General features: G+C 72.7%; 52 protein-coding genes and 1 tRNA gene (1 of these 53 only partly in view). 20 read left to right on the forward strand and 33 right to left on the reverse strand.

Annotated elements, in window-relative coordinates:
• The first annotated feature begins 127 nt into the window (after nucleotides 1-127).
• Together ACFWJO_RS00905 and ACFWJO_RS00910 are read left to right on the forward strand one after the other, a co-directional pair.
• On the forward strand, nucleotides 128-544 hold the full coding sequence (locus tag ACFWJO_RS00905) for an SsgA family sporulation/cell division regulator (protein WP_384412373.1): 417 nt from the start codon (nucleotides 128-130) through the stop codon (nucleotides 542-544).
• 279 nt (nucleotides 545-823) lie between these two features.
• Entirely contained in the window at nucleotides 824-2,551 is a 1,728-nt protein-coding gene (locus ACFWJO_RS00910; RefSeq protein WP_386862693.1) for an ABC-F family ATP-binding cassette domain-containing protein, read from the forward strand.
• Here the strand turns inward: ACFWJO_RS00910 and ACFWJO_RS00915 are convergent.
• Complete coding sequence (locus tag ACFWJO_RS00915; RefSeq protein WP_386862694.1) at nucleotides 2,548-3,012, reverse strand: ATP-binding protein; 465 nt, start codon at nucleotides 3,010-3,012, stop codon at nucleotides 2,548-2,550. The genes ACFWJO_RS00910 and ACFWJO_RS00915 overlap by 4 nt on opposite strands.
• Nucleotides 3,013-3,203: 191 nt before the next feature.
• Between ACFWJO_RS00915 and ACFWJO_RS00920 the strand changes: the two genes are divergently transcribed.
• From ACFWJO_RS00920 to ACFWJO_RS00930, 3 genes are all read left to right on the forward strand, one after another.
• Nucleotides 3,204-4,055 carry a helix-turn-helix domain-containing protein gene (locus ACFWJO_RS00920; RefSeq protein ID WP_386862695.1) on the forward strand — a complete coding sequence of 284 codons (852 nt, stop codon included), beginning with the start codon at nucleotides 3,204-3,206 and terminating at the stop codon, nucleotides 4,053-4,055.
• An 11-nt stretch (nucleotides 4,056-4,066) separates the two neighbouring features.
• Nucleotides 4,067-4,285: a hypothetical protein gene (locus ACFWJO_RS00925; protein WP_386862696.1), complete on the forward strand. Its 219-nt coding sequence runs from the start codon at nucleotides 4,067-4,069 to the stop codon at nucleotides 4,283-4,285.
• 229 nt (nucleotides 4,286-4,514) lie between these two features.
• Nucleotides 4,515-5,489 carry an acyl-ACP desaturase gene (locus tag ACFWJO_RS00930; RefSeq protein WP_386862697.1) on the forward strand — a complete coding sequence of 325 codons (975 nt, stop codon included), beginning with the start codon at nucleotides 4,515-4,517 and terminating at the stop codon, nucleotides 5,487-5,489.
• Between the two features lie 197 nt (nucleotides 5,490-5,686).
• Here ACFWJO_RS00930 and ACFWJO_RS00935 read toward each other — a convergent pair whose 3' ends face one another.
• On the reverse strand, nucleotides 5,687-5,953 hold the full coding sequence (locus ACFWJO_RS00935) for a WhiB family transcriptional regulator (RefSeq protein ID WP_384412355.1): 267 nt from the start codon (nucleotides 5,951-5,953) through the stop codon (nucleotides 5,687-5,689).
• 317 nt (nucleotides 5,954-6,270) lie between these two features.
• Here ACFWJO_RS00935 and ACFWJO_RS00940 point away from each other — a divergent pair, with 317 nt between their 5' ends.
• Together ACFWJO_RS00940 and ACFWJO_RS00945 are read left to right on the forward strand one after the other, a co-directional pair.
• Nucleotides 6,271-6,993, forward strand: a complete 723-nt coding sequence (locus ACFWJO_RS00940; protein WP_386862840.1) for an IclR family transcriptional regulator — start codon at nucleotides 6,271-6,273, stop codon at nucleotides 6,991-6,993.
• Nucleotides 6,994-7,054: 61 nt separating this feature from the next.
• Nucleotides 7,055-7,720: a TetR/AcrR family transcriptional regulator gene (locus tag ACFWJO_RS00945; RefSeq protein WP_386862698.1), complete on the forward strand. Its 666-nt coding sequence runs from the start codon at nucleotides 7,055-7,057 to the stop codon at nucleotides 7,718-7,720.
• Nucleotides 7,721-7,767: 47 nt separating this feature from the next.
• Here the strand turns inward: ACFWJO_RS00945 and ACFWJO_RS00950 are convergent, their stop codons facing one another.
• Nucleotides 7,768-8,640 carry an alpha/beta hydrolase gene (locus ACFWJO_RS00950; protein WP_386862699.1) on the reverse strand — a complete coding sequence of 291 codons (873 nt, stop codon included), beginning with the start codon at nucleotides 8,638-8,640 and terminating at the stop codon, nucleotides 7,768-7,770.
• 112 nt (nucleotides 8,641-8,752) lie between these two features.
• Nucleotides 8,753-9,769, reverse strand: a complete 1,017-nt coding sequence (ligD, locus tag ACFWJO_RS00955; protein WP_386862700.1) for a non-homologous end-joining DNA ligase — start codon at nucleotides 9,767-9,769, stop codon at nucleotides 8,753-8,755.
• A gap of 74 nt (nucleotides 9,770-9,843) precedes the next feature.
• Here ligD and ACFWJO_RS00960 point away from each other — a divergent pair, with 74 nt between their 5' ends.
• From ACFWJO_RS00960 to ACFWJO_RS00970, 3 genes are all read left to right on the forward strand, one after another.
• Nucleotides 9,844-10,902: an ATP-dependent DNA ligase gene (locus tag ACFWJO_RS00960; RefSeq protein ID WP_386862701.1), complete on the forward strand. Its 1,059-nt coding sequence runs from the start codon at nucleotides 9,844-9,846 to the stop codon at nucleotides 10,900-10,902.
• 342 nt (nucleotides 10,903-11,244) lie between these two features.
• Nucleotides 11,245-11,499 (forward strand): hypothetical protein, encoded by a 255-nt coding sequence (locus tag ACFWJO_RS00965; RefSeq protein WP_384412459.1) that lies wholly within the window; start codon nucleotides 11,245-11,247, stop codon nucleotides 11,497-11,499.
• Between the two features lie 189 nt (nucleotides 11,500-11,688).
• Nucleotides 11,689-13,782, forward strand: coding sequence for an MDR family MFS transporter (locus ACFWJO_RS00970; protein WP_386862702.1), 2,094 nt, complete (start codon nucleotides 11,689-11,691; stop codon nucleotides 13,780-13,782).
• Between the two features lie 73 nt (nucleotides 13,783-13,855).
• On the opposite strand, the gene ACFWJO_RS00975 is transcribed toward ACFWJO_RS00970, so the two are convergent.
• The 3 genes from ACFWJO_RS00975 to ACFWJO_RS00985 all read right to left on the reverse strand — a co-directional run bounded on the left by ACFWJO_RS00975 (nucleotide 13,856) and on the right by ACFWJO_RS00985 (nucleotide 15,560).
• A complete protein-coding gene (locus ACFWJO_RS00975; RefSeq protein ID WP_386862703.1) occupies nucleotides 13,856-14,407 on the reverse strand; it encodes a YchJ family protein in 552 nt (183 codons plus the stop codon).
• Nucleotides 14,408-14,520: 113 nt separating this feature from the next.
• Nucleotides 14,521-15,114: a GNAT family N-acetyltransferase gene (locus ACFWJO_RS00980; protein WP_386862704.1), complete on the reverse strand. Its 594-nt coding sequence runs from the start codon at nucleotides 15,112-15,114 to the stop codon at nucleotides 14,521-14,523.
• A 59-nt stretch (nucleotides 15,115-15,173) separates the two neighbouring features.
• Nucleotides 15,174-15,560 carry a VOC family protein gene (locus ACFWJO_RS00985; protein WP_386862705.1) on the reverse strand — a complete coding sequence of 129 codons (387 nt, stop codon included), beginning with the start codon at nucleotides 15,558-15,560 and terminating at the stop codon, nucleotides 15,174-15,176.
• 17 nt (nucleotides 15,561-15,577) lie between these two features.
• Between ACFWJO_RS00985 and ACFWJO_RS00990 the strand changes: the two genes are divergently transcribed.
• Together ACFWJO_RS00990 and ACFWJO_RS00995 are read left to right on the forward strand one after the other, a co-directional pair.
• The gene (locus ACFWJO_RS00990; protein WP_386862706.1) at nucleotides 15,578-16,921 is read left to right on the forward strand and encodes a 6-phospho-beta-glucosidase; all 1,344 of its coding nucleotides are present in this window, start codon (nucleotides 15,578-15,580) and stop codon (nucleotides 16,919-16,921) included.
• Nucleotides 16,922-16,979: 58 nt separating this feature from the next.
• Nucleotides 16,980-18,878 carry a M64 family metallopeptidase gene (locus ACFWJO_RS00995; protein ID WP_386862707.1) on the forward strand — a complete coding sequence of 633 codons (1,899 nt, stop codon included), beginning with the start codon at nucleotides 16,980-16,982 and terminating at the stop codon, nucleotides 18,876-18,878.
• Between the two features lie 70 nt (nucleotides 18,879-18,948).
• On the opposite strand, the gene ACFWJO_RS01000 is transcribed toward ACFWJO_RS00995, so the two are convergent.
• The 3 genes from ACFWJO_RS01000 to ACFWJO_RS01010 form a co-directional block, all read right to left on the reverse strand.
• Entirely contained in the window at nucleotides 18,949-19,773 is an 825-nt protein-coding gene (locus tag ACFWJO_RS01000) for an SAM-dependent methyltransferase (protein ID WP_386862708.1), read from the reverse strand.
• 75 nt (nucleotides 19,774-19,848) lie between these two features.
• On the reverse strand, nucleotides 19,849-20,085 hold the full coding sequence (locus ACFWJO_RS01005) for a DUF397 domain-containing protein (protein WP_015037566.1): 237 nt from the start codon (nucleotides 20,083-20,085) through the stop codon (nucleotides 19,849-19,851).
• Entirely contained in the window at nucleotides 20,086-20,961 is an 876-nt protein-coding gene (locus tag ACFWJO_RS01010; protein WP_386862709.1) for a helix-turn-helix domain-containing protein, read from the reverse strand.
• A 257-nt stretch (nucleotides 20,962-21,218) separates the two neighbouring features.
• Here ACFWJO_RS01010 and ACFWJO_RS01015 point away from each other — a divergent pair, with 257 nt between their 5' ends.
• The 4 genes from ACFWJO_RS01015 to ACFWJO_RS01030 are packed head-to-tail and all read left to right on the forward strand — an operon-like array spanning nucleotide 21,219 to nucleotide 23,289.
• A complete protein-coding gene (locus tag ACFWJO_RS01015; RefSeq protein ID WP_386862841.1) occupies nucleotides 21,219-21,647 on the forward strand; it encodes an ATP-binding protein in 429 nt (142 codons plus the stop codon).
• 5 nt (nucleotides 21,648-21,652) lie between these two features.
• The gene (locus ACFWJO_RS01020; protein ID WP_386862842.1) at nucleotides 21,653-22,096 is read left to right on the forward strand and encodes a hypothetical protein; all 444 of its coding nucleotides are present in this window, start codon (nucleotides 21,653-21,655) and stop codon (nucleotides 22,094-22,096) included.
• A gap of 31 nt (nucleotides 22,097-22,127) precedes the next feature.
• Nucleotides 22,128-22,865 carry a class I SAM-dependent methyltransferase gene (locus ACFWJO_RS01025; RefSeq protein WP_386862710.1) on the forward strand — a complete coding sequence of 246 codons (738 nt, stop codon included), beginning with the start codon at nucleotides 22,128-22,130 and terminating at the stop codon, nucleotides 22,863-22,865.
• 7 nt (nucleotides 22,866-22,872) lie between these two features.
• Nucleotides 22,873-23,289, forward strand: coding sequence for a hypothetical protein (locus ACFWJO_RS01030; RefSeq protein ID WP_386862711.1), 417 nt, complete (start codon nucleotides 22,873-22,875; stop codon nucleotides 23,287-23,289).
• A gap of 88 nt (nucleotides 23,290-23,377) precedes the next feature.
• On the opposite strand, the gene ACFWJO_RS01035 is transcribed toward ACFWJO_RS01030, so the two are convergent.
• Nucleotides 23,378-23,462, reverse strand: a tRNA-Leu gene (locus ACFWJO_RS01035).
• A gap of 314 nt (nucleotides 23,463-23,776) precedes the next feature.
• On the opposite strand from ACFWJO_RS01035, the gene ACFWJO_RS01040 reads away from it, so the two are divergent.
• Nucleotides 23,777-25,054, forward strand: a complete 1,278-nt coding sequence (locus ACFWJO_RS01040) for a DUF2254 domain-containing protein (protein ID WP_384412451.1) — start codon at nucleotides 23,777-23,779, stop codon at nucleotides 25,052-25,054.
• A gap of 39 nt (nucleotides 25,055-25,093) precedes the next feature.
• On the opposite strand, the gene ACFWJO_RS01045 is transcribed toward ACFWJO_RS01040, so the two are convergent.
• The 19 genes from ACFWJO_RS01045 to ACFWJO_RS01135 form a co-directional block, all read right to left on the reverse strand.
• A complete protein-coding gene (locus tag ACFWJO_RS01045) occupies nucleotides 25,094-26,209 on the reverse strand; it encodes a sugar phosphate isomerase/epimerase family protein (protein WP_386862712.1) in 1,116 nt (371 codons plus the stop codon).
• A complete protein-coding gene (locus ACFWJO_RS01050) occupies nucleotides 26,206-27,762 on the reverse strand; it encodes an alkaline phosphatase family protein (protein ID WP_386862713.1) in 1,557 nt (518 codons plus the stop codon). The genes ACFWJO_RS01045 and ACFWJO_RS01050 overlap by 4 nt, the downstream gene beginning before the upstream one ends.
• Complete coding sequence (eboE, locus tag ACFWJO_RS01055) at nucleotides 27,759-28,928, reverse strand: metabolite traffic protein EboE (protein WP_386862714.1); 1,170 nt, start codon at nucleotides 28,926-28,928, stop codon at nucleotides 27,759-27,761. The genes ACFWJO_RS01050 and eboE overlap by 4 nt, the downstream gene beginning before the upstream one ends.
• Nucleotides 28,929-28,941: 13 nt before the next feature.
• Entirely contained in the window at nucleotides 28,942-29,835 is an 894-nt protein-coding gene (locus ACFWJO_RS01060) for a TatD family hydrolase (protein ID WP_386862715.1), read from the reverse strand.
• Nucleotides 29,835-30,425 (reverse strand): EboA domain-containing protein, encoded by a 591-nt coding sequence (locus ACFWJO_RS01065; protein ID WP_386862716.1) that lies wholly within the window; start codon nucleotides 30,423-30,425, stop codon nucleotides 29,835-29,837. Before ACFWJO_RS01065 ends, ACFWJO_RS01060 begins: the two co-directional genes overlap by 1 nt.
• Nucleotides 30,419-31,303: a sugar phosphate isomerase/epimerase family protein gene (locus ACFWJO_RS01070; protein ID WP_386862717.1), complete on the reverse strand. Its 885-nt coding sequence runs from the start codon at nucleotides 31,301-31,303 to the stop codon at nucleotides 30,419-30,421. The genes ACFWJO_RS01065 and ACFWJO_RS01070 overlap by 7 nt, the downstream gene beginning before the upstream one ends.
• Entirely contained in the window at nucleotides 31,300-32,214 is a 915-nt protein-coding gene (locus ACFWJO_RS01075) for an SCO3242 family prenyltransferase (protein ID WP_386862843.1), read from the reverse strand. The genes ACFWJO_RS01070 and ACFWJO_RS01075 overlap by 4 nt, the downstream gene beginning before the upstream one ends.
• A 323-nt stretch (nucleotides 32,215-32,537) precedes the next feature.
• Nucleotides 32,538-33,653 carry an inositol-3-phosphate synthase gene (locus ACFWJO_RS01080; protein WP_386862718.1) on the reverse strand — a complete coding sequence of 372 codons (1,116 nt, stop codon included), beginning with the start codon at nucleotides 33,651-33,653 and terminating at the stop codon, nucleotides 32,538-32,540.
• A gap of 187 nt (nucleotides 33,654-33,840) precedes the next feature.
• Entirely contained in the window at nucleotides 33,841-37,581 is a 3,741-nt protein-coding gene (locus ACFWJO_RS01085) for a ThuA domain-containing protein (protein WP_386862719.1), read from the reverse strand.
• 292 nt (nucleotides 37,582-37,873) lie between these two features.
• Nucleotides 37,874-38,878 carry a sugar phosphate isomerase/epimerase family protein gene (locus tag ACFWJO_RS01090; protein WP_386862720.1) on the reverse strand — a complete coding sequence of 335 codons (1,005 nt, stop codon included), beginning with the start codon at nucleotides 38,876-38,878 and terminating at the stop codon, nucleotides 37,874-37,876.
• 1 nt (nucleotide 38,879) lies between these two features.
• A complete protein-coding gene (locus ACFWJO_RS01095) occupies nucleotides 38,880-40,091 on the reverse strand; it encodes a Gfo/Idh/MocA family protein (RefSeq protein WP_386862721.1) in 1,212 nt (403 codons plus the stop codon).
• A gap of 43 nt (nucleotides 40,092-40,134) precedes the next feature.
• A complete protein-coding gene (locus ACFWJO_RS01100; RefSeq protein ID WP_386862722.1) occupies nucleotides 40,135-41,193 on the reverse strand; it encodes a substrate-binding domain-containing protein in 1,059 nt (352 codons plus the stop codon).
• A gap of 143 nt (nucleotides 41,194-41,336) precedes the next feature.
• A complete protein-coding gene (locus ACFWJO_RS01105; RefSeq protein ID WP_386862723.1) occupies nucleotides 41,337-42,335 on the reverse strand; it encodes an ABC transporter permease in 999 nt (332 codons plus the stop codon).
• On the reverse strand, nucleotides 42,332-43,822 hold the full coding sequence (locus ACFWJO_RS01110; RefSeq protein WP_386862724.1) for a sugar ABC transporter ATP-binding protein: 1,491 nt from the start codon (nucleotides 43,820-43,822) through the stop codon (nucleotides 42,332-42,334). Before ACFWJO_RS01110 ends, ACFWJO_RS01105 begins: the two co-directional genes overlap by 4 nt.
• Nucleotides 43,823-44,163: 341 nt before the next feature.
• A complete protein-coding gene (locus ACFWJO_RS01115; RefSeq protein ID WP_386862844.1) occupies nucleotides 44,164-45,345 on the reverse strand; it encodes an ROK family protein in 1,182 nt (393 codons plus the stop codon).
• Nucleotides 45,346-45,547: 202 nt separating this feature from the next.
• Complete coding sequence (locus ACFWJO_RS01120) at nucleotides 45,548-46,192, reverse strand: class F sortase (protein ID WP_386862725.1); 645 nt, start codon at nucleotides 46,190-46,192, stop codon at nucleotides 45,548-45,550.
• Nucleotides 46,193-46,309: 117 nt separating this feature from the next.
• A complete protein-coding gene (locus ACFWJO_RS01125) occupies nucleotides 46,310-46,999 on the reverse strand; it encodes a hypothetical protein (protein WP_386862726.1) in 690 nt (229 codons plus the stop codon).
• A 197-nt stretch (nucleotides 47,000-47,196) separates the two neighbouring features.
• Nucleotides 47,197-48,951: a serine/threonine-protein kinase gene (locus tag ACFWJO_RS01130; RefSeq protein WP_386862727.1), complete on the reverse strand. Its 1,755-nt coding sequence runs from the start codon at nucleotides 48,949-48,951 to the stop codon at nucleotides 47,197-47,199.
• Nucleotides 48,952-49,021: 70 nt separating this feature from the next.
• The gene (locus ACFWJO_RS01135) at nucleotides 49,022-49,966 is read right to left on the reverse strand and encodes a beta-ketoacyl-ACP synthase III (RefSeq protein WP_386862728.1); all 945 of its coding nucleotides are present in this window, start codon (nucleotides 49,964-49,966) and stop codon (nucleotides 49,022-49,024) included.
• Nucleotides 49,967-50,169: 203 nt separating this feature from the next.
• Between ACFWJO_RS01135 and fdhD the strand changes: the two genes are divergently transcribed.
• Nucleotides 50,170-51,027 (forward strand): formate dehydrogenase accessory sulfurtransferase FdhD, encoded by an 858-nt coding sequence (gene fdhD, locus ACFWJO_RS01140; RefSeq protein WP_386862729.1) that lies wholly within the window; start codon nucleotides 50,170-50,172, stop codon nucleotides 51,025-51,027.
• A gap of 97 nt (nucleotides 51,028-51,124) precedes the next feature.
• Here the strand turns inward: fdhD and ACFWJO_RS01145 are convergent, their stop codons facing one another.
• On the reverse strand, nucleotides 51,125-52,003 hold the full coding sequence (locus ACFWJO_RS01145) for a helix-turn-helix domain-containing protein (protein WP_386862730.1): 879 nt from the start codon (nucleotides 52,001-52,003) through the stop codon (nucleotides 51,125-51,127).
• A gap of 102 nt (nucleotides 52,004-52,105) precedes the next feature.
• Between ACFWJO_RS01145 and ACFWJO_RS01150 the strand changes: the two genes are divergently transcribed.
• Both ACFWJO_RS01150 and ACFWJO_RS01155 read left to right on the forward strand, forming a co-directional pair.
• Entirely contained in the window at nucleotides 52,106-52,801 is a 696-nt protein-coding gene (locus ACFWJO_RS01150; RefSeq protein WP_386862731.1) for an SDR family NAD(P)-dependent oxidoreductase, read from the forward strand.
• Between the two features lie 79 nt (nucleotides 52,802-52,880).
• Entirely contained in the window at nucleotides 52,881-53,357 is a 477-nt protein-coding gene (locus ACFWJO_RS01155; protein ID WP_386862732.1) for a 4-oxalocrotonate tautomerase family protein, read from the forward strand.
• Between the two features lie 130 nt (nucleotides 53,358-53,487).
• Here ACFWJO_RS01155 and ACFWJO_RS01160 read toward each other — a convergent pair whose 3' ends face one another.
• Entirely contained in the window at nucleotides 53,488-54,906 is a 1,419-nt protein-coding gene (locus tag ACFWJO_RS01160) for a hypothetical protein (RefSeq protein ID WP_386862733.1), read from the reverse strand.
• Nucleotides 54,907-55,012: 106 nt separating this feature from the next.
• A protein-coding gene (locus tag ACFWJO_RS01165) for an alpha/beta hydrolase (RefSeq protein WP_386862734.1) crosses the window boundary here: on the reverse strand, nucleotides 55,013-55,117 show its end. It continues 828 nt past the right edge of the window; only the last 105 of its 933 coding nucleotides appear in the window; its start codon lies beyond the right edge, outside the window; it ends in the stop codon at nucleotides 55,013-55,015.

The raw sequence follows: 55,117 nt of genomic DNA on the forward strand, positions 1-55,117 counted from the left end.
ACGCGGCGCGCGGTGACGCAGCTCACGTACCCCCGCAGTGCACGTCGGCGCCTCCTCGTTCGTCTCTCCTGGTGTCGGGGAGACGCAGGAGAACGTGGCCCGTAGCCGCGCGACAGGAGGCTGGCCCATGTCCACCGTCATCGAGCAGGCCGTGCAGGCCCGTCTGGTCGCGTCCGCGCCCCGGGCCGAGTCCGTCGCCGCCACGCTGCGGTACGACCGCGAGGACCCGTACGCCGTGAGCATGGCCTTCCCGCCGCCCGCGACCCTGGAGGGCGTCGAGGTGTCGTGGGCCTTCGCGCGCGAGCTGCTCGCGCAGGGCGTGGACGGCCCGGCGGGCGTCGGGGACGTGCGCGTGCGGCCGTACGGATACGACCGCACCGTGGTCGAGTTCCACGCTCCCGAGGGCGTGGCCATGGTCCACATCCGCACGTCGGAGCTGCGGAGCTTCCTGGAGCGCTCGCAGCACCTGGTGCCGAGCGGGCGCGAGCACCAGTACCTGGACTGGGACCAGGACCTGGCGCAGCTCCTGGAGGAGCACCCGTAATTCGGTTGCCGTCGCCCGTCCCCCGGTCGTAACGTCGTCGACGGTCCTGTTGTCGCCAGATCGGAGAAGGCCGTTGCTCGTGTGAGGTCCGAGACACCGTGCCGCGCGTGCCGCCCCGCCGCCGCGTGTGCCGTCCTCGACCTCGGCGTACGAGCGCTGCCCCGTACCGGTCCTCCCCGGCCGTCCTTACCGGCCCCTTCCGGACCGATCCGGCTTCCGCCCGCGTCCCGGTGTCTCACGCGTTGCCCCTGACCACGCATCGCAACCCGGGAGGCTTCCATGGCGACCCGCCCCACCTTCATCACCTGTACGTCCCTGTCCTTCTCCTGGCCCGACGGGACCGCCGTCCTCGACGACTTCCGGCTGGCGGTCGGCCCCGGCCGGACCGGCCTGGTCGGTCTCAACGGCTCCGGCAAGTCGACCCTGCTCAAGCTGATCGCCGGCGAGCTCACGCCCTCGGCCGGCACCGTCCGCATCGCCGGCGAGGTGGGTTACCTCCCGCAGAACCTGGTCCTGAACACCGGGCTGCGGGTCGACCAGGTCCTCGGCATCGACACGACCCGGGCCGCCCTCCACGCCATCGAGTCGGGCGACACCGCCGAGGAACACTTCGCGGCGGTCGGCGACGACTGGGACGTGGAGGAGCGGGCGCTGGCCGTGCTCGACCAGCTCGGTCTCGGGCACATCGGCCTCGACCGCACGATCGGCGAGATCTCGGGCGGCGAGTCCGTGCTGCTGCGGCTCGCCGCGCTGCTGCTCGCCCGGCCCGAGGTGCTGCTGCTCGACGAGCCGACCAACAACCTGGACCTGCACGCGCGGCGCCGGCTCTACGAGGCGGTGGACGCCTGGTCGGGAGTCCTGGTCGTGGTCAGTCACGACCGTGAACTCCTGGAGCGGGTCGACCAGATCGCGGACCTCCGGGAGGGCGAGGTCACCTGGTACGGCGGTGCCTGGTCGGACTACCGGGCCGCGCTCGCGGCCGAACAGGAGGCCGCCGAGCGGATGGTCCGGGTCGCCGAGGCCGACGTCCAGCGCCAGAAGCGCGAACTCCAGGAGGCGCACGCCAAGTTGGCCCGGCGCAGGCGCTACGCGCAGAAGAGTTACGAGAACAAGGTCGTCCCGAAGATCGTCGCCAACAACCGCCGGGCGGCGGCCGAGGTGTCGTCGGGCAAGCACCGCGCCCTGCACGCCGACCGGCTGGCCGAGGCGCGCTCGCGCCTCGACGCGGCCGTGGAGGCGGTACGGGACGACGACGAGATCCGCATCGAGCTGCCGCGCACCACGGTGCACCCGGGGCGGGACGTGCTGCTGCTGCGCGACCTGGAGCTGCCGTACGGGGCGCGGGTCGGCGGGGAGTTCGAGCTGCGGGGGCCCGAGCGGGTGGCACTCCTCGGCCGGAACGGGGCCGGGAAGACGACCTTGCTGCGCACGATCGCGGGTGAGCTCGCGCCGGTCGCGGGCGAGGCCGCGGTACGGGTTCCGATGCGCTTCCTGCCGCAGCGTCTCGACGTGCTGGACGACGAGCGGAGCGTGGTGGAGAACGTCGCCCGGTTCGCGCCGGGGGCCACGGTCAACGAGATCAGGGCGCGGCTCGCCCGGTTCCTGTTCCGGGGCGCCCGGGCCGACCGGCCGGCGGGGACGCTGTCGGGCGGCGAGCGGTTCCGCGCGACGCTGGCCGCGCTGCTCCTCGCCGAACCCGCTCCGCAGCTGCTGCTGCTCGACGAGCCGACGAACAACCTGGACCTGGCGTCGGTGCGCAGCCTGACCTCCGCGCTCGACGCCTACGATGGGGCGCTGGTCGTGGTGAGCCACGACGTGCCGTTCCTGGAGTCGCTGGGGATCACCCGCTGGCTGCGGCTCGACGGTGAGCTGCGGCCGACGACGGCCGAGGCCGTGCGGGTGGAGGATCCGTCGGCGTACGCCCCTCGGGAGGAGGACTCGGGGGACGCGGATCCTCGGACCGCGTTGCCGCCGGCGGCGATCACCCGCGTGGGGTCACACCGCTAGCGGTGGAGCAGGGCCCAGGACTTGGTGCCGCCGCCCGGCGTGAGGACGGGGGCGAGGCCCCAGTCGCCGCCGTGCTCCCCGACCGCCGCGGCCAGCAGCCACATGCTGCGGCTGCGGCGGTCGCGGCATTCCTCGGCGGCGGCGGGTGTGTCGTGCGCCGGGTGCTGGTCGTACAGCACGATGCGCAGCGCTTCGTACTGCCAGCGCACCCGCAGGATCATCTCGTGGTCGGGAGTGAAGCGGTACGCGGCGGAGACCAGCTCCGAGGCGGCCAGCACGGCGGTGTCGACGAGTTCGGCGAGGCCGTGGCGGGTCAGCAGGGTCCGGACGTTCTCGCGGGCGAGTCCGGCACAGTAGGCGCCTCCGGGTAAGAGGATCGAATAGCTGAGGTTCTCGGTGGCGGGAGGTACGGGTCCGGCCGCGGCTCGAGCGGCCGGAAGGCAACGCAATGCGCCCTTCATCAGGTTCTGCTCACATTTCCTGTGGTGTGGGGGTGCTCACAGCCGAAAGCGATAGCCCCGTGTGAGACTGGCGCTACCGACCGTAGCGTAGAACCGGAGCACAGTGCTACTACTTGCCAGTACTCGCTGGCACTTATGCGGTTCCGGCCATTTCTCCGGGATTCACCCGGAGCCGAAGGGGGAGATCGACCGTGCCACCCAGGAGCACCCCGACCGCGCGCCAGCAGCGCCTCGGGCAGGAACTGCGCAAGCTGCGCGAGCAGTCCGGCATGTCCGTCCAGCAGGCCGCGGCCCTCCTGGGCGTCGACCGGACCCGCATTCCGCACATCGAGTCCGGCCGCTTCGGCATCAGTCCCGAGCGGGTCCGCACCCTGGCCTTCAACTACGGCTGCCCGGACGCCGGTCTGGTCGACCTCCTCGCCGCCATGGCCCAGGAGCGGGACCGCGGCTGGTGGGAGCAGCACCGCGGACTGCTGCCGCCCGCCCTGCTCGACATCGCCGAACTCGAATTCCACGCGCAGGAGTTGGTCACCTCGGTGACCACGCACATCCCCGGGCTGCTGCAGACCGAGGAGCACGCGCGGGCGGTGTTCGACACCGCCGTGCCCTCACTGCCGGAGCGGGACCTGGAAGCCCGGCTGGCACTGCGGCTGCGCCGCCAGGACGTGCTCGACCGCGACCGGCCGACGCGGTACGAGGCGGTGATCCACGAGGCCGCGCTGCGCATGCGGTTCGGCGGCCCGAAGGTCGCGCGGGACCAGCTGGAGCACATCCTGGAGCGCTCGGAGCGGGAGACGATCACCGTGCGGGTCATCCCGTTCACCGCGGGCGGTTTCCCCGGGGCCGGCCAGTCGTTCACCTATGCGTCCGCGCCCGTCCCGCAGCTCGACACCGTGCAGCTCGACTCCTCCCACGGCTCGATACTGCTCGACACGGACATGCAACTGCGCCGCTATCGCGGCCTGTTGGAGCGGCTGCGCGGACTCGCGCTGCCGCGGTCCGCCTCCCGCGACCTCATCCGCACCATCGCCCAGGACCTGTGAGGGACCTCCACATGAACGCCACCCACGACACCGCCGCGCCCCGGGACATCACCTGGAACGAGGCGTTCTGCAGCGAGGGCGCCAACTGCTTCCGCTTCGGCCTCGACGGCACGGGCCGCGCCTACATCGGCTCGACGCTGACCCCCGACGCGTACGTCACCGACTCCGTCGAGGCGCTGCGGGCCCTGATCTCCGCCGTGAAGGCGGGGGCCGCCGACCATCTGCTCTGAGTAGCCGCCCGGGCACCCCGGCGCGGCCGGACCGGGGGCGCACCGGCGCGTGACCTGGGTCTCCCGCGCCCCCGGCACGCGCCGCGTGACCCGGTCACATAACCGAACGTAACCGGACATCGCCGAGACGGGCTTGGCCGCCGCCTTATGGGGCCTTTAACCTACGGTCTCGTAACCTACGAATCCGTAGGTAGTTCCGTATGCCCTTCTCCGCCCCCAGGAGTTCCCCGTGACGCTCACTTCTCCCCACCTCGGCAGCTCGACAGGGTGGACCGACGCGCGGCTCCTTTACGCCCTGGAAGAGGTCGTGGAGAAGGAGCTCGAGCGGCACCTGAAGGTCACCAAGGACTGGATGCCGCACGAGTACGTGCCCTGGTCCGACGGCCGGAACTTCCCCGGCTTCTTCGAGGACGGCGAGGCCTGGGACCGCTCTCAGTCGAAGGTCACCGACGTCGGCCGGATCGCGCTCGTGGTGAACCTGCTCACCGAGGACAACCTCCCGAGCTACCACCACGAGATCGCCACCCTCTTCGGCCGGGACGGCGCCTGGGGCACCTGGGTGCACCGCTGGACCGCGGAGGAGGGCCGGCACGGCATCGTCATGCGCGACTACCTGCTGGCCTCGCGCGCGGTGGACCCGGACGAGCTGGAACGTTTCCGCATGGCACACATGAGCGAGGGATTCGAGTCCGACAACCGGCACTCGATGCTGCACTCGGTCGCGTACGTGGCCTTCCAGGAGCTCGCCACCCGCATCTCCCACCGCAACACCGGCCACCAGTCCGGCGACCCGGTGTGCGACCGGATGCTCGCCCGCATCGCGCTGGACGAGAACCTGCACATGATCTTCTACCGCAACCTGCTGGGAGCGGCCTTCGAGATCGCCCCGGACCTCACCATGCAGGCGGTGCGGGACGTGGTCGTCGGCTTCCGGATGCCCGGCCACGGCATGCCCGGCTTCGAGCGCGCGGCGGCCCAGATGGCGATCGGCGAGATCTACAACCTGCGCATCCACCACGACGACGTGCTCCAGCCGGTCCTCCGCTTCCTCAAGGTCCTCCAGATCGAGGGCCTCGGCCCGGACGGGCTGCGCGCCCAGGAGGAGCTGGGCCTGTACATGAACGGCCTGGACAGCGAGGCGCGCAAGTTCGACGAGCGACTGGCGGCACGCAAGGCGCGGATGGCGGCCCGGGCCTCGGGCTGAACCGGCCGGGCGCCGTCGCCGGCGGCGGGCGAGGCCAGGGGCGGCCGGGACACCTGAGCGAGGGGCGGACTTCCGCCGTGCCGGGGTACCGAGCGGGGCGCTGGAGCCCGGCTGTGCCGGGGTACCAAGCGGGGCGCCGGAGCCAGGCTCTGCCGGGGTACCAAGCGGAGCGCCGGAGCCCGGCTGTGCCGGGGCGGTCAGCCCCGGCGACGCTTGAGCCGGATCCGCTCCTTCTCCGAGAGCCCGCCCCACACGCCGAAGCGCTCGTCGTGCGCCAGCGCGTACTCCAGGCAGGCGACACGCCCCTCGCAGGCCCCGCACAGCAGCTTGGCCTCACGGGTCGAGGAGCCGGGCGCCGGGAAGAAGAACTCCGGCCCGGCCTGGGCGCACAGCGCGTCCTGCTGCCAGGAGAGGTCGTCGGCCAGGAGGGTCTGCGGGGCTGAGGGCATGGTGTCGGTCTGCATGGGAACCAGGCTGGTCCGGCGCCCTAAACGCGCCATCAACGTCCGATCAACGTGCTTCGCGAAAGCCGTCAACACGGCGCGCCGGGGCGCCCAGGCCGCCGTTTTCGGCCATTTCCCCTCCCGCCCGCCGACCTCGCTCACCGTCGTCGAGCTCGCCCGACGGCCCGCCGACGTCCCCATCGGCTCCCACCGCGTGGGACGGCTCGTGAACGGTGTGTTTCCGGCGCCGGATCCCGGCCGGACGCCCTCCCGTCATGTGGCAGCGTGACGTCATGACCGCCCAGGCCCAGCCCGCCCCCGCGTCCCTGTCCGCCTCCGTGCCGGCGCCGGCCCCCGCCGGGCCGCCCGCGGGGGCGCAGGCCGTCCGCCGGGCCCTGGACGTCCTGCACTGTTTCCACGACAACGGCCCCGACCCGACCGCGTCCGACCTCGCGCGCCGGCTCGGTCTGTCGACGTCCACCGCGCACCGGCTGGCCAGGACCCTGCTCGCGGCCGGTTTCCTGGAGCAGGACGCGCGCACCGCGCGCTACCGGCTCGGCCCGGCCGTCACGGAGCTCGGCCGGCTGTCGTACCACCAGCGCGGACTGCACCTGGCCGCCCCCGAGCTGCGCGACCTCTCCGAACGCACCGGGACCACCGCGGCGCTGGCCCTGCGCAGCGGGGCCCACGCGGTGATCGTGGCGGGCGGCACGGTCACGCCGAAGGCGGGCCTGCGGCGCCCGCTACGCTCGACGGCGCCCGGCAGGGTCCTGCTCGCCTGGCCCGGGGACGGTGAACCCGCTCCGCCGGACGGCGAGTCGGCGCTCGTACGGGAGCGCGGCCACGCCCTGGACGACGATCCGTGCCGGGGCGTGCGCACCCTCGCCGTGCCCGTCCTCGACCGCTCGGACCGCGCGCGCTTCGCGCTGGCGCTGTGGGCCGCTCCTCCGGCGCTCTCCGGCACCCGGCTCGACCGCCTGCTTCCCCAGGTACGGGCCTGCGCCAGGGCCTTGGAGGTGCTGCTGCTCCCGCCCGGCGAGCGGCGGGTCCCGGAGGCGTAGGACCGGCGCGCACCGGGCCGGACAACTGTCCGCACGGTCGTGCGGACAGTACGATGGGTGCATGACAGGCAGCACGAAGACGGACGGGCGCGTCGAGCGCGGCAACCAGACCCGGCGGCTCGTCCTGGGCCGCACGATGGACATCGCGTCCGTCGAGGGCCTGGAGGGACTGTCGCTCGGGCGGATCGCCACCGAGCTGAAGCTGAGCAAGAGCGGGGTCTTCGCACTGTTCGGCTCCAAGGAGGAGCTCCAGCTCGCGACGGTCCGGGCGGCCACCGCCGTCTTCGCACGCCAGGTCGTCACGCCGCTGGCGGACCTGCCGCCGGGCCCCGGCCGGGTGTGGGCGCTGTGCCGGAACTGGCTGGCGTACTCCTCCGAGCGGGTGTTCCAGGGCGGCTGCTTCTTCTACGCGGTCTCCGCGGAGTACGACGCGCGGACGGGCCCGGTGCACGACGCCGTCGCGCAGGCCCGCCGCGACTGGGTCGCGTACGTGGAGCGGGCCGTGGAGGAGGGCCGGGCCGCGGGCGGCTTCGTCGAGGACGTCGACGCGCCGCAGCTCGCGTTCGAGATCATCGCCCTCATGGAGTCGGCCAACGCCCAGTCCGTACTCCTCGGCGACCCCTCCGCCTACGCGCGGGCCGAGCGGGGAATCGCCCGGCGGCTGCGCGCCGAGGCGACCGACCGGGCACGGGCCGAGATCGACGCCCCGGCGGCCCCGAAGGACTGAAAGGACGGAAGGACAGAAAAGACGGAAAGGGTACTGGCCGCGTCACTTCAGCGGGCGGCGACCGCCTTCTGCCGCTCGGCCGTCACGAACTCGACCGTCTGCGCGACGATCTGAGGGTCGCTCAGAATCCTTCGGTGGCCGAGGCCTCGGGTGACGACCAGGCGAGCACGCTCGCCGTGCGCCTCGGCGAGGACGTGCGCGTGCGGGAGCGGCACCATCTCGTCGGCCTCGTCATGGAAGAGCAGCACGGGCACGTCGAGGTCCTCAGGGCGCCACGCGGCCTCCAGGTGCTCCCAGATGCCCGGCTCTCCTGGGGCGAGCCGGCGCTCGACATGGCGGCGCATCGCCCCCATCGCGCGCTCGCCCATCCCGAAGGCGCCCCGGAACCAGGCGGTGAGCATCGCGAACGAGCCCACTCCCGAGATCCCGACGAAGCGCCCGGCGCGCACCCCGTCGCGCAGTGCGAAGAGGGCCGCGCTGACACCGAAGGAATGCGCGACGACGGCGTCGAAGTCGCCGTACAGAGCGTGCAGTTCACGGATGATCGCACGGTACTCGACGATGTTGCTGGCCCGGCCCGGCGCGTCGCCGTGGCCGGGCGCGTCGAAGGCGACGGGGCTGTAGCCCCGGTCGAGCAGGGCCTCGGCGAAGGCGGCGAGGCGCGAGGCGCGCGAGGACCAGCCGTGGACCAGCAGCACGGGCCGCCGCCCGTCTCCCCACGCGTAGGTGACCGCCTCCTTCTCGCCGACGCGGATCCGGCCGACCCGGGCGGCGGCCATGAGCGGCTCCTCGGCAGGTTTGACGCGGGCGCGGCCGGCGGGCCGGACGAAGAGGTGGAAGACGGCCCGCCCGGCGAGGGCGGGAGCGATGTACGCGGCGGTGTTCAGCGTCGTGCGGACCAGCAGGGCCTTCGGAAACATGCCGGATCTCCTCGGTCGTCCTCGATACGAGAAAATATTAGCACGACCGTTCGTGTTGTTTTTGGGTGCGAGTACGGCCCCGCCGAGCGGAGGCCACCCGGTGCCCCGCCGGCTACTCCTTCTTCGCCCGGCTCGGCTGCACCCGCTTCGGTTCGCCCGGCATCTTCGGGTACTCCGGCGGATAGGGCAGATCACCGAGCCCGTGGTCGGCCTCGTCCCTGCGGGCGAGTTCGAGCAGCGACTCCAGGCTGAAGCGCTGGTCGTCCATGTCCCCGTGCACGTCCCCGAGTTCGGCGTACCGGCCCGGCATCGAGCGGATGTCGAAGTCCCGCGGCACGGCGTCGTCGACCTCCTCCCAGCGCAGTGGCGCCGAGACGGGCGCGTGCGGCCGGGGACGGACGGAGTAGGCGGAGGCGATGGTGCGGTCGCGGGCGGTCTGGTTGTAGTCGAGGAAGATCCGCTCGCCGCGCTCCTCCTTCCACCACTTGATGGTGACCCGGTCCGGCATCCGCCGCTCCAGCTCCCGGCCGCAGGCGATGGCGGCCCGTCTCACCTGGGTGAACGTCCACTCGGGCAGGATCGGCACGAAGACGTGGAGGCCTCGCCCGCCAGAGGTCTTGGGCCAGCCGCGCAGCCCGTGCTCGTCCAGGACGGCACGCAGTTCGTGGGCGGCGCGGACGGCATCGGCGTAGTCGGTGCCGGGCTGGGGGTCGAGGTCGAGGCGCAGTTCGTCGGGGTGGTCGGTGTCCTCACGGCGTACCGGCCAGGGATGGAAGGTGACGGCGCCGAGATTGGCCGCCCACAGCACGGCGGCCGGTTCGGTGGGGCACATCTCGTCGGCCGAGCGGCCGCTGGGGAAGGTGATGTGGGCCGTCGGGATCCAGTCCGGCAGGTACTTGGGCGCGCGCTTCTGGAAGAAGGACTCGCCCGTCACGCCGTCCGGATAGCGCTCCAGGGTCGTGGGCCGGTCGCGGAGCGCGCGGGTGATGCCGTCGCCGACCGCCAGGTAGTAGGAGACCATGTCGAGCTTGGTGTAACCGGTCTCGGGGAAGTACACCTTGTCCGGATTGGACACCTTCACGGTCCGGTCACCGACCTCGAGCTCCACCGCTGCCGCCTTGCCTGCCATGCCGGTCAGCCTAGGTCGGCCTCACATGACGCGCATATCGGGACGAATCACCACAGGACTCCTAGACTCGCGCCATGGACCTGCCGGTGATGCCGCCCGTGAAACCGATGCTGGCGAAGGCCGTCAAGAAGATCCCGCCCGGCATGCAGTACGAGGCCAAGTGGGACGGCTTCCGCGCCCTGGTGCACCGTGACGGCGCGGAGGTCTTCATCGGCAGCCGCACGGGCAAGCCGCTGACCCGCTACTTCCCCGAGCTGGTCGACGCGTTCCTCGCCCGTCTTCCGGAACGCTGTGTCGTCGACGGCGAGATCGTCATCGAGCACGGCGGCCGGCTCGACTTCGACCGGCTCACCGAGCGGATCCACCCGGCCGACTCGCGGGTGCGGATGCTGGCGGAGACGACGCCCGCCCGGTTCGTGGCCTTCGACCTGCTCGCCCTCGGCGACGAGGCCTTCCTGGACACCCCGCTCACCGAGCGGCGCACGCACCTGGAGACGGCGCTCGCCGGTGTCACTCCCCCGGTCCACGTCGCACCCGCCACGACGGACGCGGAACTGGCCGCGAGCTGGTTCGAGCAGTACGAGGGCGCCGGCCTCGACGGCGTGATCGCCAAGCCCCTCGACCTGCCGTACCGCCCGGACGAACGCCTCATGTACAAGATCAAGCACGAGCGCACGGCCGACGTCGTCGTGGCCGGATACCGGTTCCACAAGAGCGGGCCCGTGGTCGGCTCCCTGCTGCTCGGCCTGTACGACGACCGCGGCGCCCTCCAGCACGTCGGCGTGTGCGCGGCCTTCACCGCCAGGCGCCGCGCCGAGCTGATCGAGGAGCTGGCCCCGCTGGTCATGGACCCGCCCTCGAAACATCCGTGGGCCGCCTGGGCGGACGCGGCGGCGCACGAGGCCTCGCGGCTGCCGGGCGCGCCCAGTCGCTGGTCAGGGAAGAAGGACCTGTCCTGGGTGGCGCTGCGGCCCGAGCGGGTCTGCGAGGTGGGTTACGACCACATGGAGGGCGACCGCTTCCGGCACACGGCCCAGTTCAAGCGCTGGCGCCCGGACCGGACGCCGGAGTCCTGCGGCTACGGGCAGTTGGAGGAGCCGGTCTCGTACGACCTCGGCGAGATCCTCTCGTAGCTCCGCTCGTGGTTCCGCGGCCTCCTCCCGGGCCGTACGGAGATCGTTCCGCCTCGGGTCCGACGTGAGATGCCCCACACCAGGTTTGGCGGCAACGGCCATTTCCCGCCCTCTCGTTCGACGGACTGACGCTCGACCGGACCGGGGGACCCGGTCGCACCTGCGGGAACGTCCGGCGGACCGGCGGGGCCTCCCGCACGCCTCGCCGAGGGCGGGCCGCGGGTGTTGCCCGGCGGTGACGGGGCCTGCATCGAACCGGCACCCCCATCCGGTACGTATGGAAGTACGTACGGACGAGAGAAACCCTCTCGCCGCCCTCGAGCCCCACAAGGACCGACCGTGATCGCCTCGCCCTCGACCCTCGTCCCCGTACCGATCCCCGACCGCGTCGCCGCGCTGATCGGATCCTGCCTGCCGCTGCACGTGCTCCAGGCCGAGGTCGACGCCGACTGCGCGGCGCGCGAGGTCTACCGCTTCCGGGGACCGCTGTGCGCGGAGGACCGGGCGGACCGGGAGCACGCGCTGGCCGCGCTCGCCCGGGCCAACAAGATCCTGGCCAAGCACCACCCGAAGCTGCCGGTGCGCCCGGACTGCTGACGCGGCGACCGACGGGCACGCGACCGCAGGGCCGCGCACCACGCGGCACCCGGCCCGCACCGCACAGCACGGCCGGGCACGACACCGCACGGCCGCGCACCGCACCGCACCGCACCGCACCGCACCGCACCACACCGGTTCGGGCGTACCCCACATGCGGGACACCGCCACCGGTGTGACCCTGCGAGAGTGACCACCACCAGCGAAGCAGCGCCCGCGCCCGCCGCCGCCGAGCCGCCGGTGCTCGACAGCCGCCGTCGCAACATCGTCTTCGGCACGATCATGCTCGGCGTCCTCCTCGCCGCGCTCGACCAGACGATCGTGGGCACCGCCCTGCCGACGATCGTGTCGGACCTCGGCGGCGCCGCCCACATGTCCTGGGTGGTCACCTCGTACCTGCTCGCGGAGACCGTCGCGACCGTCCTCGTCGGCAAGTTCGGCGACCTGTTCGGCCGCAAGGTCGTCTTCCAGATCTCGGCGGTCGTCTTCATCACCGGCTCGTTCCTGTGCGGTCTCGCGACCAACATGACGCTGCTCATCGTGTGGCGCGGTCTGCAGGGCATCGGTGCCGGCGGTCTGATGGTCACCTCGATGGCGCTGATCGCCGACGTGATCCCGCTGCGCGAACGCGGCAAGTACCAGGGCGCGATCGGCGCCGTGTTCGGCGTGTCGACCGTCATCGGACCCCTGCTCGGCGGCCTGTTCACCGACCATCTGAGCTGGCGCTGGGCGTTCTACGTGAACGTGCCGATCGCGATCCTGGTCGTGATCGCGGCCGCCCGCACGATCCCCTCCGTACGGTCCGCGAGCCGTCCGGTCATCGACTACATGGGCATCGCGCTGGTCGCCGTCGGCTCCAGCGCGCTGATCCTGGCGACGAGTTGGGGAGGCAACGAGTACGCGTGGGGCTCCGGCGTCATCATCGGCCTCTTCGCCGGCGGGCTGCTCGCCCTCGCGGCCTTCTGCTGGGTGGAGACCCGGGCGGCCGAACCCATGCTGCCCATGCGGCTGTTCCGCAACCCGGTCTTCACCGTGTGCTCGGTGCTCAGCTTCGTCGTGGGCTTCGCGATGCTCGGGGCGATGACCTTCCTGCCGACGTACCTGCAGTACGTGGACGGGGACTCGGCGACGATCTCCGGCATCCGCACGCTGCCGATGGTCGTGGGCCTGCTCATCGCGTCGATCTTCAGCGGCAACGTCGTCAGCAAGACCGGCCGGTACCGGATCTTCCCGATCCTCGGCTGCCTGGTGATGGGCCTCGGTCTCTACCTGCTGTCGCTGATGGGCCCGGACACCAGCACGTGGCTGGAGTCGCTGTACATGTTCGTGCTCGGCGTCGGCATCGGCCTGTGCATGCAGGTGCTCACCATCGCCGTGCAGAACACCGTCGACTACGCGGACCTCGGCACCGCCACCTCGGGCGTCACCTTCTTCCGTACGCTCGGCAGCTCCTTCGGCACCGCCGTCTTCGGCACCATCTACGCCAACTCCCTCAAGCCCAACCTCGCGGAGGGCGTCGGCGAGGCCTCGAAGGTCGCTGCGGGCCTCGGGCTGAACCCGGCGGCCCTGCCCGGCGCCGCGCAGAGCCCGGCCGGGGTCCACGGGCTGCCCGACCGGGTGGCGGAGCCCATCGTGCAGGCCTACGCGGACACGCTGCACACCGTCTTCCTGTGGACCGTGCCGGTGGCGGCGGTGGGCTTCGTCGTGGCGCTGTTCCTGAAGCAGGTGACGCTCCGCGACACGGCCCGCGCTTCCGCGCCCGACATGGGCGACGGCTTCGCCTCGCCCACCGCCACCGGCGACTCGGCCAAGTTGCTCGAACTCTCCGTCGGCCGGATCATCCGCAGGACCGACCTGGACACCGCCCGGCGGATCGTCGACGCCTCCGACACCCGGCTCGACATCGCGGGCGCGTGGGCGGTCATGCAGGTGGAGCTGTTCACCCGGCTGGTCGGCCACGCCAGCCTGGGGCTGATCTCGGCGGGGCGGCGGGTCCCGCCGGAGGTGCTGCTGCCGGTCTTCGACCGGATGGTCGACGAGGGCTTCCTCACCCGGCACGGCAACCTGCTGTCGCACACCCCCGCCGGCAAGCGGGAGGCCGACGTCATCACCAAGGCGTGGGGCGACTGGCTCAGCGACCGCATCGAGCAGGAGCGCGGCCGGCCCAGCGGCCCCGAGCTGCGGGCGGCGACGGACGCCATCGCGAAGAAGCTGATCGCGGAGGACCTGGCGCAGGGCCTGCCGCGGAGCGAGCGGGAGCCGGTGGGAGCGGTGGCCCGGTGAGCGGCGCTCCGGGAGGCAGAGCCGGTGAAGCCCGCCGGCTCCGCGGGTCCCGCGGCCCCGTCGCGGCCGCGGATCAGTCGAGGAAGTCGCCGTCCACGTACACCCACGCACCTTCGTGCCGGGTGAACCGGCTGCGTTCGTGGAGCGCGCCCGGCGCGCCGGCGTGCGTGAAGCGGGCCCGGAAGGTCACGGTGCCGCGCTGGTGGAAGGCCGTGCCGTCGCCGGTCTCCTCGATCTCCAGCCCCGTCCACCGCAGCTCCGGGTCGAAGTCGACGTCGGCGGGCCGGGTCTCCGGTGCCCAGGTGCGCAGCAGGTAGGGCTCGTCGCGGACGACGAACGCGCTGTAGCGGGAGCGCATGAGCAGTTCGGCGGTGGGCGCGGTCTCCGGCCCGGCGTGGAAGCGGCCGCAGCACGCGCCGTAGGCCGCCGGCAGTCCGCACGGGCACGGCGAGTCGGCGGTGACGGCCGGCACGGCGGCGGTCCGCGGACGGCCGGAGGAGGCCGACCCGGTCGTACGGCCGGAGGAGGCCGACCCGGTCGTACGGCCGGAAGCGGCGGAACCGGCCGGGCGGGCGGTGCGTGCGGAGCCGGAGGGGCGGGCGGGGCGGGCCTTGCGTCGGGACATGTGCCCATTGTCGCGTGCCCGCCGCCGCCCGCCCCACCGAGGTGCCGGGACCGCCCGGGGTGCCGGGACGGCCCTGGGTGCCGGGACCGGTGATGCCGGTTCCGGCGCGGGGATCAGCGCGGGTCGCGCCACATCCCCCACAGCACCGGGCCGCCGCCCGGCAGCGCGAACTCCTCGCGCACGGTGAAGCCGAAGTGCTCGTACACCGGGAGGTTGGCGGCCTTGGAGGACTCCAGGTAGACCGCCTGTCCCGCCGCGTCGGCCTGGGCGAGGCCGGAGCGGAGCAGCGCGGCGCCCTGCCCCTTGCCCTGGGCGGCGGGCGCGGCGCCGATGAGGGCGAGCGACCAGTGGGGTTCGCTCGGCGTGTGCTCGGCGGCCGTCTCGACGGCCTCCTTGAAGAGGCCGGCCCGGTCGCCCAGGATGCCGATGAGCTCCTGGATGGTGTCCGCGTCGGGCACCGCCTTCTCCTGCGCCTCCGTGGGCACCCAGAAGGCGGCCGCGGCGTCGGTGCGCTCGCACACGCCGTTGAGCAGGTACTGGCGGGTGAAGAGGGTCGAGAAGTAGCGGCCGAGGGTGGCCTCGCGGGAGGCGTCCTCGGGGAAGAACCAGCGCATCATCGGGTCGTCGTCGAAGGCCAGGGCCAGCGTGTGGCTGATGTCCCCGGCGTCCTCGATCACTGCCTTCTTGGGCATGCTCGTGTTCGCCATGCGGACATTCTGCACACAAGTGATCTTGAAGGATCAGCGGGGGTCCGGCCACCGCGAGCTCACGGCCGGTACCGCAGCGGGTGGTCCGCCGGGACCTCCACCACGGCGATCCGTACGCCGTCCGGGTCGGCGAGCCACATCTCGACGAGGCCCCAGGGTTCGGTGACCGGCTCGCGCAGCACCGTCACGTCCTTGCCGCGCAGTTCCTCGTGGGCCGCGTGGACGTCCGCGACCTGGAGCCAGAGCCGGATCCCGGGCTCCGGCGGCGGGGCGGCGGCGCGGCCGGAGAGTTCGAGGAAGCCGCCGCCGAGGAAGTAGACGGTGCCGCGGTCGGGGCCGGTGCCGAACTCGCGGTAGACGGCGAGGCCGAGGGTCTCGCCGTAGAAGCGCCGGGAGCGCTCGGGATCGGTCGGGCGGAGCAGAATCCTGCTGCTCAGTACCTGCATCCGAGTAGCGTACGGGCATGAGACTGACGATTCTCGGAGGCGGCGGATTCCGGGTGCCGCTGGTGTACGGCGCCCTGCTCGGTGACCACGCCGAGGGGCGGGTCACCCATGTCACGCTGTTCGATCCGGACGCGGCGCGGCTGTCGGCGATCGCCCGGGTGCTCGCCGAGCAGGGCGAGGGCGTGGCGGACGCGCCGGTGGTGACCGCGACGACCGATCTCGACGAGGCGCTGCGCGGGGCGGACTTCGTGTTCTCGGCCATCCGGGTGGGCGGGCTCGCGGGCCGGGCCGCCGACGAGCGGATCGCGCTGGCGGAGGGCGTGCTCGGCCAGGAGACGGTGGGCGCGGGCGGCATCGCGTACGGGCTGCGGACGCTGCCCGTGGTGACGCACGTCGCGCGCCGGATCGCCGAACTCGCCCCGGACGCCTGGGTCATCAACTTCACCAATCCGGCGGGGATGGTCACCGAGGCGATGTCGCGGATCCTCGGCGACCGGGTGGTCGGCATCTGCGACTCGCCGGTGGGTCTGGGCCGCCGGGTGGCGCGGGTGCTCGGCGCGGCGCCGGACGAGGCGTGGATCGACTACGTGGGCCTCAACCACCTGGGCTGGCTGCGCGGGTTGAAGGTCGGCGGACATGACATACTGCCGCGGCTCTTCGAGGACGACGCGCTGCTCGGCTCGTTCGAGGAGGGCAGGCTCTTCGGGACGGAGTGGCTGCGCTCGCTCGGCGCGGTCCCCAACGAGTACCTGCACTACTACTACTTCAACCGCGAGGCGGTCCGCGCCTACCGCGAGGCGGAGCGGACCCGCGGGGCCTATCTGCTCGACCAGCAGGCCGGTTTCTACGAGGAGATGGGCAAGCCGGACACTCCGCCCCTGGACACCTGGCACCGGGTCCTCGCCGACCGCGAGGCGACCTACATGGCGCACAACCGGGAGGCGGCCGGGGTCGGCGAGCGCGACGAGGCGGACCTGGAGTCGGGCGGCTACGAGAAGGTGGCGCTGGCCCTGATGCGGGCCATCGCGCGCAACGAGCGGGCCACGCTGATCCTCAACGTCCGCAACCGGCACACCCTTTCGGTGCTCGACGCAGACGCGGTGATCGAGGTGCCGTGCTTCGTCGACGCGGCCGGCGCCCATCCGGTGTCCGTGGATCCGCTGCCGTACCACGCGGTGGGTCTGGTCACGGCGGTGAAGGCGGTGGAGCGCGAGGTGCTGGCCGCCGCGGAGAGCGGTTCGCGGGAGACGGCGGTGAAGGCCTTCGCGCTGCACCCGCTGGTCGACTCGGTGACGGTGGCCCGCCGGCTGGTCGACGGATACACGGCCGAGCACGCGGGGCTTGCGTATCTGCGTCGCTGACATGGACGGCTGACGAACATCTTTACGGGGTCGGGGGCGCGGCCTAGGCTCGCGCCCCATGACTTCACTGCGACGCAGGGGTGTGCGAAGAGGAGTTGCCCGGCTCGCCGCGGCCTGTCTGCTGGCCGCGGGTCTGGTGAGCACGGGATCCTCGGCCGTCGGCAGTACGGCGGCCGGCGAGGTGACCGGGGCGGCGGTCGTTCCGGTCCAGACGACCGGGCCGGCGGACAAGCGGTTCAACCTGGTGCTCATGGGCGACGGCTACACGGCCGCGGAGCTGCCCCGGTTCCGGGCGGACGTGGAGCGGCACCTGAGCATGCTGTGGAGCATCGAGCCGTTCGCCTCGTACCGCTCGTACATCAACGTGTGGGCGGTGGAGCTGCCGTCGAACGAGTCGGGCGTGGACTGCGATCCGTCTCTGGACGCCCCGGCCCGTGACACCGCCCTCGACATGGGCTTCTGGGGCGGCTGCAATCCGGACAGCGTGCAGCGTCTCCTCACGGTGGACGGCCGCAAGGCCGCCGCGGCCGCCGACCTGGTGCCGGGCACGAGCAGCGCCAACCGGCAGATCGTGGCCCTCGCGAACAGCTCCACCTACGGTGGCGCTGGCGGCAGTTACGCGACCGCGTCCGGCGGCAACGCGCTCTCGGCGCTCATCACCCCGCACGAGATAGGCCATTCCCTGGGCAACCTGCAGGACGAGTACGACTACTACGCGCGCGGGGTGCCGGGCGGCGCCTACGGCGGCGGTGAACCGTCCTCCGTCCACCACACGCTCCTGACGGAGCAGCAGATGCGGGACCAGCGGGCCAAGTGGTGGCGCTGGCTGGGCGAGGAGAGCGAGTCCGGTGGGGTCATCGGCCGCCACGAGGGCGGCCTGTACAGCACGAAGGGCGTGTGGCGGCCGAGCCGGCACTCGATCATGAAGACCCTCGGCTACGCCTTCGACCAGGTCGAGCGCGAGGTGATGGTGCGGGCGATCTCCGCGAAGGTGAACCTGGTGCAGGACCACACGCCCACCGAGCGGCCGCTCGGGGCGGACCGCACGGTGTGGGTGGACACGCTGCACCCGGTGGGCGGTGAACTGGCCGTGGAATGGCGGCTCGACGGCCGTCCGCTGACGACGGGCGGCGCCCGTACGGTCGACCTGCGCACCCTGGGCCTCTCCCCCGGGCGTACGTACGCGCTGACGGCGACGGTCACCGATCCCACGCCGTTCGTCCGCGACCCGACGGTGCGCGGCTCGGCGGCCCTGACCCGTACGGTGAGCTGGACGGTGAACCCGGCGCTCGGCACGCCCGAGGACACCACGCCCGTGGCGTTCACCGGCCACACGGCGACCACGGCTCCCGTGGGCGCCCGTTCGGTGGTGTACGCCGACACGACCCATCCCGCCCGCCAGGTGCCGGCCGTGACCTGGTCGCTGGACGGCCGGCCGGTGTCCAACCCGGGCAACGACCGTGATCTGGACCTGCGTTCACTGCGCCTGGCCCCCGGCACGCACTCCCTGACAGCCCGGATAGCCGGCACGGAGCGGGAGTTGAGGTGGACGGTCGACGCGCTGGCCGCCTCCGTGTCGTACGAGCTGTCGCCGCCGCTGCGCACGGTCCGGCGGCCGGGGCAGCCCGTGGAGTACGTCTACGACGGCCCGTTCACCATGCGGCTGACCGCCCGGGACGACCAGGACGGCGCCGTGGTGAGCCAGTTCCGGGTGGACGGCGACGGCTGGTACACGTACTACGGCTGGCCGACGGACGCCGGCGCCCCGTTCCTCTTCTCGCCCTCGGGCACGGTGATCGACGACCTCGTGTACGGCAAGCTGGGCCGGAGCCGCGCGGTGCCGTGGGACGACGCCACCCCGGACTACGGCACCCACACGGTCGAGTACCGCACGGTCGACGCCGCCGGGAACGTCGGCCGGGCGCAGCGCTTCCTGGTGACGCTGGTCCAGCCGTAGGAGGTGTCTCGACGAGGGAGGCCCCCGCCGGTGCGCCGGCGGGGGCCTCCCTCGTCGTACGGGTGACGGGTCAGCGCTTGCGGCCGACCGCCGCCCAGCCGGGGATCGGTTCGTCGCCCTGGACCGGCACGGGCTCGCCCAGCTCCGGGTGCCACTCGGCGGTCAGGGACACGCCCGGCTCGACGAGTTCGAGGCCGTCGAAGAAGGCCGCCAGCTCCTCGCGCGAGCGCGGGCGCAGGGTCAGGCCGCGCGCCTTGTACATGGCGGCGGCCTTCGCCGCGCCCTCGGGGTCGAAGTCCCCGGTGACGTGCGAGAGGACGAGGTAGCTGCCCGGGGCGAGCTTGTCGACGATCTTGGCGACCAGGTCGTAGGCGCCGTCCTCGTCGCCCACGAAGTGCAGGAGGGCGAGCATCGACAGGGCGATGGGCCGGTCGAAATCAAGGACCTTTCCGGCCCTTTCGAGGATGACCTCGGGGTCGCGGGCGTCCGCCTGGATGTACTCGGTGGCCCCTTCCGGGGTCGAGCGCAGCAGCGCGGCGGCGTGCGCGAGCACGATCGGGTCGTTGTCGCAGTAGACGATCCGGGACTCCGGCGCCGCCTCCTGCGCGATCTGGTGCAGGTTGGGCTCGGTCGGGATCCCGGTGCCGACGTCCAGGTACTGGCGTACGCCGTGGGCGCTGAGCCAGCGGATGGCGCGGTGCATGAAGGCCCGGTTGACGCGGGCCATGTCCCGGCCCCGGGCGTCGACGGTGAGGAGCTGACGGGCCATCTCCTCGTCCACCGGGTAGTTGTCCTTGCCGCCCAGGAACCAGTCGTACATGCGCGCGGGGTGCGGCTTGCTGGTGTCGATGCGTATCTCGCCGCGCGGGGACGCGGCGGGTTCCTGGCTGGTCATCGGCTCTCCTCGGCGGCGGACGAACGGTGGTGCTGACAGCAAGAGTTACGCGACGGACGGGGCGGGGCGGAAGGGTCAGGTGAGCAGGAAGTCAGCCTGGCCGGATTTGGCCCCCTGGATGAACGCGGCGATCTCGCCGTGGGTGTAGATGAGCGCGGGTCCTTCAGGGTCTGCGGACTGTCGCACGGCGACCCTGCCGTCGGCCAGCTTCATGGCCTCCACGCAGTTGCCCCCGTTCCCGCCGCTCCACGGCTTGTGCCATCCCTCGGCACCGAGCTCGGCGGCGGGCATGCCGTTGTATATGCGATCCATTCACAGCTCCTTGCGGAGATCCCGGAGGATCTCCTTCGTGCGTTGTGCAGTCGCGGCCTGGGCCGCCATGCGGTCCATGACCTCGAGGTGGGAGGCCACCTCGGGGCGCGCGTCGAGGTAGACGGCGCCGGTCAGGTACTCGCTGTAGACCATGTCCGGGAGTTCGGGCATGGCGAAGCGGAAGAGGACGAACGGTCCGTAGGTGCCGGGGTGGTGGCCGGACGCGTACTCCGCGATCTGCAAGGTGACGTTCGGCAGCTCCGACGCTTCGAGCAGCCGGTCGAGCTGGTCGCGCATCACTTCCGGCCCGTCGCCGACCGGTCGGCGGAAGACGGTCTCGTCCATGATCACCCAGAACTTGGGCGCGTCCTCCCTGGTGAGCAGGGACTGGCGCTCCATGCGGAGGGCTACATGGCGCTCGGTCTCCTCGGCCGCGTCCTTGGCGCTGCCGACGCCGACGGCCCCGCTGCGCAGGATGGCGCGGGCGTAGTCCTCGGTCTGCAGCAGACCGGGGACGAACTGGGGCTCGTAGGCCCGGATGAGGCTCGCGGCCCCCTCCAGGCTGACGTACATGGAGAACCAGCTGGGCAGCACGTCGTGGAACCGCTGCCACCAGCCGGGGAGGTTGGCCTCCTCCGCGAGGGCGACGAAGCCCTCCGCCTCGGAGTCCGTGACGCCGTACGCCTTGAGCAGGAGCTGGACGTAGGGAATCTTCAGCGCGACTTCGGCGGTCTCCATGCGCCGGATCGTGGCCGGAGCCACCCGGAGGATCTTGGCGGCCTCTTCCCGCTTGAGGCCGGCCCGCTCACGCAGATCCTGCAGACGCCTGCCGAGGACGACCTGTCCCACCGTGGGGGCGGACCGCGGCTCGCTCACTCTTCAGACCTCCCCGACGCGCTGTTTCGACGAGTGTGCCACGACGCCCGTCCAGAGAGAACACCGCACTCTGCAATTTTCAGAGTGCCACTTGCCAAGTGTCCGAGTCGGGAGCACAGTATTCCGGTGAACCAGTACGCATCCCGTCGTGCGCTTCGCCGCGCCGGCATGCGTACGGCACTCCTGCCCACAGTTGTGAGGATCCGGTCGTGGCTTCTGGTAACGCGCACTCCTCAGGTCTCATGAGCGCCCGCGTCATGACCCAGCGCCCACGGCCGCACGCCGAGTTCCGCCGCTTCGCCTTCGAACTGCCCGCGCGCACCGAGTCCGTCGCCCGCGCCCGCAGACTCGCCGAGGAACGCCTCATCCTCTGGGGCTGCGACCCCGACATACGCGACACCGTCGCCCTCGTCGTCTCCGAACTGGTCACCAACGCCGTCGTGCACACCGCCAGCGGACGCGTCGTCTGCGAACTGCGCGAGGGCGAGGAGCGCCTGCGGATAGCCGTGCGCGACGAGGGCGGCCCCGCGGGCCCGCGCATCCGCGACTGCGGCGAGGAGGAGCGCGGCCGCGGACTGATCCTGGTCGACGCCCTGTGCGTCGCCTGGGGCGCGGACCGCACCGGCCACGGAACGGCGCAGATCGTCTGGGCGGAACTCGCGCACGGCATGGGAGAGCCGTGCTGAGGTCGATGGCGACGCTGCTCGTCCCGCGCGCCCGCAAGAGCCGCGAGAACGCCTCCGCACCCTCCGGAAACCCCTCCTCCCCCGTCGGCGTGACCCGGCTCCCCGTGCCCGTCGACCTCCCGGCCACCCTGGGCTGCGACGCCGTCGGCGTCCCCGCCCGCTACGGCTTCCGCATCCTGTCCCGGCTGCCCGCCAAGGGCTGCGTCTACGCCGACGCCGACTGGTGGTGGTGGCTGGTACCGGCCGGCTCCGACCTCGACCTCACCTGGCCGCTCCCCGCCTGCTACGCGCCCGGCGCGGTGATCCCGGACCGCCGGCCACGGCTCGTCCACCACCCCGACGGCGGCTCCCCCTACACCCCGCCCATCCCCCTCTATCTGCTGATCTGCCAGCTGACCGGCACCGCCCCGGCGTGGAGCGTGCCGCCGCAGGTGAGCAGCGCGCTGTGAGCGGGCGCGCGCGAGCCGTAGGGTCGGGGGCATGTTCTCCCCCGAGGGCCCCACGCTCCGCGAACTGACCCGTCAGGCGCTGTCCTCCGTCGAGCACGGCTACGACCTGCTCGCCGCGAAGTTCGACGCCACGCCGTTCCGCACCTCCGACCGCCTCCTGACGGCGGTCGCGGACACCCTGGAGCCGCTCGGCCCCTTCGACTCGGGTCTGGACGTCTGCTGCGGCACCGGCGCGGGGCTCTCGGTGCTGGGCTCGGTGTGCGCGGGCCGGACCGCCGGGGTCGACTTCAGCGACGGGATGCTCGCCGAGGCCCGCCGCGCCCACCCCACCGCGACCCTCGTCCGGGCCGACGCCCTGGCCCTGCCCTTCGCCCCCGTCTTCGACCTGGCCGTCAGCTTCGGCGCCTTCGGGCACTTCCTGCCCGCCGAGCAGCGCACCCTCTTCGCCCAGGTCCACGCCGCCCTGCGGCCCGGCGGCACCTTCGCCTTCCCGCTCCCGGCACCACCGCGCGTGGGCTCCGCCCCGTACTGGATGCTGTGGGGCTTCGACGCGGTCATGCGGGTGCGCAACGCTGTGTGGCGACCGCCCTTCGTCATGTACTACCGGACCTTCCGGCTCGCCGACGTCCGCGCCCGCCTGGAGGGCGCCGGCTTCACGGTGGAACTGCTGCCGGTCCGGTCCCTCGGCGTACGGGACGACGGCAGCCCGCGGTGCCGGCTGGTGGTGGCACGCAAAGGCCTGGACCACGAGGCGCCGCCTCGATCATGATGCCGGGATGACACCGAACCGGACGCGGCCCGGCACCCGGCCCCGCACGCCGCCCCCGGCGCAGGCCGGGCAGCGCCGGACGAGGCGGCGGCTCGTGACGCTCCTCGTCCTGTCCGCCGTCCTGCTGCTGCCCCTCGCGGCCGGGCTGTGGGCCGCCGCGCAGAGCGCGCTGGAGCACAAGAGCACCACCGACTGGCAGGGCAACCACGAGGCCAGGCTCGCGCTGGAGCGGGCGGCCATGCTGCTGGCGGGACTGCCGCTGGCCGGCGCGGCCTGCGGCTGGACCGTGGCGCAGCTGCGCGGACGCAGCGGCCGGATACCGGCGGCCACGGGTCTGCTGGCCGGCACCGTCGCCCTGTGGGTCCTCGGCATCGGCAGCGTCCTGGTCGCGCTCCACAACACCGGGCCGATCTTCGTGTGGTGACCCGCGCCCGCGAAGGCCGCCCGGCCCGCGGCGACGGGACGCGCAAACGCGGAAGGACCCCGACATCCGTCGGGGCCCTTCCGTCTTGTGTCCGAGGGGGGACTTGAACCCCCACGCCCGATAAAGGGCACTAGCACCTCAAGCTAGCGCGTCTGCCATTCCGCCACCCGGACCAGGTGTCTCGCCGCCCCGGGTGTTCCCCGCGGCGACATGGATAACTCTACCAGGGGTTCGAGGTGGCTTTCACCAGCGTTTCCCGTGGTCAGTGCGGCGTGGCCGCCCCTCCGCCCCCGGCCCGTCCCCGACCCGTCCCCGAGTGCTCCGCGAAGCCGGGCGGGACCCGGTCCCGTCGTCCGGGCGGGCGTACAGGGTGTCGCCGTCCGCGTACACGGAGTGGAGGCGGCGGCGGGCTAGCCTGCGCGAGGTGAGCCAGCTTCCTCCGCTTCCTCCGCTGCCGCCCCGCACCGCCCGCTATCCCCGGCCGCGGATGCTCTCCCCGCTGCGGGAGCACCTCCGGGACACCTTCTGGTTCGCCCCCGTCGCCACCATGGCCCTGGTCGTCCTGGTGTGGTGGCTCTGCGACGGGACCGACCGGGCGATCGTCGACGCGCTCCGGGAGGAGGGCGAGTACGAGGCGCTGGGCGACCTCGTCGGGATCGCCGAGGACGCGAAGACCGTGGTGACCACCGTCAGCTCGGCGATGATGACCTTCATCGGTGTCGTCTTCTCCATCTCGCTGGTCGCGGTGCAGATGGCGAGCGGACAGTTCAGCCCCCGGGTGGTGCGGATCTTCATCCGCAGCCGGATCACCAAGGCGACCTTCTCGGTCTTCCTCGCCACGTTCGTGCTGTCGCTGCTCGTGCTCACCTCGTACGAGAGCGAGACCGACCCGCGATACGTGACGAGCGTGCCGCTGGTGCAGTCGATCGTGACGCTGGCGCTCGTCGGGCTCAGCCTGCTGCTCTTCGTGGCGTACGTGAACTCGACGCTGCGCCTGATGCGGGTGGGACACGTGGTGGACCGGATCACCCAGGAGTCGTTCCGGGTGCTGGCGAAGATGCCCTGGTACGAGGGCGGGGGCGGCGACCTCGGGCCGGTGACCGGGCACGTGGTCCACCGGGGCCGGGCCGGGGTGCTGCGGGACGTGAACGTGGTGCGGTTCGTGCGGGTCGCGCGGCGGCACGGTCTCGTGCTGCGGCTGCTGCCGCGGACCGGGGACTTCGTGGTCCCCGGAACCCCGGTCCTCGCGGTGCACGGCGGGGCGGTGCCGAAGGGGCTCGGGATCTCCGTGTCGGTGGGGATCGAGCGGACCTTCCACCAGGACCTCGGCTTCGGACTGCGGCAGCTCTCGGACATCGGGCTGCGGGCACTGTCACCGGCCGTCAACGACCCGACGACCGCCGTGCAGTGCCTGGACCGGATCGTGCAGTTCCTGGCGGCGCTCGCCCACCGGCCGCTGGGCGCCGTGGAGTACCGCGAGGGGCGCGACGGCCGCGGGCCGGTGCGGCTGGTGCAGGACGTGCCGGAGTGGACGGATCTGGTCGATCTGGGCTTCGCCGAGATCAGGGGCGCCGCCGGGACGAGTCCGCAGGTGTCGCGGCGGATGCTGGCGGGACTCGACGACCTCCTGTCGATGGTGCCCGACGAGCGCCGTGAGCCGCTGCTGCGACACCGCGCGCTCCTGGTCGAGCTGGTGGAGCGCGCGGTGCCGGCGGCCGCGGACCGGGCCTTCGCCCTGGAGGCGGACCGCCAGGGCATCGGCTAACCGGTCAGCGCTTCCCTCTCGGCGAGTGGAGGGCCGGGGTCAGCCCTTCTCCCGCAGCGAGTGGAGGTGGGCGCTGGAGCGGCGGGCGAAGGAGAGCGAGTCGACGGGGTTGTCGCGCTCGGCCTGCCAGTGGTGGCCGGGGCGGCCCTGGTGGCCGCGGGTGACCTCGGAGATGAAGCGCCGGTAGTCGATGTCGCCGTCGCCGACGTCCGTCATGCGGTAGCCGTAGGGGGCGGCGGTGTCGTCGCGCTCACCGTCCTTGACGTGGAACAGCGGGTAGCGGTGGGGCTGGGCGAGGACGTAGTCGAGCGGGTCGAAGGGGGCGGGGGTGCCGTCGGGGCGGCGGGAGTAGCGGTACTGGCCGACGTAGGCCCAGAAGACGTCCATCTCCAGATGGACCAGGTCGGGGTCGGTCTCGGCGAGCAGGACGTCGTAGAGGCGCACGTCGGGACGGTCGCTCGCGAAGGAGAACTCCTCGGAGTGGTTGTGCTGGTAGAACTTCATGCCGCGCGCCTTGGCGGCGGCGCCGAAACGGTTGAACTCCTCGGCGCAGCGCTTCCAGCCGTCGACGGTGGAGCCGTAGCGCCAGGGGCCCGAGGCGGTGCCGATGTGCGGCAGGCCGAGGGCGGCGGCGTCGTCGAGGACCCGGTCGAGGTTCTGGGCGAAGGTGTACGCGGCGGGGTCGGAGGAGTAGTAGCCGACGTGGCTGCCGATGCCGCGCAGTCCGTGGTCGGCGGTGAGGGCCTTGAGTTCGGCGAGGCTGATCGGGCCGGCGGAGCCCTGGGTGTATCCCGCGAACTCGACCTCGTCGTAGCCGTACTTCTCCAGCTCGGCGAAGACGGTGGCGAAGCCGAGGGTCGCGACCTTGTCGCGCAGGGAGTAGAGCTGGATGCCGAGACGGCCGGGAGGCAGCACGGGACGGCCGTGGCCCCGGCCCTGGGCGGCGGGGTCGGCGGCGTTGTCGGTGCCGTCGGCCTGGGCGGGGGCGGCGGTCGCGCCGAGGAGGGCGGCGGCGGTCGCGCCGGCGGCGACGCCGAGCATGTTCCGTCTGCTGAGGCGGTGGGTCAGCTCCGGGTCGGCGGAGCCCCGGCGGGAGGTGAGCGGGGAGGTGATTCGCGAGGTGATTCGGGAAGCGATTCGGGGGTTGCGGCTCATCTGTGGATAACTCCTTCGTCGTCGGATTCGTCTGCTTCACTGGAGGCAGTCGGGGAGAGACCGGCCAGCTGGAGCAGCAGGGCTTTCACATCGGTGGCCGCGACGCGGCCGGGCAGGGTGCGGGGGGTGGAGCACAGGATGAGCGGACCTTCGTCCTCGCTCGCGGGGAGGCGGCCGTGGCTGCCGCGAATAGGTGAGGGATCGAGCGGCACGACCGCCATGCGGTAGCGCATGCCGAGTTTCTTGCGGGCGACCGCCCCGGCAGCCTTGAGCCGTACGTACGGGTCGAGCGGGTCCATGAGGAGTTCGGCGGGGTCGTAGCCGGGCTTGCGGTGGATCTCGACGAGCTGCGCGAAGTCGGGGGCGCGTGCGTCGTCGAGCCAGTAGTAGTACGTGAACCAGGCGTCGGGCTCGGCGAGGGCGACGAGTTCGCCGGAGCGCGGGTGGTCGAGTCCGTGCTCCTTCTTGCCGGCGTCGTCAAGGAGCCGGTCGAGGCCGGGGAGCCCTTCGAGGGCCGCCCGGGTGGCTTCGAGGTCGGCGGGCCGCCGGACGTACACGTGGGCGATCTGGTGGTCGGCGACGGCGAAGGCGCGCGAGGCCATGGGGTCGAGGTACTCCATGCCGTCCTGGGTGTGGACCTCCAGGAGTCCGGCGCGGCGCAGGGCGCGGTTGATGTCGACGGGGCGGTCGGCGCGGGTGATGCCGTACTCGGACAGGGCGACGACGGTACGGCCCTCGGCGCGGGCGTCGGCGAGCAGCGGGGCGAGCGCGGCGTCGAGTTCGGCGGCGGCGCGGTGGGAGCGCGGGTCGTCGGGGCCGTGGCGCTGGAGGTCGTAGTCGAGATGGGGGACGTAGGCGAGGGCGAGGTCGGGACGGCGGGTGCGCAGGACGTGCCGGGTGGCGTCGATGATCCAGCGGCTGGAGACGAGGTCGGCGCCGGGTCCCCAGAAGCGGAAGAGAGGGAAGGTGCCGAGCTTTTCGGTGAGTTCGTCGTGGAGGGCGGGCGGCCGGGTGTAGCAGTCGGGTTCCTTGCGGCCGTCGGCGTAGTAGACGGGACGGGGTGTGACGGTGATGTCGGTGTCGGCTCCCATGGCGTACCACCAGCAGATGTTGGCGACGGTGTAGCCCGGGTGGGCGCGGCGGGCGGCGTCCCAGAGCCGGTCGCCGTGCACGAGTCCGTTGTGCTGGCGCCACAGCAGGACGTCGCCGAGCTCACGGAAGTACCAGCCGTTGCCGACGATCCCGTGCTCGGAGGGGAGGGTGCCGGTCAGGAAGGTGGACTGGGCGGTGCAGGTCACGGCGGGCAGGACGGTCGAGAGCGCGGCCTGCGAGCCGTCCCGGGCGAGGGCCCGCAGGTGGGGCATGTGGGGCAGCAGGCGCGGGGTGAGCCCGACGACGTCGAGGACGAGGAGCGGGGTGGGGACTGGGGCTGAGGGCGGGGAGGGGGGCGGGGGCGGGGCTGACGCAGGGGCGAGGGTCGAAGGCGGGGACGGGGACGGGGGCGGGCCGGGAGGCGGGGAGGGGGGCGGGGGCGGGGAGGGGGGCGGGGTCATGGGAGTTCCTTGAGGCCGAGGTCGGTCAGCAGGTCGCGGGCCAGGGTGAGTTCGGCGGCGATGCCGTCGGCGAGCCGGGCGCGGGTGCGTGGTCGGCGTTCGGGCGGGAGGGCCTGCCAGGTGTAGGTCTCGACCTCCAGATGGCGGGTGCGCGGGTGGGGGCCGCCGACCAGGAGGGCGAGGCTTTCCCGGAGGACGGGGAGCGTGGAGGTGAGCGGGGGCTCGGGCGGGGCGTGCAGCGGGACGTGGAAGTGGGCGCGCCAGGGTGTGGAGTCGGGCAGGGCGTCGCCGGTCAGGGCCTCGGGGAGGTCGTCGGTGCCGCGCAGGCCGGCGGCGGTGAGGGTGCGGGTCTGGTGCAGGAAGCGGGGTTCGGCGAAGGCGGCGAGCGCTTCGCGGACCTCGGGGAGGTGCGGGTGTTCGGCGTGCAGGGCGGCGGAGAGCTGGGCCTTGGGGATGGGGATGCCGGCGGTGCCGAGGGCCGCGAGGGCGGTGTGCGGGTCTTCGAAGGAGGTGGCGAGGTGGCAGGTGTCCAGGCAGACGCCGATGCGGGGGCTGGCGACGGCGGCGAGCGGAGCGATGGCGTCGGCGACGGTTTCGACGGTGCAGCCGGGTTCGGGTTCGAGGCCGACGCGGACGGAGCGGCCGGTGAGCTCTTCGAGGGCGTCGAGGCGTTCGGCGAGGCTGGTGAGCGCGCTGCGGGCGGTGTCGGCGGCGCGCGGGTCGTAGGGGGTGCGCCAGGCGATCGGCAGGGTGGAGACGCTGCCTTCGGTGATGTCGTCGGGGAGGAGGGAGGTCAGCAGCCGGGCGAGGTCGGTGGTGTGGGCGAGGCGTTCGGGGCGGGTCCAGTCCGGCTGGTAGACGCGGTACTTGACCTCGTCGGCGCCGAAGCCCTCGTAAGGGAAGCCGTTGAGGGTGACGACCTCGAGGCCGCGGCGGTCGAGTTCGGCGCGCAGGGCGCGCAGGGCGGCCGGGTCGGCGACGAGGGAGCGGGCGGCGTCGCGGGCGAGCCAGAGGCCGATGCCGAGCCGGTCGCGGCCGAGCCGGCGGCGGACGGGTTCGCAGTGGTCACGGAGCTGGGCGAGGACGCCGTCGAGGGTTTCGGCGGGGTGGACGTTGGTGCAGTAGGCGAGGTGCACGGTGGAACCGTCGGGGTGGCGGAAGCGCATGCCCGGCCTCCTGTCATTCTCCGCCGCGGCTGACGGAGTTGCCCTCGTAGAGGGCTCCGTACGGGTCGGCTCCCGCCCGGGCTCCCGCCCGGTCGGCTCCGGCCGTGGCGGGCAGTTCGGGGTCGAAGCGGCCGCTGAGGCCGTAGAAGGCGAGGGGGTTGCGCCACAGGACGCGGTCGACGTCGTCGTCGGTGAATCCGGCGGCGAGCATGGCGTCGGCGACCTTGCGGGTCTTGAGCGGGTCGCTGTGGCCCCAGTCGGCGGCGGAGTTGACGAGGACCCGTTCCAGTCCGTGGGTTCTGAGGAGGGCGACCATGCGGGTCTCGTCCATCTTGGTGTCGGGGTACACGGAGAAGCCGAGCCAGGCTCCGCTGTCTGCGGCCTCCTTGACGGTGGTCTCGTTGAGGTGGTCGAGGAGGACCCGGCCGGGGTCGAGGGCGGACTCCTTGACGACGTCGAGGGTGCGGCGCAGGCCGGCGAGCTTGTCGCGGTGCGGGGTGTGGACCAGGGCGGGCAGTCCCTGGTCGGCGGCGAGCTGGAGCTGGGCGGCGAGGGCGTGGTCCTCGGCCGGGGTCATGGAGTCGTAGCCGATCTCTCCGACGGCGACGACGTGGTCCTTGTCGAGGTAGCGGGGCAGTGCGTCGAGGACGGGGAGGCAGCGGGGGTCGTTGGCCTCCTTGGGGTTGAGTGCGAGGGCGCAGTGGTGGGCGATGCCGTACTGGGCGGCGCGGTAGGGCTCCCAGCCGAGGAGGGAGTCGAAGTAGTCGAGGAAGGAGGCGGGCGAGGTACGGGGCTGTCCGAGCCAGAAGGAGGGTTCGACGACGGCGCGGATTCCGGCCGCGTACATGGCGCGGTAGTCGTCCGTGGTGCGGGAGGTCATGTGGATGTGCGGGTCGAGGATGCGCATCAGGACTCCTGCTCGGTCGGGGACTGTCCGGCGGGCCAGGGCCGCGCGGGCCCCAGGGCGAGGGCGAGGACCCGGTGGAGGTCGGCGGGGACGGGCCGGCCTGCGGCGGTGCGTTCGGCGGCGTAGTCGCGGAGCATCCGGGCGAGTTCGGGGTCGCCCGAGGCGCGCCGGTCGAGTGCGGCGACGGCGTCGACGGGGACGGCGGTGAAGAGGCATTTGAGGACGGCGTGCCGCCAGAGGTGGGCGGGGAGGTGGGTGGCGGCGTAGGGGCCGAGGGCGGCGGCGAGCAGGGTGGTGTCGTGGGTGCGGAGGGCGTCCTCGACGAGCGGGAGGGCGTCGGGTCCGGTGACGAGGGACGGGAGGGCGAGGAGGACGGCCCGTCGTTCGGCGGAACTGCCGTGCCGGTAGAGCCGGTTGAGGGTGGCAGGGTCGGCGCGGGCGGCGGCGAGGAGCCGTAGCCGGGCGGTGTCGGCGTGGTCCTGGCCGCAGTGGCGGCCTGCGGCGGTGAAGCGCGACTCCCAGGCGGGGAGTCGGGCGGTGGCCTCTGCGAGGGCGTTGTCGAGCCAGGCGCGGGCGGCTTCGGTCAGCACGGGGCGACCTCCCGGGAACGCAGGAAGGAGAGGGAGCTGCGGGCGAGTTCGGGGCCCGCGTGGGAGTGGCGGGGCAGCTCGACGACGGTGAGGCCCGGGTATCCGGCGGCGGTGAGTTCGGTGAGGGCGGCGAGCAGCGGAGGGAAGTCGATCTCGCCGTCGCCGAACGGGAGGTGTTCGTGGACGCCGCGGCGCATGTCCTCGATCTGGACGTGGTGGATCCAGGGTGCCGCGGCGCGCAGGCAGTCGGCGGGTGTCAGGGGTTCGAGGCAGTGGCAGTGGCCGAGGTCCAGGGTGAGGCCGAGGACGGCGGGGTCGGGTGCGCCGAGGAGGGTGCGGAGGTGGTGGAAGTCGTCGAGGGTGGCGAGGAGGTGGCCGGGTTCGGGTTCGACGGCGAGCGGTACGCGGGCGGTGGCGGCCGTGTCGAGGAGCGGGGCGAGTCCGGCGGCGAGGCGCTGCCAGGCGACGGGGGCGGGCGTGCCGGCGGGCGGGGCGCCGCTGAAGCAGTGGACGGCGTGGGCACCGAGTTCCTCGGCGATACGGAGGGCGGTGCGCAGCAGTCCGGCGCGGGTGGCGCGTGCGTCGGGGTCGGGGTCGAGGAGGGAGGGTCCGTGTTTGCGGCGCGGGTCGAGGACGTATCGGGCGCCGGTCTCGACGGTCACGGTCAACCCGAGCGCGTCCAGTCTGCGGGCGAGGCGGGCGGTGCGGGCGGGCAGGTCGGGGGCGAGCGGGTCGAGGTGCATGTGGTCGAGGGTCAGCCCGACGCCGTCGTATCCGAGGTCGGCGAGCAGACCGAGGGCGTCGTCGAGCCGGAGGTCGGCAAGGCCGTTGGTCCCGTAACCGAGACGGGGCCGGCTGCCGCCGGGGCCGGGGGTCATGTGGGGCTCACCTTCCGGGCGAGGGCTCGGGCGAGTGGGGCGAGGGTGAGGACGGCGAGTGCGGTGGCGGGGGCGCCGGAGCGGGCCGCGAGGGTGGCCTGGAGGGGGACGAGGGCGCGGATGCCTCCGCCGACGGCGCGTTGGGTGAGGGGCGGCGAGGGGTTGAGCGCGGCGTGCAGCAGGGGCGTGGCGGGTGTCCGGGCGTAGTCGGCCGCCAGCACCGTGGCGAGCGGTGCCCCACCGCCTCTGCCCGCCGCCGTCGCGACCCCGGCGGTGACCGCGAGCGCCACGAGCGGCGCGGTGGTCGTGCCGCCCTGGGTCTCGTGGCGGGAGACCACGGTGACGGCGTAGGTGTGCGCACCGATGAGTCCGGCGGACGCCGCGGTCCGCCGCCATGCCGCGAGGCCTTGGGCGGTCTGCGGGAGGCGCGCCGGGAGGTGGCCGCCATGGGTGGCGGGCCCGGTGTGCCGCGCCGAGGTGGCCGTGGCTCCCAGGAGCAGGTCCAGGGTGCGGGCGGTGGCCATCGCGGCGGGGCCGAGGCGGGTGTGCTTGAGGTGGAGGTCGTACGACCAGACGGTCGCCGCGAGCGCACCGGCCACGGCCAGGGGGGCGCGGCCGGCGCGGGCGGCGAGGGCGAGACCGGCGGCGGTCAGGGCGGCGGAGGCGGCGAGTGCGGCGCCGGGGCGGATCCGGCCGGAGGGCAGCGGGCGGTGGGGGCGGTCGAGGGCGTCCTCGGCCCGGTCGGCCCAGTCGTTGAGGGCCATGCCCGCCTCGTACAGGCAGAGGGAGGAGCCGAGGGCGAGCAGCGTCCCGCGGTTGGGGCGCGTGCCGAGCGCGGCGGCTCCGGCGAGCGCGTCGCCCGGCACGGTCGCCAGCGCCGACACCCGCAGCAGCTCGGCCCAGGCACCGATCCGGCTGCCCCGCCGCGGCCGGCACCCTCGCGCTGCGGCACCGGCGTGGTCCTCCGCCCCGTGCCCGCCTGACCCGCTCCCGACCGACGCGTACCCGACCGACCCGTACCCGACCGACCCGCTCCCGACCGACCCGTACCCGGCCGACCCGTACCCGACCGACCCGTACCCGGCCGACCCGCTCCCGACCGACCCGTACCCGGCCGACCCGCTCCCGACCGACGCCTGCCCGACCGACTCAATCCCGATCGGCCCCTGCCCGACCGACCCGTGCCCGGCCGACCCGCTCCCGCCCACCGCGCTCCCGAACGTCCCGGCCCTCCTCACCGCTCGTCCTCCCCCAGTCGCATCGCGAACGCCACCAGCCGGGTGTACTGCTCCGCGAGGCTCGCCGGCGGGGTGCCGTCCGGGTCCTTGAAGTAGAAGGCGAGGTCCTCCAGGGGGCCGGTCAGGCCGCGGGCGTGGGCCTTGGCCGTGAGGCGGGCGAGGTCGAGGACGAGGGGTGCGGCCAGTGCGGAGTCGCAGCCCTGCCAGATGGTCTGGAGGATCATGCGGGAGCCGAGGAAGCCGTCGAAGGCGACGTGGTCCCAGGCGGTCTTCCACTCCCCCAGGGCGGGGACGTCGTCGATGTGGACCTGTCCCTCGACGTCGGGGCCGAGGATGTCGTCGAGGACGCGTTCCTTGCCGGCGTTCTTGGCCGCGGCGGCCGCCGGGTCGGCGAGGGCCGCGCCGTCGCCGCCGCCGAGGAGGTTGCTGCCGGACCAGGCGCGTACGGTGAGGGCGCGCTCGCGGAACATGGGGGCGAGCACCGACCGGAGCAGGGTCTGGCCGGTCTTGCCGTCGCGGCCCGCGTACGGCAGGCCGCTCGCCTGGAGCGCGGGTGCCAGGCGGGGATGGCGCAGGCCGGTGGACGGTGTGAAGTTGACGTACGGGCAGCCGGTGCGCAGCGCCGCCGCGGCGTACAGCGAGCTGGGTGGGAGCCCGACGCCCCCCGACGCCGGCTCCGTGGAAGCCACATTCACCACCACGACCCGCTCCAGGTCCAGTCCAACGCGGAAGTCCGTCAGGTCGGCGGCGAGGGCTGCGACGAGTTCGTCCTCGGTGCGGGTGTCGCCGGGCAGCGGTCCGCCGGGGCGGATGCGGGCGTCGGCGGCCTCGAGTTCCGCGGTGACGGCGGCGGCCAGGCCGGGCGGGAGCACCCCGGCGGCGGTCAGTGCTTCGGCGCGTTTGGGCAGCGGGCAGTCGGCCGTGTCGTGTCCGCCGAAGACGAGGGAGGTGAGGGGCGGCAGCGCCGCCGCGGCGAAGGGGGCGGTCTCGGTCACCATGCCGGTCGGCGGGTGGAGGCCCGCGGTGACGGCGGCACAGCCGGCCACGGCCGTGGTGGCGACGGAGCCCCTCGCTCCGACGAGCCAGACACCGGTGCGCGCATCGCTGGTCACGACTGCCCTCCTTGCGGAAGTTGCGGGAGTTGCGGGAGTTGCGGGAGTTGCGGGAGTTACGGGAGTTACGGATGCTCCGGAGGTTCCGGGCGCCTCGGAAGCCTCTGGAGTCACGTGCGTACGAGTGGAGTGACGGCGGGCGAGGGGTACGGCGCCTCCCCGCCCGCCGTCGGCCGGTGGGGAGCCGCTAGGAGGCGAGCTCCTTGATCCGGATGTTGCGGAAGGAGACCTGGTCGTCGGCTCCGTGGTTCTGGATGCCGATGTGGCCGTCGGCCAGGCTGCGGGCGGGGTCGGTGTTGGTGAAGTCGTTGATCTTCACGCCGTTGAGGAAGACCTGGAGGCGTTCGCCCTGGACGCGGATCTCGTAGCTGTTCCACTGGCCCGGGGGCCGCAGTGCCTGGTCGCGGGCCGTGAGGTCGGCGGACTTGAAGCCGTAGACGGCGCCGGTGGTGCGGTCGGCGGCGTCGGTGGCGTCGATCTGGATCTCGTAGCCCTTGTTCACCGCGGACCACGGGTCGTCGGAGGCGGGGAAGCCGACGAAGATCCCGGAGTTGTCGTCGCCGTCGAGCTTCCAGTCCAGGGTGAGGGAGTACGCGCGGAACTCCTTGGCCTGGTACCAGAGCAGTCCCATGCCGCCCACCGACCTGAGCTCGCCGTCGGCGACGTCGAAGCCGCCGGGCCCGGCCTGCTTCCAGCCGTCCTTCGTCTCCCCGTTGAAGAGGGAGCGGTAGCCGGTCTGCGGCCGGCAGTCGGCCGTGACCTGTCCGGTGGCGTAGCGCAGTCCGCCGAGCAGGTGCTGCCGGAAGGCGGGTTCGGCGTAGGACTCCTTGGTGTGGCCGCCGCCGGTGTAGAAGGACCGGCCGCCGCCGTAGCTCTGGCACCAGGCGATGGGGTGGTCGCCCTTCATGGTGCCGCCCTCGTAGCTCGTCTCGTCGAGGGTGGCGAGGATCCGGGCCTGGCCGCGCGGGTTGGTGCGGTAGTTGTACCACTCGTCGGTGCGCTGCCAGGTGCCGCCGAGGTGGGCGGTGGCGGGGTGCGCGTGGTCCTCGACGCGGACGGTCGCGGGCTGGATCTGCGGGTGGGACTGGAAGTAGGCGCCGACGAGTCCGCCGTAGAAGCCCCAGTCGTACTCGGTGTCGGCCGCGGCGTGGACGCCCATGTAGCCGCCGCCGGCGGAAACGTAGTTCTCGAAGGCGGTCTGCTGCTCGGTGTTCAGGACGTCGCCGGTGGTGGAGAGGAAGACGACGGCGTCGTAGCGGGCGAGATTGGCGGTGGTGAACTGGCGGGGTTCCTCGGTGGTGTCCACGGTGATGCCGCTGTCGGCGCCGAGTTCCCTGAGGGCGGTGAGGCCGGCCGGGATGGAGTCGTGGCGGAATCCCGCGGTTTTCGAGAAGACGAGGACGCGCTTCGCGGTGCGGTCGACGGGCCGGTCGGTGATCGTGAAGTCGTCGACGTCGTAGAGGGCTCCGGTGCCACCCTTGAAGACGAGGAAGAGTTCGGTGGTGCGGCGCGGGACGTTGCGCAGCGGCACGTCGATGTCCTGGAAGGTCTCCCAGCCGCCGGTGACGGGGACGGGTGTGGAGCCGAGCAGGGTGCCGGTGGGCGATCCGGTGCGGACCTCGAGGAAGCCTCCGGTTCCGCCGGAGGAGACGCGGGCGGTGAGCTTGGTGGAGCCGGTGAGGTTGTACGGGGTGAAGGAGATCCAGTCGCCGTCGTGGACGTCGCCGACGGTGCGGCCGCCGTTGGCGGGGGCCTTGTCGATCACGGAGACGCCGGACTGCCGGTCGAAGTGCTCGGCCTGGCGGTGCCGGGGCTGGAGCTTGGCCTGGTCACGGCCGGTGAGCGGGGCCTGGCCGCCGCCACCGTTGTCGGTGTACTCGGCGCTGAAGACGGCGAAGATGTTCGCGTCGTCGTCGTGGCCTCCGTCGGCGTCGGTCTTGATGGTGCCGGTGCAGCCGTTGGCGGAGGTGACGGGGTGGCCGTGGCTGTCGTGGCCGAGGACGTAGGTGACCTTGACCTTGGCGCAGTCGATCGGCGCGGTGGCGCCGTCCTCCGGGTCGGTGACGGTCACCTTGAACGGGATCTCGTCGCCGAAGGTGAAGAGTGCTCCGTCGGAGGGGAGTTGGAGGTCGACCTTGGGTTCGGTGTTGCCGACGACGACCCGGACGGAGGCGGAACCGGTGCGCCCTGTCGGGTCCTTGGCGGTGACGGTGGCGGTGTAGGTGCCGTTCGTGCGGTAGGTGTGGGTGGGGTTGGCGGCGGTCGAGGTGGCGCCGTCGCCGAAGTCCCAGCCGTAGGTGAGGGCTTCGCCTTCGGGGTCGGTGGTTCCGGCGGAGGAGAACGCGACCTTGAGGGGTGCGGTGCCGGAGGTCCTGCTGGCGCTCGCTTCGGCGGACGGCGAGCGGCCGCCGGTGGCGTTCTCGATGCGGTAGAGGCCGGAGTTGTCGTCGCCGCCGAACCAGGCGGTGCCGTAGTCGAGGACGTAGAGGGCGCCGTCGGGGCCGAAGGCCATGTCCATCACCTGGGTGCCGGTCCACGGGACCGGGTTGATGGAGCGGACGGTGCCGTCGGTGTCCTGGTCGATGCGCTTGATCCAGCGCCGGCCGAACTCGCCGGCGAAGAAGTCGCCGTCGTACGACTCGGGGAACTTCACCGGTGAGGTGCTGGCCGGGTCGTAGCGGTAGACGGGGCCGCCCATCGGGGACTCGGAGCCGTTGCCGAACTCGGGTACGGAGCCGCCGTTGTAGGGGATCCAGGCGGGTTCGGCGGGCGGCAGGTCGACGAGTCCGGTGTTGTGCGGGGAGTCGTTCTTCGGGGCGGCGCAGTCGAAGGCGGCGCCGGAGACCTTGGTCGCGAAGTCGTAGTCGACGTACGGGTCGTTGGCTCCGGTGCAGAAGGGCCAGCCGTAGTTGCCGGGCTTGGTGACGCGGGCGAACTCGACCTGTCCGGCGGGGCCGCGCAGCGGGTCGGCGGCGCCGGCGTCGGGGCCGTAGTCGCCGACGTAGACGATGCCGGTGGCCTTGTCGACGCTGAAGCGGAAGGGGTTGCGGAAGCCCATGGCGTAGATCTCGGGCCGCGTCCGGTCGGTGCCCGGAGCGAAGAGGTTGCCTTCGGGGATGGTGTACGAGCCGTTCTCGGCGACCTTGATGCGGAGGAGCTTGCCGCGCAGGTCGTTGGTGTTGCCGGAGGTGCGGCGGGCGTCGTAGGCCGGGTTGCGGCCGGGGCGTTCGTCGATGGGCGTGAAGCCGTCGGAGGCGAAGGGGTTGGAGTCGTCGCCGGTCGACAGGTAGAGGTTGCCCTGCGCGTCGAAGTCGATGTCGCCGCCGACGTGGCAGCAGATGCCGCGGGTCGCCGGGATGTCGATGACCTTCTTCTCGCTGGCGTTGTCGAGCGTGAAGTCGGCGTTGAGGGTGAAGCGGGAGAGCCGGTTGACGCCGTCGAACGGGGCGAAGTCGGCGGCGGTGCCCTCGTTGGGCGCGTCGCCGGCCGGGGTGCCGAGCGGCGGCGCGTAGTAGAGGTAGACGGCGCGGTTGCGGGCGAAGTCCGGGTCGAGGCCGATGCCTTGGAGGCCTTCTTCGTCGTGGGTGTAGACGGGGACCTTGCCGACGACGGTGGTGTTGCCGGCGGCGTCGGTGCGGCGCAGTTCGCCGTTGCGCGAGGTGTGGAGGACGCTGCGGTCGGGCAGCACGGCGAGGGACATGGGTTCGCCGACCTCGGCTGCGCCCTTGGCGAGGGTGACCTGCTGGAACTCCTCGGCGGCGGCGGCCGCGGGCGCGGTGGTGTCGGGGTCCGCGGCGAGCGCCTGGGGCGCGCCGAGGGCGAGCAGTCCGACCGTGAGCAGGGCGAGTGACTTCCTGGGTCGGGGAGTGGCTCGGAGTCTGGCTCGGAGACTGCCTCGGAGACTGGCTCGGAGTCGTTGTCTGTGCACGGATGTCCTCCGGAGTCGGGCCGGGTGTGCGGATGTCCGGGGACCGGCGTGCGCCGTCACGCTGGTCGGTTCGTCCACTTACGTCATGTACACATCAGGACCGTAGCGAGGTTCGTCCCTGTCGTGAACCCCTTGCGCACGGATCCGTCGAACTTTCCACCGCGAGAGGACAAAGCCCCTCGCGGTGGCGGGAGAAGACGGGCAGCCGCCCGCCTGTCACCCCGTCAGGAGGCACCCCGTCAGGAGGCACCCCGTCAGGAGGCAACCCGTCAGGAGGCAACCCGGGACGACGTCAGTCGCCGCCGCCGAAGGCCGAGTCGAACGAGGCCGCCGGCGGGTCGAAGTCGAACCGCCTGAGGTGGGCGAGCGCCTCGGGAGCGCCGGTCAGCCGGTCCATGCCGGCGTCCTCCCACTCCACCGACACCGGCCCGCCGTACCCGATGGAGCGCAGCATCCGGAACACGTCCTCCCACGGCACGTCGCCGTGCCCGGCGGAGACGAAGTCCCAGCCGCGCCGCGGGTCGCCCCAGGGCAGGTGCGAGCCGAGCCGCCCGTTGCGGCCGTCCAGCCGCTTGCGGGCCTCCTTGCAGTCCACGTGGTAGATCCGGTCCCGGAAGTCCCACAGGAAGCCCACCGGGTCCAGGTCCTGCCACACGAAGTGGCTGGGGTCGAAGTTGAGCCCGAAGGCCGGCCGGTTGCCGACCGCCTCCAGGGCCCGCTGCGTGGTCCAGTAGTCGTAGGCGATCTCGCTGGGGTGCACCTCGTGCGCGAAGCGCACTCCCTCGGCGTCGAAGACGTCGAGGACCGGGTTCCAGCGCTCCGCGAAGTCCTCGAAGCCCCGCTCGACCATCCGCTCCGGCACCGGCGGGAACATCGCCACCAGGTGCCAGATCGACGAGCCGGTGAAGCCGACCACGGTGTCGACGCCGAGGGCCGCCGCCGCCCGCGCTGTGTCGGCCAGCTCACGGGCCGCCCGCCTCCGTACGCCCTCGGCGTCGCCGTCGCCCCAGATCCGGGCCGGCACGATCGCGCGGTGCCGTTCGTCGATGGGATCGTCGCAGACGGCCTGCCCCACCAGGTGGTTGGAGATCGCCCAGCACTTCAGTCCGTACCGGTCGAGGAGTTCACGTCTGCCCTTGACGTACGCGGGGTCGGCGAGGGCCTTGTCGACCTCGAAGTGATCGCCCCAGCAGGCGAGTTCGAGGCCGTCGTAGCCGAAGTCGCGGGCCAGCCGGCAGACCTCCTCCAGCGGCAGGTCGGCCCACTGGCCGGTGAACAGGGTGAAGGGACGGGGCACGTCACGCCTCCTGTCGGGGTACGGGGGTGGACACGGCGTCGCGGGCTACGGGGGTGTACACGGCGTTCTTCTCCGCGCTCTCCTCCACCGCGGCCAGCACGCGCTGGACCTGGAGCCCGTCCGCGAAGGACGGCGCCGGGGCGGTCCCGGACGCGATGGCCAGGACCAGGTCCCGGGCCTGGTGGACGAAGGTGTGCTCGTAACCGAGCGCGTGCCCGGGCGGCCACCAGCCCTCCAGGTACGGGTGGGCCGGCTCGGTCACGAGGATGCGGCGGAAGCCGGCCGAGGCGGCCGGCTCGGTGTGGTCGTGGAAGGACAGTTCGTTGAGCCGTTCCAGGTCGAAGGCGAGCGAGCCCTTCTCCCCGTTGATCTCCAGACGCAGGGCGTTCTTGCGTCCGGCGGCCATCCGCGTCGCCTCGAAGGAGGCCAGCGCCCCCGAGGCGAGCCGCCCGGTGAACAGGGCCGCGTCGTCGACCGTGACGGTTCCGTACGCGTCCGAGCCCGGCCCCGCCGAGAGCCCGGCCGCGGCCCCGGTGAGCAGCGGCCGCTCCCGTACGAAGGTCTCGGTGAGCGCCGACACGCCCACCAGGTGCTCCCCCGCCAGGTACTGGGCGAGGTCCACGGCGTGCGCGCCGAGGTCACCGAGCGCCCCCGAGCCGGCGTGCTCGCGCTCCAGGCGCCAGGTGAGCGGGAAGTCCGGATCGACCAGCCAGTCCTGGAGGTACGTGACCCGCACGTGCCGCAGCTCGCCGAGCCGGCCGTCCGCGACCAGTGTCCTGGCGTACGAAAGAGCGGGCACGCGGCGGTAGTTGAAGCCGACCATGGCGACCTGGCCGCGGGCCGCGGCGGCCTCGGCGGCGGCGGCCATCAGCTCCGCCTCGGCGACCGAGTTGGCGAGCGGCTTCTCGCACAGCACGTGCTTGCCGGCCTCCAGGGCGGCGACCGCGATCTCGGCGTGGCTGTCGCCGGGCGTGCACACGTCGACGAGGTCGACGTCGTCACGGGCGATCAGGGCCCGCCAGTCGGTCTCCGCGGCCGCCCAGCCGTGCCGGTCGGCCGCGGCGCGGACGGCGGCGCCGTCCCGGCCGGCTATCGCGGCGAGGACCGGCCGCAGCGGCAGGTCGAAGACGCGCCCCGCGGTGCGCCAGCCCTGCGAGTGGGCCGCGCCCATGAAGGCGTAGCCGACCATGCCGACGCCAAGCGTCTCTTCCATTGGTGTTCCTCCCGTTGGGTGGTGCGGCTGCCGGCGACGCTGGTCAGTTGAAGCCGGTGGGCAGGTACTCGTCGACGTTGTCCTTGGTGACGACGGCCGAGTAGAGGGTGACGGACGCGGGGATCTCCAGCTCGGACATGCCGCCGACGCCCTTCTTCTGGCCGAGGGCGCGGGCCAGGTCGATCGCGGACGCGGCCATGGTCGGCGGGTAGAGCACGGTCGCCTTGAGGACGCTGTTGTCGGCCTTGATGGCGTCCATCGCGGACTTCGCGCCGGCGCCGCCGACCATGAGGAAGTCCTTGCGGCCGGCCTGCGCGATGGCCCGCAGGGCGCCCACGCCCTGGTCGTCGTCGTGGTTCCACAGCGCGTCGAACCGCGGCTGGGCCTGCAGGAGCTGGGCCATCTTGGCCTGGCCGGACTCGACGGTGAAGTCGGCGGCCTGACGGGCCACCTTGGTGATGTTGGGGTAGTTCCTGAGCGCGTCGTCGAAGCCCTGCGTGCGCTGCTTGGTGAGCTCCAGGCTGTCCATGCCGGCGAGTTCGATCACCTTGGCGCCGGGCTTGTCCTTGAGCTTCTCGCCGATGTAGCGGCCGGCGTTGAGTCCCATGCCGTAGTTGTCGCCGCCGATCCAGCAGCGGTAGGCCTGCGGCGAGGCGAAGATCCGGTCGAGGTTGATGACGGGGATTCCGGCCTTCATGGCCTGGAGGCCGACCTGGGTGAGGGCCTTGCCGTCGGCCGGCAGGATGACGAGGACGTCGACCTTCTTGTTGATGAGGGTCTGGATCTGGCCGATCTGGGTGGCGGTGTCGTTGGAGCCCTCGGTGATCTCCAGGGTGACGTCGGCGTACTTCTTGGCGCGGTCCTTGGCGTTCTGGTTGATGGCGTTGAGCCAGCCGTGGTCGGCCTGGGGCCCGGCGAAGCCGATGGTGACCGGGGTGCCGGGCCTGTCGTCGGCGGCGGGCGCGTTGCTCGCGGCCGGGCCGGTGCCGCCCGCGTTCTTCGGCTCGTTGCTGGTGCAGGCGGTGAGCAGGGCGCCGGCGGAGACGGCGGCGCCGCCGAGGAGGAGGGATCTGCGGCTGGTCGCGACGATGTTCTCGGGCATGGCGGATCGACCCTTCGGGCGTGGGCGGGTGGGGCGGGCGGGTGCGGGGCCGGCGGACGCGGTCGCCGGCGGGAAGGTCAGGCGCCGGCGACAGGGACGTCAGGCGTCGGTGACAAGGAGGTCAGGCGTCGGCGACAGCGAGGTCAGCCGTCGGCGTCGCGGGCGGTGCGGCGCTGGACCAGGACGGCGGCGACGATGATCGCGCCCTTGGCGATCTGCTGGACGTCGCTCTGCAGGTTGTTGAGGGCGAAGATGTCGGTGATGGTGGTGAAGACGAGGACGCCGAGGACCGAGCCGACGATGGTGCCGCGGCCGCCGCTGAGCAGCGTCCCGCCGATGATGGCGGCGGCGATGGCGTCGAGCTCGTACAGGTTGCCGTTGGTGTTCTGTCCCGAGCCGGACAGCACGATCAGCAGGAAGGCGGCGATCCCGCAGCACAGGCCGGAGAGCAGGTAGAGGTAGAGGCGCTGGCGGCGTACGTCGATGCCGGCGAGCCGGGCGGCCTCCGCGTTGCCGCCGACGGCCACGGTGCGGCGGCCGAAGGTGGTGCGGTTGAGGACCAGCCAGCCGGCGACGGTCACGGCGGCGAAGACGAGCACCAGTGGCGGGACGCCGAGGACGTACGCGTCGGGGACGCCGAGGTCGAGCACCGACTGCACGGTGACGATCTGGGTGCGGCCGTCGGTGATCTGCAGGGCGAGTCCGCGGGCCGAGGCGAGCATGGCCAGCGTGGCGATGAAGGGCACCATCCCGCCGTACGCCACGAGCAGTCCGTTGACCAGGCCGCAGCCGAGTCCGACGACGACCGCGGTGAAGAGGATGCCCGCGAAGCCGTACTCCTGGGTGGCGACGGTGGTCGCCCAGACGGAGGCGAGCGCGACGATCGCGCCGACGGACAGGTCGATGCCGCCGCTGGTGATGACGAAGGTCATGCCGACGGTGACGACACCGATGACGGAGGCCTGGGTGAGCACCAGCTGGAGGTTGGAGGTGGTCAGGAACTCCGCCGGTCTGGTCACGCCGCCGACCACGACGAGCGCGGCGAGCACGCCGAGCAGGGAGAGGTTGCGCACGTCGGGCGTGAAGCCGAGGGCGGGGCGGCGGTGCTCCTGTGCCGGGGACTTGGCGGTGGACAGCGTCATGCCGCGGGGCTCCCTTCCATCACGAGGTCGAGTACGCGGTGTTCGTCGAGGTCACGGGCGGGTGCGGTGTGCACGACCCGGCCCTCGCGCAGGACCAGGACGCGGTCGGCGAGGCCGAGGACCTCGGGGACCTCGCTGGAGACGAGGAGCACCGCGAGCCCTTCGTCGGCGAGGCGGCGGATCACCACGTACAGCTCGGCGCGGGCGCCGACGTCCACGCCGCGGGTCGGCTCGTCGAGGAGCAGCACCCGGCAGCCGCGCAGCAGCCAGCGGGCGAGGACGGCCTTCTGCTGGTTGCCGCCGGACAGGGTGCGGATCCGGGCCTCGGGCCGGTCGGGGCGCAGGGACAGCTCGCGGGTCGCGGCACGGGCGGCGTCCCGTTCGGCGCGGCGGTCGATCCAGCCGGCCCGGGAGAAGCGGCCGAGGGAGGAGACGGAGACGTTGCGGGTGACGGACTCCAGGAGGAGCAGGCCCTGGGCCTTGCGTTCCTCTGGGGCCAGGCCGAGTCCGGCACGGACGGCGGCGCGGACGCTGCCGGGCCGCAGCGGGGCGCCGTCGACGAGCACCTGCCCGGCGGTGGCCCGGCGGGCGCCGTAGATCGTCTCCAGGATCTCGGAGCGTCCGGAGCCGACGAGGCCCGCGAGGCCCACGATCTCGCCGGGCCGGACGTCCAGGTCGAGCGGGGCGAACTCGCCCGTGCGGGCGAGCCCTTGTACGCGGAGCACGGGTTCGGTGCGCGGCGGCGAGGCGGGGCGGTCGGGAAACACGTACGGGACGTCGCGGCCGGTCATGAGGGCGACGATCTCCTGGGTCGGGGTGTCGGCGGCGGGCAGTCCGACGGCGACGGCCCGGCCGTCCTTGAGCACGGTGACCCGGTCGCCGATGCGCCGGATCTCCTCCAGGCGGTGGGAGATGTAGACGACGGCGACGCCGTCGGCGGTGAGCGCGTCGACGATGCGGAAGAGGTTGGCGACCTCGTCGGGGTCGAGCGCCGCGGACGGCTCGTCCATGACGATGAGCCGGACGTCGTGGGAGAGGGCGCGGGCCATGGACACGATCTGCTGCTGGGCGGCGGAGAGTTCGCCGACGCGACGGGCGGGGTCGATCTCGGGGTGGCCGAGCCGGGCGAGCAGTGCGGCGGTCCTCGCCCGCGCGGTCCGGGTGCGGACGACGAACCCGGCGGTGGTGGGCTCGTGCCCGAGGTGGACGTTCTCGGCGACCGAGAGGCCTTCGACCAGGTCGAGTTCCTGGTAGATGGTCGCGATCCCGAGCCGTACGGCGGCGCTCGGGGAGCGCAGGCGCACGGTTTCGCCGCGCCAGGTGATGGTGCCCGTGTCGGGCTGGTGGGCGCCGGCGAGGACCTTGATGAGCGTGGACTTCCCGGCCCCGTTCTGCCCGAGGAGACAGTGCACCTCGCCGGGCCGCACCTCCAGGTCGACGCCGTCGAGGGCGCGGACGCCGGGGAACGACTTGGTGATGCCGGACATGGTGAGCAGGGGTGACGGTGGTGACGCGGGTGACAGGGGTTGCAGAGGTGACATGGGTGACTGGTCTGGGGGCATGGCGGGGATCCCCTCGGCGGGTGTGACCGTGCGCGGGCGTGGTGGGACCAGGGGGGGTGGGGATGGGCGTACCGGAGCGGGTGCGGTACGGGTGCGGTACGGGTGCGGGTGCGGGTACGGGTGTCACGGGCAGGGACGCGGACGGTCCGGGTCGGTACCCGTGACCATCGGCGATCCGGACGGCGGTGAGGAAGTACGCCGGTGAAGAGGGTCGACGCAGGTGAAGAGGGTCGACGCCGGTGGAGAGGTGGACGCCGGCGCGGGATTTACGCCGGTGAGAAGACGTGGTCGCTGATGAGGCGGGCCGCGCCGATCACGCCGGCGGCGGGCCCCAGTTCACCGAGGACGATGGGCAGGTTGCCGGTGGCCAGCGGGAGGGACTGGCGGTAGACCTGGGTGCGGACACTGGCGAGGAGGTTGTGACCGAGGCCGGTGACACCGCCGCCGATCACCACCAGACCGGGGTTGAAGAAGCTGACGAGTCCGGCGATGACCTGCCCGACCCGGTTGCCGCCCTCACGGATGAGGGCGAGTGAGGTGGCGTCACCGGCGGCCGCGGCCGTGGCGACGTCGACGGCGGCGAGCCGGCCGGCCGCGGCGAGGCGGCCGGCGAGCTCGTCCGACCGGCCGGCCCGTGCCGCCTCCTCGGCGTCGCGGGCAAGCGCGGCGCCGCTGAAGTGGGCTTCGAGACAGCCGGTGTTGCCGCAGGCGCAGGGGCGGCCCTGGGGATCGACCTGGATGTGGCCGATGTCCCCGGCGCTGCCCGTCGTACCGCGGTAGACGTGTCCGCCGACGACGATGCCGCAGCCGATGCCGGTGCCGATCTTGACGCACAGGAAGTCGCCGACGGAGCGGGCGACGCCCGCGTGCTGCTCTCCCATGGCCATCAGGTTCACGTCGTTGTCGACCATGACAGGGCAGCCGAGTTCCTGGCTGAGCGCCTCCCGCACGGGGAAGCCGTCCCAGCCGGGCATGATCGGCGGGGCGACCGGGACGCCCTCGGGGAAGCGGACGGGGCCGGGGACGCCGATCCCGGCGCCGTCGAAGCCCTCGGCGAGGCCCGACGCGCGCAGCTTCGCCGCCATGGCGAGGGCCTGTTCGAAGATCGCGACGGGTCCCTCGCGGACGTCCATCGGGTGGTTGAGGTGCCCGAGCACCTCCAACTCGGCGTTGGTGACGGCGACGTCGATGGAGGTGGCGCCGATGTCGATGCCGAGGAAGCGGAGTTCGGGCGCGAGCCGGATGTTGTGCGAGCGGCGCCCGCCACGCGAGGCGGCGAGCCCGTCCGCGACGACGAGTCCGGTGTCGAGCAGCCGGTCGACCTCGACGGCGAGCTTGGAGCGCGAGAGGTCGATCTGATCGCCCAGCTGCGCACGGGAGTTGGGACCCCCGTCGCGCAACAGCCGTAGGAGTCGCGCCTGGTGCGCGTTGGCAGGTCGTGCCGTCATGCGTCTCACGCGCCCCTCCCTTGACCGTCTTCGCGGAAGCTCCGCGTCGGGCTTTCGAGGGGAACGTAGCAGCGGGGTCCCGGGGTGGGAAGAAGTCGTGCACGAATCCGCGCCGACTTTTTCCCGACAGTGGACAAAGGAGGGCTCGGGTTCGGGAAAGGGCCCGGTACGGGAGCAGGGGCGGGTGCGGAAGCGGGGCCGCTCAGCGGACGTCGGTCAGGTGGGCGAAGACGACGACGTTGCTCTCGTAGCCGCTGTCCGGTGAGTAGCGGCCGCCGCAGGTGATCAGCCGTAGTTCCGGGTTGCCCGTGGAGCCGTAGACCCGCTCGGCGGGGAAGCCGTCCCCCTTGGGGACGACCTCGACGCCGTACACGGTGAACACCGCCGTTCGCCCGTCCGCGCGGGCGATCTCCACTCGCTTGCCCCGGGCCAGCGCACCGAGGTCGTAGAAGACGGCCCTGCCGCCGGGCGTGTCGACATGGCCGACGACGACGGCGGTGCCCCGCTCCCCCGGCGTGACCGCGCCGGTGAACCAGCCCGTCAGGTTGCGGTCGTCGGGGGGCGGGGCGTCGATCCAGCCCTCGGCGTCCAGGCCCACGCGGGTCACCGGGGCGTCGATCCGGACGGCCGGCACGCGGACCCGTACCGGCGGCGAGGCGCTCAGCGGGGCGGGCGCCGCACCGGTGGCGGCGGGCGACAGGGCGGGCGCGGCGGCCGCGAGGGGCTGGGGAGGGCCGTCGGCCCGCCAGTCACCGGTCCCGTCGCGGACCAGGTGCACGCCGATCAGGAGGACCACGGCGATCACGCCCCAGGCGCCGCGCCGCCCGTGCCCGTACGACCCCTCCACCTGCGACCCGCCCTCTCCTCGTCCCGCCGGCCTAGCCTGCGGTCGTGTGGCGCCCCTCCGACCCGGACCTCGTCACACCGGGGCGGAGGGGCTGTCTCGGTCCCCCTGGGCGCCCCGTCAGCGCTGCGTGGTGTCGGCGGGTTCGCGGCGGCGCATCAGGACGACGGCCGAGCCGAGCGCCCCGGCGATGAGCACCGCTCCTGTGACCATCTCGGTGGTGCCGACGCCGTCGGAGCCGAAGCCGGCCTTCACGCCCTTGTGGGCGCCGGTGGTGGGGTCGGTGTGGTGGCCGCCGCCGCCCGCGATGGTGAGGGTCGTGGTGCCGCGCTCGCCCTTGCAGTCGAAGGTGACCTCGTACTGGGCGCCGACTTTGGCGTCGAGGTCGACGGTGGCGGTGCCCTCGTGGCCCTCGTTCAGGGTGACGGTGTCGAAGACCCCCGACTCGACGGTCACGGTGGGCACTTCACAGCCGTCGGACTTCAGCGTCACGGTGCCGCCGGGGGCGACGGTCCTAGGCGTCACGGAGAAGCCGAAGGAGGTGATGTCGTGCCCGGTGCCGTCCTTCGGGAAGTCGCCACCGTCCTTCGCGAAGTCGGTGCCGTCCTTCGCGAAGTCGGTGCCGTCCTTCGGGAAGTCGCGGCCGTCCTTCGGAAAGCCGTCAGCGCCTTTCGCGAAGTCGGTGTCTTCCTTCGGGAAGCCGCCGCCGTCCGGGAGGCCGTCGTCGTCCGCCAGGGCCGAGGGCGCCGCCAGGAAGAGCGGGACGGCGGCGATCAGGGCTGCGGTAGCTACGCGTATCGCGCGGCGCATGGCGGTCCTCCAGATCACGCGAGGGCGGACGCGGAGGGTTTCCGCGGACGTCCGGGCTGCAGACCCTCGCCGCGTTCGAAGCTAGGCCCGCCCCGACGCCCCCGCCACCGGGCTCCGCCGATCGGGTCACGCCCGGGGCCGGGAGCACCGCGTGGCCGGGGGTCGGACCGCAGGTCGGACGCGCCGCCCCTCCCTCGTCAGTTCACCGGCGGAAGCGTGTTCCAGCCGCGGGTGATCTCCTCGTGGAGCGAGCGCGCGTCCGGCACCGTGTGGCCCGGGCCCTCGGTGAGGAGGGCGAGGAGGGCCGTGCCGTCGGCGGGGCGGTCCGCGGGGCGGGTGCGGAGGGCCTGCCGTACGGCTGCTCCGAGGGCCGGGTCGACGGCGTCGACCGAGGCGAGCGCGGCCGGGTCCGGGGTGCCCTCCGTGATCCGTCGGTACGCGGCGCCGATGCCGGTCGCGGCGAAGGGGCTGTCGCCGTGGGCGGCGCAGACGACGCAGCAGGCCCACGCCCACACGTCGGCGGCCGGGCCCGCGGGTCCGTCCTCGAACTGTTCCGGCGCCATGTAGCCCAGCGTGCCCGGGGCGGCGCCGGTGGCGGTCAGCCGCGTGCGGTCGACGATCGTCGCGATGCCGAAGTCGAGCAGGCGCGGCCCGGCGCTGGTGAGCATGACGTTGCCCGGCTTGAGGTCGCGGTGGACGAGTCCGAGCCGGTGCACCGCGGACAGTGCCGCGGCGAGCGCGAGCGCGAGGGAACGGAGCGCCTCGGGGCCGCGCAGCGGGCCGAGTTCGCGCAGGTGACGGTCGAGTGGCCGGCCGTCGAGCAGTTCCATGGCGAGGTACGGGCGTCCCTCGTCCACGCCCGAGTCGAGCACGCGTGCGGTGTAGGCGCCGGACACCATGGACAGCACCTCGGACTCGCGCTCGAAGCGGCTCAACAGCTCGGTGTTGCCGAGGAGTTCCGGGTGGATGGTCTTGAGGGCGACCTGCGTGGCGGAGCCGTCCCGCCGTGCGAGGTAGACGGTGCCCATGCCGCCTGCCCCGATCCTGCCCAGGAGCTGGTACGTGCCGATCCTCCGCGGTTCGTGCGCGGCGAGATCCCGTACGGCGGCCGGCGCGGCGGCCTCTCCCGGCGTTCCGGGCGCTCCCGGCGCGTCGGGCGCTCCCGGCGCGGGGCGGGCGGCCGGCACGAACGCGGGAGCGGCCGGGGTGGCTGCCGGTGTGACGGGCGGGGCGGCGGCGGCCGTCGGGGCGGCGTGCGCCGCGGCGGCGGCCGGGGCGAAGGCGGGCATCGGCGGCACGGGCGGGGCCGCCTCGACGGGCGATGCCGCCTTGACGGGCGGGTGGCGGCGGCTCGTCACGAGCGCGACGGCATGGAAAACCAGGAACACGGCCGTCGCCCCGACCGGCAGCACCACCACCGTCAGCACCAGCTGCAGCAGGAACCCGCCGATCACCCGCAGGCGGGTCCGGGACGAGAGCCACAGCTCCTCGGGCATGCCGGCGCTCAGCAGGTTCTTCTGCGTCAGCACCCACAGCACGGTGGACAGGACGCAGAAGGTGAGCCCCACGTAGAGCGCGTCGTAGGACAGGCCGTGGAGGCCCGAACTCGCGAACTCCAGGAACAGGGTGCCGAGGTCGGCGGGGTTGCCGGCGCCTCCCGGCCAGAGCGCCACCGACAGCTCGTCCTGGAAGTCGACCGGCTCGGCGACGTTGGCGAGGAGGGTCAGCAGGCCGGCGCCGAACGTCACCATCAGCGCGCGCTCGAAGAACGGCGCCGACCAGTCGGCGCCGCCGGACCGGGCGCCCGAGAAGGCCGCCGCCTCGCGCTGTCTGACCGCGCGCTGCGTGCGCAGCAGCAGGGGCAGCAGCGCCAGTCGGACGACCAGCGCGCCGACCACGAGGACGAGCCAGGCGGTCCCCAAGGTGGACGCCTCTTCCGCAGCCTTGACCATCTCTCCCCCGTCCGGCGGCTCCGCGACGCGCTGGAGTATAGGCGACCCCGACGCGGCGGCCCGGGCCGTGCTACGGGATCAGGACGACCTGGCCCGCGTACGACAGGTTGCCGCCGAAGCCGAAGAGCAGCACCGGCGCCCCGGACGGGAGTTCGCCGCGTTCGACGAGCTTGGCAAGGGCGAGGGGTACGGAGGCGGCGGAGGTGTTGCCGGAGTCGACGACGTCCCGGGCGACGACGGCGTTGACCGCGCCGATCTTCGCGGCGAGCGGCTCCACGATCCGCAGGTTGGCCTGGTGGAGCACGACTCCGGCCAGGTCCTCGGGGCGGATGCCGGAGCGCTCGCAGACCTTGCGGGCGAGGGACGGGAGCTGCTGGGTGGCCCAGCGGTAGACGGCCTGGCCCTCCTGCGCGAAGCGCGGCGGGGTGCCCTCGATGCGGACGGCGTGGCCCATCTCCGGGACCGAGCCCCACAGGACGGGGCCGATGGCGCCGGTGTCGGTGTCGGTGGCCTCGACGACGGCGGCGCCCGCGCCGTCGCCGACCAGGACGCAGGTGGTGCGGTCGGTCCAGTCCGTCACGTCGGTCATCTTGTCGGCGCCGATGACGAGCGCGCGGCGGGCGGCACCGGCGCGGATGGCGTGGTCGGCGGTGGCCAGGGCGTGGGTGAAGCCGGCGCAGACCACGTTGAGGTCCATGGTGGCGGGCGAGCCCATGCCGAGGCGGGCGGCGACGCGGGCGGCCGTGTTCGGCGAGCGGTCGATCGCGGTGGAGGTGGCGACGAGGACGAGGTCGATGTCGGCGGCGGCGAGCCCGGCGGCGGCGAGGGCCTTGCCGGCGGCCTGCGCGGCGAGTTCGTCGACCGGCTCCTCGGGTCCTGCCACGTGCCGGGTGCGGATGCCGACCCGGCTGGTGATCCATTCGTCGCTGGTCTCCACGAGGGCGGCCAGGTCGTCGTTGGTGAGCACCTTGGCGGGCTGGTAGTGCCCGAGCGCGGCGATGCGAGTGCCCGTCATCCCGGGGACCCCCTCGGTGGTTCGATTGCGGCAGGAGGACCCAGTCTTGTCAGCGACCGACGGGTAACCGGTGACGTAAACCACCAAGATTCCCCCGAAGTGCCTGTTCGACCGTGACAAGAGGAGAATGGGCCGGTCAGGCCCCCTGGGGGCGTTCCACGGGGACAGATGCGTCCCGCACGGACAGAAACGGTGCAGCGACCATGGGACGGGTCACGGAGCGACGGCGTGTGGTGCGCGTGCGGGGCGGGGCGGTGAACACGCGGCCGGACACGCTCGTGGCGGAGGAGCCGCTGGAGATCCGGCTGAACGGACGCCCGATCGCCGTCACCATGCGCACGCCCGGCGACGACTTCGCGCTCGCGGTCGGCTTCCTGGTGAGCGAGGGCGTGCTCGCCGCGGCCTCGGACGTGCGGAACGTCGTGTACTGCGCGGGCGCGACGGCGGACGGATCGAACACGTACAACGTGGTGGACGTGCAGCTGGCGCCGGGGGTGGCCGTCCCCGACATCACGCTGGAGCGGAACGTCTACACGACCTCGTCGTGCGGGCTGTGCGGCAAGGCGAGCCTGGACGCGGTGCGCACGACGGCCCGTTTCCCGATCGCCGACAACCCTCCGCTGCGGCTGACGCCCGGACTGCTCGCCTCGCTGCCGGAGCGGCTGCGGGCGGTGCAGCGGGTGTTCGACCGGACCGGTGGGCTGCACGCGGCGGCGCTGTTCTCGGAGGACGGCGAACTGCTCGACGTACGGGAGGACGTGGGCCGGCACAACGCGGTCGACAAGCTGGTGGGCCTCGCCCTGCGGGAGGGGCGGCTGCCGCTGGAGCGGTCGGTGCTGCTCGTGTCGGGGCGGGCCTCGTTCGAACTGGCGCAGAAGGCGGTGATGGCGGGCGTCCCGGTGCTCGCGGCGGTGTCGGCACCGTCCTCGCTGGCGGTGGACCTGGCGCTGGAGTCGGGTCTGACGCTGGTCGGTTTCCTGCGGGGGCAGGACATGAACGTGTACGCGGGTGAGCACCGGATCGCGCTGGACGCGTCGGCCGCCCCGGAGGCGGCGCGCTAGGTGTGCCATCTCATGAGGTTGGTTCCACTGGTGTCCGCTGGGTCCAGCCGTGGTACGTGGTGCTGGAGCCGCCTGACGGGTCTGGCCGGTCGGGTGGTCACGGCGCCGAGAACAGTCCGGGCCCCGGATGGGGGGACCCGTCGGCGCCGGCTCCGTTCGTGACCCGGAGGAACTCCAGCCTTTCGGCATCGAGAGAGCCTGCGGCCACGGTGTAGACGACGAGGCGGATATCGCTGCCCGGGACGGTGAGCACATCGCAGTCGCACGTCACCTCGCCGACCTGCGGGTGCACGATGCTCTTGCGAGCCGAGACATGCAGACCGACCGCGCCCTCGTCCCACAGGCGGCTGAACTCCACGCTTGTGGAGCGCAGTTCCTCCACGAGATCAACCAGGCCACGGTCGTGGGGATAGGTGACGAGAGCGGCACGCAGATCGGCGACGAGGGCGGAGGTCAGGGTGTCGCCTTCCTGCTGCACGGGCCAGGCGGCGAGCCCTCCAGGTCCTGAGGCGAAGACCGCCCGCACCAGATTCCGCTCGCTGTGTGTCCGTCCGCTGGGGTCGCCCAGCAGCGCCGCCCATGCCGGAGTCCAGGACAGCAAGGTCCAGTCGGCGCTGAACACGCCCACGGGGAACTCCCCGAGGCGAGCCAGCATCCGCTGGACCCCGGCCGGAACGTGCGTGGAGATCGTCCCGTCGTGCGGAGGCAGGAGGCCGGCCAGCCGGTACGCGTAGTCGCGCTCCTCAGGCTCCAGCTGCAGCGCCCTGGCCAGGCTCGCGACGACCTGTGCCGAAGGGTTCGTGGCGCGCCCTTGTTCGAGCCGCACCACATAGTCGACCGAGAGTCCGGCGAGCTCGGCCAGCTCCTCGCGCCTCAGGCCGGCCGCGCGCCGTCCGGGCCGCGCGGTCCGCCCGATGTCTCTGGGGGAAAGCCGGTCGCGCCAGCGGCGCAGCGCTGTGCCAAGGGTCTCGTCCACTCGGCCATTGTGTCCGGCGGGTGGCCGCTGTGCCTGGTACCGGCAGTCCTACCGTCGCAGAGGGCACTGGTTCTCCTCTGGCCACCGGCCGAGAGTGAACGCATGACGACCACATTCATCACCGGTGCCAACAAGTCCCTCGGGTACGAGACCGCCCGCCGATTGATCGAGGCGGGCCACACCGTCCTCCTCGGTGCGCGCGATCCCCGGCGCGGCCAGGCGGCCGCCGACGCGCTGGGTGCCCGGTTCGTGCAGATCGACGTGACCGACGACGCGTCCGTGACGGCGGCCGTCGCCGACGTCAGGGCCCGTGAGGGGAGCATCGATGTCCTGATCAACAATGCGGGAGTCTTCGGTACCCACAGTGCCGCCGACCAGATCACGGCCGCTGACGCCAGCGCGGTGTTCGAGGTCAATGTCGTGGGGATCGTCCGCGTCACGCATGCGTTCCTGCCCCTCCTGCGGAAGTCCGCGAACCCGGTCATCGTCAACGTGTCGAGCGGCATGGGCTCCTTCGCGGCCACCCACGACCCCGAGCGCGTCGAGGGCCAGGCGATCGCGCCGCTCTATACGGCGTCCAAGGCCGCCGTGACCATGCTGACCACCCAGTACGCCAAGTCCTGGCCGGACGTGAAGGTGAACGCGGCCGACCCCGGCTACACGGCGACCGACTTCAACGGCCACAGCGGCCCGCAGACAGTGACCGAGGGGACCGACGCGATCGTCGAACTCGCCACCATCGGAGCGGACGGGCCGACCGGGGCCTTCCGCGACCGGCACGGTGAGATGGCCTGGTAAAGCTCCGAACGGCTCCGATATGACAGTCGTTATAGAGCGGTGTAGCCTCGGTCTATAACAGTCGCCATAGGAGGTAGTCGTGACCATCATCACCGTGAACACCACCAAGGGCCGTCTGAGCCTGGAGCAGCGCCGCAAGCTGGCCGAGACCCTGACGGACGCGGTGCTCGTGCCCGAGGTGGGGCAGTTCGCCCCGCCCGCGCGAGTCGGGTTCCAGGTGCACTTCGTCGAGCGCGAGAGCGACATGATGGCGATCGGCGGGCGGCTCCTTGCGGATGCCGGGCCGGAGGCCGACGTCATGGTGATCGATGTTGCGGTGATGGACGGGGACTGGCGTCAGGAGGTGCGGACGGAGGTCATCGAACGTCTTCTGGCCGCGATGGCCGACGCCTGCGGTCTCGCCGAGCCGTCGCCCGCGTGGTGGGTCAACTTCCGCGTCATCGACGAGGGCAGCTGGGGCTCGCGCGGCGGCGTACTGTCCGTCCTCCCCCTCCTCGACACCGGCGTGTTCACCGAGGAGAAGGCCAAGGCCATCCGCGCCCACCTCGGCGCCTGACCGAGCCCACGTCCAAGCCCCCGGCGCCCGCCATCAAGGCGAACGACCGGGGGCTTGGACGTGGGCTCCTGCCCTTCATACGGCGGCGATGAGGGCCTCGACGTCGGGCAAGCCCTGAAGGATGCCCTGATCAGCCCTTGCAGAGCCTGGCCAGTACCTTGCCGGCGGAGACGGCCTTGGCGAGCGGGCCGGCGTGGGTGACGGTGCCGAAATGACCCGCGGGCAGGTCGTCCAGGCGGCGCAGCAGCCGATGGAAGCTGTCGACCTGCCGGATGAGGAGGTCGAGGTCCACGTAGTCGTCCTGGTGGGTCGACAGCAGGTATTGCGGTGCGGTGACCAGGGCGACGGCCGGGATGCCGTGATCGTGCAGCGGTTCGCCTTCTCCGAATTGGATCAGAGGGCCGGGTGCTGACACCCGGGTCGGTCCACGGTCGCCGCCCTGCCACTCCAGGTCCACCAGGGTCTTCAGTTCGCGGGTGGTGGCGTAGAGCAGTTCGGGTTCGGCAGCCCCCGTGGGCCCAAAACGACCGGATGCGGGCTCGTCACCGTATTGGCGTGCGCCGAGGTGTTCGATGACCAGTCCAGCCACCGCGCGCTGTTGGCGCGACCACTGGTCGGGGTGATCGCTTAGCCAGCGGGTGGCGGCCTGGCCCTTGCTGGTGACCTCCGGGATGCGCAGGTGGCCCGTGGCCAGCACGAAGATGACGGTGCGGCGGGGCCGGTCGGCGACGACATCGCGGGCGAGGCTGAGCAGGCCGATGTGCCCGTTCTCCTCCACGGCGTTGGTGCCGTCGCTGTGGCTGACCACCAAGATCGCCTCATCAGGCTGCTGCTCGCCCTCGGCCACTGCCCAGACGGTTCGGGTACGCGTGCCGGGAGTGAGGGTGGCGTCCAACGTCAGCCGGGCCTGGTCATTGCTTCTTGCTGCGGCAAGCACCGTGTCGGCGGCCTCGCCCGCGACGAACACCGCCGGGATGTCCTGGTACGGCAGCGTGAACGGGAGGTACTGGTCACGGGCATGGGCGGGTGTGATGTCCCGCCAGGCGAAGACGACCCCGCGCACTCCGGCCCGCCGCGCCCTGCCCAGCCCGGCCCCGGCCAGGGTGGCCGGTACCAGCGGATTGGGCGCGCTGTGCCAGCCCGGCTCGTCGTCCCAGGTGCGCACCAGCTCCCCGAGCGGCACGGGCCGGTTGCGTACCTCAACCACCGCGATGCCGCCACGGGCTTTCGACCAGCGCGGCACAGGCCCGCTGAGTAGGCGCAGCGCCCCGGTGATGCCGTCCGGCCCGGTGACACCCGAGTAGGGGAACGCCGAAGAGATCTCCGTCTCGTGGTTGCCGACGGTCAGCCGCAGCCCCTCGCCGCGGTCGGGGGCATCCCATCGGGTGAAGGTGTGGACGTCCTCATGCACGCGCAGACCCAGCTCCGCCAGCCGGCCTGCGACGTGATCGACCAGCCGTTCGTGCACGCTCGTGCCGGTCAGTCGCGGCCCCCACTCGGTCAGCAATGCGAGCTCCTGCTCCGCGAAGCTCCGGTCGATCGACCGCATTTCTGCCTCCTTGCCAGACACACCTCGGCGCCTGATCGGGTGCACCTCCGAGCTCCGGGCGGTCAGGGGATCGCCGAAGGCTCGGGCGTGGGTGGGCGCCTGCCTCCTATGTGGCGGCGGTGATGAGTTTCTTGAAGTCGGCGTACATCTCGCCGGCCGCCGCGTCCGCAGACGGGATGAGGGCGTCGAAGTGGAGGAAGGCGTGGATCAG

It is taken from the genome of Streptomyces sp. NPDC127092 (genome assembly GCF_042722475.1).
GTDB lineage: Bacteria > Actinomycetota > Actinomycetes > Streptomycetales > Streptomycetaceae > Streptomyces.

Coding starts and splice junctions, on each gene's coding strand:
- ACFWJO_RS01125 (WP_386862726.1), bottom strand. CDS start 46,999: ATGCGCCGCGCGATACGCGTAGCTACCGCAGCCCTGATCGCCGCCGTC.
- ACFWJO_RS01045 (WP_386862712.1), bottom strand. CDS start 26,209: ATGAGCCGCAACCCCCGAATCGCTTCCCGAATCACCTCGCGAATCACC.
- ACFWJO_RS01115 (WP_386862844.1), bottom strand. CDS start 45,345: ATGACGGCACGACCTGCCAACGCGCACCAGGCGCGACTCCTACGGCTG.
- ACFWJO_RS00990 (WP_386862706.1), top strand. CDS start 15,578: ATGAGACTGACGATTCTCGGAGGCGGCGGATTCCGGGTGCCGCTGGTG.
- ACFWJO_RS01060 (WP_386862715.1), bottom strand. CDS start 29,835: ATGCGCATCCTCGACCCGCACATCCACATGACCTCCCGCACCACGGAC.
- ACFWJO_RS00905 (WP_384412373.1), top strand. CDS start 128: ATGTCCACCGTCATCGAGCAGGCCGTGCAGGCCCGTCTGGTCGCGTCC.
- ligD (WP_386862700.1), bottom strand. CDS start 9,769: ATGGCAGGCAAGGCGGCAGCGGTGGAGCTCGAGGTCGGTGACCGGACC.
- ACFWJO_RS01025 (WP_386862710.1), top strand. CDS start 22,128: ATGTTCTCCCCCGAGGGCCCCACGCTCCGCGAACTGACCCGTCAGGCG.
- ACFWJO_RS01110 (WP_386862724.1), bottom strand. CDS start 43,822: ATGTCCGGCATCACCAAGTCGTTCCCCGGCGTCCGCGCCCTCGACGGC.
- ACFWJO_RS00935 (WP_384412355.1), bottom strand. CDS start 5,953: ATGCAGACCGACACCATGCCCTCAGCCCCGCAGACCCTCCTGGCCGAC.
- ACFWJO_RS00980 (WP_386862704.1), bottom strand. CDS start 15,114: ATGGCGAACACGAGCATGCCCAAGAAGGCAGTGATCGAGGACGCCGGG.
- ACFWJO_RS01160 (WP_386862733.1), bottom strand. CDS start 54,906: ATGCGGTCGATCGACCGGAGCTTCGCGGAGCAGGAGCTCGCATTGCTG.
- ACFWJO_RS00945 (WP_386862698.1), top strand. CDS start 7,055: ATGACAGGCAGCACGAAGACGGACGGGCGCGTCGAGCGCGGCAACCAG.
- ACFWJO_RS01105 (WP_386862723.1), bottom strand. CDS start 42,335: ATGACGCTGTCCACCGCCAAGTCCCCGGCACAGGAGCACCGCCGCCCC.
- ACFWJO_RS00950 (WP_386862699.1), bottom strand. CDS start 8,640: ATGTTTCCGAAGGCCCTGCTGGTCCGCACGACGCTGAACACCGCCGCG.
- ACFWJO_RS00915 (WP_386862694.1), bottom strand. CDS start 3,012: ATGAAGGGCGCATTGCGTTGCCTTCCGGCCGCTCGAGCCGCGGCCGGA.
- ACFWJO_RS01095 (WP_386862721.1), bottom strand. CDS start 40,091: ATGGAAGAGACGCTTGGCGTCGGCATGGTCGGCTACGCCTTCATGGGC.
- ACFWJO_RS01020 (WP_386862842.1), top strand. CDS start 21,653: ATGGCGACGCTGCTCGTCCCGCGCGCCCGCAAGAGCCGCGAGAACGCC.
- ACFWJO_RS01135 (WP_386862728.1), bottom strand. CDS start 49,966: ATGACGGGCACTCGCATCGCCGCGCTCGGGCACTACCAGCCCGCCAAG.
- eboE (WP_386862714.1), bottom strand. CDS start 28,928: ATGCGCTTCCGCCACCCCGACGGTTCCACCGTGCACCTCGCCTACTGC.
- ACFWJO_RS00925 (WP_386862696.1), top strand. CDS start 4,067: ATGAACGCCACCCACGACACCGCCGCGCCCCGGGACATCACCTGGAAC.
- ACFWJO_RS01030 (WP_386862711.1), top strand. CDS start 22,873: ATGACACCGAACCGGACGCGGCCCGGCACCCGGCCCCGCACGCCGCCC.
- ACFWJO_RS00960 (WP_386862701.1), top strand. CDS start 9,844: ATGGACCTGCCGGTGATGCCGCCCGTGAAACCGATGCTGGCGAAGGCC.
- ACFWJO_RS01000 (WP_386862708.1), bottom strand. CDS start 19,773: ATGACCAGCCAGGAACCCGCCGCGTCCCCGCGCGGCGAGATACGCATC.
- ACFWJO_RS01150 (WP_386862731.1), top strand. CDS start 52,106: ATGACGACCACATTCATCACCGGTGCCAACAAGTCCCTCGGGTACGAG.
- ACFWJO_RS01070 (WP_386862717.1), bottom strand. CDS start 31,303: ATGACCCCCGGCCCCGGCGGCAGCCGGCCCCGTCTCGGTTACGGGACC.
- ACFWJO_RS00985 (WP_386862705.1), bottom strand. CDS start 15,560: ATGCAGGTACTGAGCAGCAGGATTCTGCTCCGCCCGACCGATCCCGAG.
- ACFWJO_RS01050 (WP_386862713.1), bottom strand. CDS start 27,762: ATGACCCCGCCCCCCTCCCCGCCCCCGCCCCCCTCCCCGCCTCCCGGC.
- ACFWJO_RS01130 (WP_386862727.1), bottom strand. CDS start 48,951: ATGGTCAAGGCTGCGGAAGAGGCGTCCACCTTGGGGACCGCCTGGCTC.
- ACFWJO_RS01015 (WP_386862841.1), top strand. CDS start 21,219: ATGACCCAGCGCCCACGGCCGCACGCCGAGTTCCGCCGCTTCGCCTTC.
- fdhD (WP_386862729.1), top strand. CDS start 50,170: ATGGGACGGGTCACGGAGCGACGGCGTGTGGTGCGCGTGCGGGGCGGG.
- ACFWJO_RS00995 (WP_386862707.1), top strand. CDS start 16,980: ATGACTTCACTGCGACGCAGGGGTGTGCGAAGAGGAGTTGCCCGGCTC.
- ACFWJO_RS00910 (WP_386862693.1), top strand. CDS start 824: ATGGCGACCCGCCCCACCTTCATCACCTGTACGTCCCTGTCCTTCTCC.
- ACFWJO_RS01005 (WP_015037566.1), bottom strand. CDS start 20,085: ATGGATCGCATATACAACGGCATGCCCGCCGCCGAGCTCGGTGCCGAG.
- ACFWJO_RS01040 (WP_384412451.1), top strand. CDS start 23,777: ATGCTCTCCCCGCTGCGGGAGCACCTCCGGGACACCTTCTGGTTCGCC.
- ACFWJO_RS01100 (WP_386862722.1), bottom strand. CDS start 41,193: ATGCCCGAGAACATCGTCGCGACCAGCCGCAGATCCCTCCTCCTCGGC.
- ACFWJO_RS00975 (WP_386862703.1), bottom strand. CDS start 14,407: ATGTCCCGACGCAAGGCCCGCCCCGCCCGCCCCTCCGGCTCCGCACGC.